Below are 57,671 nucleotides of genomic sequence, written 5' to 3' on the forward strand. Positions count from 1 at the left end.
AAGCTGCGGGGAGGCTTGCGAAACGAACCGTATTCTGGAAAGCTTCAAAGTACAGTTGACCACTACCGCTCCTGAACCGGATGCCCCACTAAACCCTTTACCAGAGACTGCGATTATTTATTCGGATGAAACGATCCAATTAGAGCGAACATGGCCTCGTTGGATTAGAACCGGCGAAGTCTTCGAGATTTCGTTAAAGTTGACCGTCAAGCATGATGTATCAGGCACCCTATCCATCAAGTTGAGAGAAGAGCTTCCTTCCTTAACATTATTGCACACAGATGGTTTGCTGTTTCATGTCGAGAACCCGGCTGAAGGCACGATCATCAAGAAAAAGGTAGTTGTTCGTGCAGGGAACCAGCCAGCAACTACTGTGATCCGTGCAACTCTTTATGATATCGATGACGGGAAGGAGATTAACCCGAGAGAGGTGAGCGGAAGCACTGTCTCAGTTGTTTCGGTAAGAACCTTCCGGAATCTCTTGATTGAGCGTTACTTGGACCAGTTGGACGGAACGGAAACAGAGTCCGAGTCGGAATCGGAATCGGATCGTCCAGATGAGGACGGTGTCGTGATTGCATCGCTGGATGTTAATGATCAAGGCGTAATAACTGGCATCGAGCAATTTTTACCCCATGTAGTCTATGGCAATCCGTTGCTCGCCAAGCTCATTTCTGAGGAGGAAGACAGATTCCGGACATTCCCTAATCACGGCTCCAGTCACGAGCACGGTGGGGAAGATGCGTTCGATGTGACGAATCTGCCCGGTCTCTTAGAACAACCTCAGAAGATTAAGCTATATAAAGATGAAGAGGAATATGTCGCAAGTCTTCTGAACATTGATGGCGAAGGCGTTACACTTGAGGAAGTTCCCGAATCACCAGGCCAAGTCCGCGTTATTATTCCTGGTATGCAAAGTCACGCTTATACTCACGCTGCGACAGGTTATGATCCACTGAACGTAACAAATTTGCCGGGCGTGTTAGCCGAGGCGCAGAAGATCATCGTCTATACAGATGGCGATAATTATACTACAGCCAGCAAATTCAGCTTCGAAGGCAGCGGTGTTGAGGTAAAGCCTGGCCTATATGGAGACGACCATCTCAGTGTGCATTTCACTGGCGGACCTGGCGGTGGCGCCCATGCCAAGAGTCACCAAGATGGCGGGTATGATCCAATTAACGTTACCAATCTTCCTGGCGTACTGGCCGAGCCCCAAACGTTGGAAATCCTTTACGGGCAGGAAAGAGTGCAGGCAAGAGGCATATATATTCACGGCGACGGTGTGACGGTTAGCGAGGACAATAACTACGCCTATATGTACATCCCTAAACCGCCTGAGCCTCCACAATACCGGGTATGGTCTGGCGATGTCCTCTTTCAGAACGTACTTGCCGGGCAAGCTTTTGTCTCCGATCCCATTTATTTATCAGAGTTAACAGATCCGGCTATTACTTACGTGCTTGATTATGGACACATTTATTTGGAGACACATAGCGACGTTAAGGTCACCTTTTCCTTTAACAAAGCAGAGAAGATTCTAAACTTCAGTCTTAAGAATGCAAGCACAACAGGCAGCACAGTTAACGTTAGGGTCCGTTGGTGGGCGTTACCCAAAACGATCGATAGAGGTACAGTTAACAGCAGACGTGTAGTAATGACTTAATCATGCACTCATCTCTAGAAGTACCATAATTGAATTATGAATCAGCATTTATGTACATCGACTAGGAGGTCAAACTCATGTCTGACGGGCAATTGAAAGCCTTCGAAAGAAATAACTATTTTTACGGAAAGCTGTTGACAGTACGCGATTTTGAAACGGAGCAGGATTATTTCAACGAGAAGCGCCACCTGCTGAACCGTCTTGTTCATGGTGCAGGAATCGTGTGCGGTCTGCATACTGAAATCGTGGATAACCGTGGAGTTCGCCTCGATCCGGGCGTGGCCATCGATGGCTGGGGCAGGGAAATTGTCGTTGGGCGGGAATTTCTGAAGACGGATATTCGTGAAGTTACTGGTTATCCGCTCGAAAGAGAAGGGGCAAAGACACTTTATCTCCTGCTGGAATACGATGAAGCCTCCAAAGAACCGGTGCCCGCGTTAATGAATACTTCCTCCTGCGAGGATATATCCGAATCAAACCGGATTCTTGAAAACTTTAGACTCACTTTAACGGAAACCCCCGTTCGGACAGAGACTGGCTGGTCTTCACTTTGGAATGAAACCTCCAGCCTGTACCAGAAAGGCAAGCTCAAGCTGGAACGCACGGCTGCCAAATGGGTGAAGGGGGAAGATGTGTTTGAGGTCGTCATTAAGCTTACTGTACTTCAGACAATCGGTCCTGATGATGTTTGGGAAGCTGTTGTAACGGATGAGCTGCCAGAATCCTTGGTTTTACTGCATACCGAACCGATGCGATTTATTGTGTCCAATGCAAAAGCGGGAACTGTAATAGAGAAGCGCTACGTTGTAAGAGCAGGTGCGAGCTCGGGTCCACATTCTATTAGCGGCAGAGTCGTTGTGTCAGTAAATGGCGGGAGCGCTGAAGAGAAGCGGACTTCGACCAATACAGTGACCATTTTTACTGAAAAAGCAGTGAGTGAAAAGGCAGTGGAGCTTCATTTTGCGGAACAAAAAAATGAAGATTTGGCGGGTGTGAAGAAGCCTGGTGTGCTGCTAGCGACATTGACGATTAATGAAGAGGGATTCATAACCCGGATGAGTGAGCTGGGCAGGAGGTTCGTGTACAATAACCCCTTACTCGGCAGACTTGTCAAATTCGAAGAAGATCGAATGGGCAAGCTCCCTTTCCACGGCTTGTCACATGGCGCTGATGGTGAAGATCCGCTTGATGTGTCTAATTTGTCAGGGTTGTTGGCGGACCCGCAATGGGTAGCGGTATATACAGATGGGGAGAACTTTGTTCGGACAAGACGATTCACATTCGAGGGCGAAGGTGTTCAGGTGGATACCGCCTCTCAAGCTGAAGATCATGTGCGAGTCCGCATCTCCGGCGTTCCCCACTCCGAGACTCATGAAGCTGGCGGTTCAGATCCGATTGACGTTACGGACTTAAAAGGACTGTTGGCGGACCCGCAATGGGTAGCGGTTTATACAGAAAAGGATAAATTTATTCAGACAAGACGATTCTCATTCGAGGGTAAGGGAGTACAGATAGTTACCGACCCCACGGTTAAAGATCATGTACGAGTTAACATCTCCGGTGTTGCCCATGCCGATTCTCATCAAGCCGGCGGCTCAGATCCAATAAATGTAAGTAACCTGAAGGGCATATTGGCCGATCCTCAGAAAATGAGCGTTGGATTCGCTGGAAACACCTATTCTGCCAAAGGTATACGATTTTCTGGAGATGGCGCTAGCGCAACCATGCAGGGTGATTTGCTTCACGTTGATATCACTGGAGGAGGTTCGGCACCTGCCAAAAGTGAGGTAATAACGGGACGGGTCATCTATAGTAAAGTCAATAACGGCGATATGCTCGTTTCTCCTTACATAGAGATTCCTTTCGATGGTCCTGCTGCTATCCAAACAGCGTTGGAGTACGATTTTACCGGGATGATGGGATCCATAGTAGGAGTTGATGCGAATATATCGGTCATCTATGACTTGAATAAAAAACAGTTCAGAATTGTGCTGCAGGATGCTCGTTATGAGAACGGTTCCGATCCGTCTGTTGATTTAACGGTTCGATATTGGATTATCCCTTCGTCAACCCAAAACGGTGATGTTATGGCTGAATCATCCGATGTTCCATGGTATAAGGAATATGTGTTGAGCCGTGTTTACTTGACTGGCGGCGCCAGCCTCCAACAGCTTCAATCCTATCCGCTCTTATGGAAGGCCGAAAAGCTGGAGGAGGTTCTGAAGGAGCTGGTGGAAGAGGGATATTTAAAGAGAGAAGGCGACTTTTTTCATCTGACTTATTAAAAGGAGGCAAGCGGCCCATGGGAAAACGGTACGATTCATCCTCCAGATCAAACCAGCAGGAGCAAAGGCAGTCCTCAGCAGAGATGTCTACCATGCCTACTTCCGGGTCTCGCTCCTCGCTCGTTCAAATGCAACAGAGAGTCGGAAATCAGGCTATGCTGCAGTTGATTCAACAAAGATTGAGTCCTGATGATACAGAGGCTGCCAGATTTGCGGAGCTGCAGCGCAGCACCCAGTATGAGCGAGATCCGGATGTATCCAGCACACGCAACTTCATGATCGATCAGTATGAACAATTGGCGCAGCAGACTCCGGAGGATTACACGGGGAACATTTACTCCCAAGTACTTCCGCCTTCCACCACTGAAGCCAATTACACCGCTGCCGCTGGTCATACAGCAAGGGACCCGATTAATAATCGGACACGATGGGCGCTTCAAAGTAATCTGCTTCAGTATGGAATCGAGCATGGGAATGAAGAGCTTACTGAAAGGGCGGAGGGCAGCACGGAATTCTCGTATCAAATCCATGTTGCCGCCTTTCAGTTCGCCAATGGAGTACAAACGATAAGTCGTTTGCCCTGGGCACTTCTAACTCATGTGAACGTTCCGGCACTCGGTGAAGCTATCGGTGAAGTAATGTATATGCCGGAAGCATTCGCAGCAGGAATAGAAGCAGGGATCAATCAACTGGCGCTTGATCCTATGAGTAATGAGCGGGCCAACGCTGCCTTTAACTCGGCATATAACAGAGTGTTAAGCCAAAGGTTCGATCTGGGTGGGGAAATCATCAATTGGACGATTGAAACAACGAATTCACCGCACGGCGATTCCTCTCAGCCTTGGTATGGGAATGTACTTCGGAATGGATTAGATGTGTTAAGCTTTATCACTTATCCCTTATATGACTAAAAAGCAAGGGGGGCTGAACGCATGGGGAGCGAATATGATCAAATGACCCGAGATCGTGAGCAACGGATCTCGAGCAGATCGTCCGGAACACGGATGGATGGTTCTGGCAGCGTACGGGTGTTCCGATTATGCAATTACAGCAACGGATTGGCAATCAAGCTATGCAGCAGCTGATCCAGGATCGTGTGGATTCGAGTACTACCCAATCGGCCCAAGTTCAGGCCATTCGGTTCGGACCTTATGCGCCGCAAACGTATGGTCAGCTGCTTTCTATTAGCTTAACACTTTCACACGAATTGCGGAATCAACTGGAAGGTGTGGGAGAAGACGCCCCCGTCCGGATTCAAGCTGAGGAATGGTTGAGCGGCATGGCACAGCTGCAACCATATTTGCTGCGACGGGGAGATGAGCCGTTAGACTCAGCAGCGGGGAGTCAAGCTTCGCTCTGGTACCAGGAGCTTCTGCTTATAAGGGCGAATCTCCAGACTTATATCTCTGATCAAGTTGAAAGAGATTTGGAGTCAGCCAGGGAGGAGCTTGCCCGGGCCGGAGCTCGTCTTCTACAGGAGAAGGAAGAGCTCCGTGATCAGATGCGCAGCGCTTTCTTAAGCGGTGACGAGGATGCTCTCGCCCAAGTAGTGAACTATATCGGTACAGTTACAGATATCGGGTTAGGTCTACATGAGCTTAGCCGTGAGATGGCATCCGCAATTGTTACAGCTCGTGGAGGAACAATCCCGCAGGTATCACGCTATACGGAGATGCTAAGTGTCGTGAACCAAATTTTGGCTGCGGCTAACCTGATGTACAGTCTTGTGAATATTCAAGGTCCGACCGAGCTGAGTACAGCGACAAACGGAATTAATACCGTGGCGGGGGTGTTCAGCTCGGGAGGAACGTTGCTCGGTCTGTCCGCTCATATGGGATTGTATGCCAATCTTTATTTGGTGCCGCTGACTCAAGCCATCCTGGCGAATGTGAACGCTATTTTGTCCCGACATCTTCATGAGCTTAACGTAGTTGCCGCACATACAGGATTCTCTCTGGAGATGAGCAGTGAGCCTGGTGGTTGGCTTATGTATCACTTTATGCTGCAAGTGATGAGGGATGGTGTAGTGCCAAGTCCTGTCCCAGAGGATGTAGCAGATTATTTGCTAGATTATAGCGAGATGCTCGAGAGGGGAGCAGGTTCAGCCGTCCCCACCACAGGCATGCTTTTCTGGAGAGATCTGGATTCTGCCTCCATAGGATCATGGGTATTGGCCAATCGGGAGGCTCTCTGGTCGATGTTTTATGGCAATATGCCCGTACCGAGGGAAAGGTAGGACCATAGTTAATTGAAGAAGACGAATTTACTCATTAATTATCCGCTTTGCCGTAATGAACCGATTTCTCCATCGCTCATCAAGCTCTGATACGACCACACCAATTCCAACCCGGTATGTATGAAGCATTTTATTGTCGCCAATATAGATGGACACGTGTCCAATTCGTTCTATTCCGGTTTTGTCTTTACGCTTTGGCGTGGTGAAAAACAGCAGGTCGCCTTTCCTGATTTGGTCCACACTGACCTCTAATCCAAGTTCGCTCTGTTGACGGGAATTTCGCGGCAATTTGATCCCAATCTCTTTAAACACAAAATTAGTGAAAGAGGAGCAGTCGAACGTATCGGTTTGTCCCAGGGCAGCTCCGAAATCGTATGGAGTACCCATATACTTTAACCCGAGAATAATGCTGGAATTTGCCCTTTGTTCCCACACAGGTACTTCAACTTGCGTGGGAACAAATTTATAGTTGGGATAATTCCCGCTAGAATCTATTTGATCAGCAACGGGATCATCCTCGTTTTCCAAGGAGATGACAGCAGTTTTGGAGGAATCATTCCATTGTACTCGATAGCCTAGAGATTGTGCGGCGAGGCGGAGGGGGACATAAGTGGTTCCTTTATAATTCAGGCTCGAAGGAAGTTCTACTTCACCGTCAAAGTAAGGCGCAATGGAGCTGAAGGCTTTCCCGCCAACCACCCACCGGAAGGGAACCACATCCAGTTCTACTTTGGCCACTCCTGTAGCAAATGCAATGTTAAGCATCAGAGAAAGGCCGATCATGACGCATAGGGCAGTTGTTAACCATTTCTTTTTCACAGGCTCGTCCTCCGTATAGTGGTACATTTAGAATTCTATAGGATTCGCATGTGAAGCGAGTATTCAGGGAGTAGAGAATATGTTGATTTTATCGGTAAAGGGAGGTCGGTCTAAATGATTTAACAATACCAGGCACCGAGGTTACCATCTTTTTGAGCAGGCCAATTTGCTTCCCGAATCGTTTGTAATCATAATCGGATTTATCCAGTTTGAGGAATATGTCCGGGAGTTCTTCAGGCAAAACGTAGCTGAACGAATGTCCTTTGAATTCTGTTAAAAACACTAACGGGGAATCTGCATACCGATTTTTCCACTCCTTCGCTCCGAACGGAGACAAGATAATTGTTAGTAATGGGTAGTTGGTCGTCTTGCCTCCGTATCGGAATACAAACGAAATGAAGATCTCTCCTTTATGGATAACGGGACTTGAAGCAACAGTATGTCTATACCACCATTCCGGAAAGGTGATTGTAAAATGGTACTTCAAGTTGTAGTACCGAATAGATTTCGTCTCGATCGGTTTTGTTTCCAAGGTATCACCAGCCTTTTTCCACTTTTCAACTCTATCTTATGCACAATAACAATGGATTGGCCCGAATGAAGTAGGAGGGAGCACTTAGCTACAGCGTATGTGCCGATCGGCGAGAATGGGTGTGTAGTCATCGACATTGAATGTCAATTGTCGCTTGAAATTAGCCAGGAGGTGTTGACGCTAGTTAACATAACCTAAGATATGTTAACTTATTTACATCATATTGGAGACCTTGTATTATTAAATACTGATTATCGGAGACAAACCTATAATGAAGTAAGATTCAGTTTTGCTTACACAAATATTTAGTGCCGATTACTAACCGCCAAATGGCGGTTTTTTTGTTTTATAGGTACAAGTTCTTGTCAATTGCTTTTGACAAGAACTTGTACCTATTGCCGTTTTGTGACAAGAACTTGTACCTTTTGCCGATTAAAGTGATGATAATAATTTTCGAGTTGGGTCATTTCTATTGAGGTGTAGTTCATTTGACTTATATTGAGTCCTTTGTTCGAGAAGGAATATGGGAAAATATGTCGAATTTCATTTAAATAAGCTAACCCGAACAGGAGTTGCAAAATGATAAAAAAAATATTAAAGCAATTTGGAAAGCTCCTTCCGGGAGGGGCTATAAGTGCATCAAGGAAAAAACAATCAAACCACCTTTATCTACAAGACTTACCAGTATCCAATCGAAACGAGGACAAATTTCAATACGGTCAAATGGCTGATTTGATATTGGAAGTACTCGAACATGGACAGTTACCATTGCATATTGGATTACTGGGTAGCTGGGGCTCCGGAAAAACATCTGTACTGAATTTACTAAATGACCGAATTAGTTCTGAAAAGGATCAACAAAAGTACTTTCTAAAATTCATTCATGTATGGAAATTTGCAGATGATGCTCCTTCCCTACATCGCAAAATTGTACGTGAGGTTGAGGCACAACTAAAGGTGGAGAACCCAGAAGGTCTTAATGTGGTGACAACTAGACAAGAGGCCTTGCAAACAACTGGAATTCTTACATTAGTTAATAAAGCAGGATTAAAACGTTTTGGTATTGCGATTGCCGTTTATATTTGTTCTTTAATCATAATTTCAATATTGTTTGACATTTTCTTTAATATAAAAGATCCGTGGGCTCTTTCCTTTGTTAATCAAACTATTCTGATAATAGTAAGCGTGTTATATGCAATAATTTCGAAAAGTAGTCTTCAAACCACCTCTCAAAAGAGCTCACAAGAAATTGCACTGCAACATGGGGATCAATTTGAAGACCGATTTGAAAAAGCTGTTACACAATATTTGGTTGCTAATCATGGTAAGAGACTAATTCTTGTTTTTGATGATATGGATCGTTTACCCCCGAAGCAATTAGTTGCCGCGTTAAATACCATTAAGACATTTTTAAGATCAAGTTTGTGTGCATTTATTATCCCATGTGATGAAAAAATTCTTCGTGATGGTATCATGAATGCATTAGCTGACAAAAACATTGACAAAAATGCTGTGTCTGAATTCTTAAATAAAACTTTCGACTTACAATTACATCTACCTATACTAGAAAAAACTAATATGGGTCGTTTTGCAAGAAAACTATTACAAGAACAAAAATTACAATGGACTCAAGATAAGAAATTAAGTGTAGATCGTGTATTAGGTGTACTTATTCATTCAGGAGTAAAGACACCGCGGCAAGTTAAAAAAATAATAAATGCGTTTTCATTTGATTGGTATATGGTTTCTCGAAGAGATGCTGAATCAGGATATGATTTTCTTACCAAAGATCCAACTGCTGTTGCAATTTTTACAGTTTTAAAGACTGATTATCCAAGATATTTTTTGAAAATCAGTGAGCAACCTTTTATGATACATAAACCCTTTAATGAGCAAAAGTATCTTATAGATCCAGCGAGTATAGTGGGTGAGGATAGCCAACCTGAGGGGAATAATGATGATTGGTTGGAACAGCTGAGGTCATTTCTTTCACGAATCCAAGATTATATACCAGTTGACCCACGACCGTATGTTTATTTTAATAACGAAATGTTAAACCCTCTTAGTGGTAAACCTCATCTGGAAAAAATAAGAGAAAACTTATTTGATGGTGAACAGGAGTATTTCAAAACAAATTTCATTGGGCTTCAAGTTGGGGAAAAGTATGTTGTTTTATCATCACTGTTAGAAGATTTGGATGTCAATGACAGTATTGTATTAGAAAATTGTGTAAAAGTACTTGTGGGATACAGTGAAACTTTTATGTACACAAGTGAGATGGATAAGCCTCGCTGGGAAAAATTCCTTCAGGCAAACACAGATTCATTAGGTAAATGCTCAATTATTGATGTATGTACCTCGTTTGAAAATCTAAATACAAACTCTACTACCTGGACAATCTACGGAGAGAGTCTGGAATTATCTAATGTTTATGAAGAACTGCTTGAACTATGGGTTGAAAAATCAGAATTTGTGGACAAGCTCAATATTTCGGGTTTTGGAGACAAATTATCAACGTGCTATTTAACTGAGAATAAAGGTGATGTTTTACTCGATACATTAGAGAAATTAAAATTTGGAAATAGTATTGCACATCAAATTAACTGGATTGAATTAATGAATAAAGTCGTTACAACTAATAAACTGCCGCAATTGAATATGAGGCAATTATTGATTAAGTGGTCGGAAATTTCGAATACAAACGTTATTTGTAGAATTATTACAGATTTGTTAGAACAACATAATTTTAAGAATATAGAGTTTGTTACAGGTATTGGGTCGTTGTGGTGCTCAGCTTATGAAGAGAACCCTGACATTTCAGAACTGCAGCATTTAATAACTCTAATGGGAAATAACAATAATTTTGAGGGGTTTGATATTGAAGATCATATTCGGTTGAAAAAATATTTACCGCAAATTAGTGATGAATTGATTCAACCTTTGACTCAAAAAGTATTCGAGAACTGGTGGGCGAATAAGCATGATGAGGACTATATTACTTTGATAAAGGCTTGGAGAGACGTGCCTGGAGTTGAAGTCTTTTGTACGAAGCATTTCGATTTCGACCTAGATGGGGAAGTACAAAAATTGTTTATGGAAATTGCTAATGAAAGAGCAGAATATCTGGAGCATGATACCGACTTAATAAACACTATTGTCACTGAAATTAAAACTGCTGAATCGAACGGAAGACCATCAGAAGCAATAAAGAATGTGATCGAGTTGACAAAAAATAAAATTTGGTTAAGAAAGGTTCGAGAACAGGCTGCTAACTGGTTTCCGATTAATCAAAGTGATTGGCTTAACTGGAACGAGAATGTGTTTCGAGATCGCATTCAGTTAATTGAGATTTTGTACTCTGACGATGTGGATGCAAAGTCCAATATAGTTAATTGTATTTTTGAGATGGTCAGGATTGATCTTGGTGCAGCGTATAGTAACTCAGTCACAGTTAAAAGAAATGCAAAAAAGTATACAAATATTATTATGGATTCTCTCTTAGATAACTTTTATCTTGACTGGAACAAAGCACTAGATAAATTGACTAATGGGAATGATCAGGGGACTACAATTCTTTTAGTTCTCGATGCCCCCACTAATGAAAAGTTGTTGGATCAACTACATAACTACTGTAGTATGGACCATGGTATTTATAATGAATTGCTGGTGATGCATTGTAATATTAACAATCCATTACACCAGAATGCTATAGCACGTCGTTGGAATTATATTGACATAGAGAACATTCTTCAAGAAAAGCTGAATTCAAATAGTGCTGTAAAAGACATTATTGGTATGATGTTAGTCAAAACCTTTATTGCACAACCGTTATTAAATTACATTGACCACCTACAACAATGGTCATTTAGTGAAAAGGTTAATCAATCATTAGTCAACAGTATTATTGACAATGTTAATTCGGAACTGTTAAATGATTGGATAAACGATACGCTTGAGCAAACTAACCAAAGTGGAATCAAGAAATGGAAAATGATTGCAGTGAACAGGGCACTAGAAGTAAGAAAAGATATGCTACTTCCCCAAAGATCTACATTGGAGACTGCACTCGGACTCAAGGATGAAAGGGCAGTATTAGCATTACGTATTATTAATCGTTTGAGCCCGGATAAACGAACAACAGCGGTTTTCAGAGATAAGATATATGATTTGAAGGATATATATACTGAGGAAGTTAAATTAATAAAATCGAGATTTGGATGGCGGAAATAAAGAAAACATTTTTATTTATTGCGCAGTTTGGGATAACTAAATAAATTCTTAAGAAAAGCAAGGTTTACAGAGAACAGTTAAAGGAGAAATAGGGGGATAATATTTTTGGGAAACAATAAAGTAAAAACGGGATTTTTTAAAAGTAAATTTTTTTTCGGTATTGTAATATTGTTCATTGCATTAATTGCAGTGCCAGTTTTGTTTAATTATTTGTTTATTTGGGACAGTGGTCAGGCCAGAGGCGCAACTGGAGATTGGTTTACTTTTTATGGGAATATTGTTGGGGGATTGATAGGTGGATTTTTTACTTATGTGGCTTTAATGTTAACTATCAAAAATCAAGAGAAAACGAAGATTGAAGATAGTAGAGCAAAGCTTGAAATTTTGCATCAAAAAATAGATTTTTCTGATACAGGTAATGATTCTGATTATGACAATCCGATTCTTATTGAAATTAATAACGTTGGTGGCTCGATAGCCAAGAATATTGAAGTAACATTGATACTTAACGATTTTGAAGAAACTATTAATGCAATTAAGGAAATTGCACCTCCCATATTTATGAGATTGTTCGATGTAGATGTTACTGAATTGGGGGATGAACCGGAGCAGGATGTAAGTAGGAAGAGTACTGCAGTGATTGTAACTGGACAGTCGGGTAGAGATAGGCACTTAGCAAACCTTGATCAAGAGTATGATTCGGTTTTTATTGGCTCATGTGTACCACTGAGGCTAAATCATCAAGCAAATGTTGTATATTCGTTAAATCATAGTGTAGCTAGGCTGATCAGTTATTTGATAATAAAGAAGAGAGAAAACCCCGAACCCAACGAGAACGAAAAGGAGTTATTCGAACTTAAGCTGAAACTCAAGTATTCAGATGAGTATGGGGAACGTACTGAGGATTTTAAACTGGCATGGCGATTCGCTTTTGGACGATGGGATAATGGCACTTTGAAGATTCAGTATGTGTTGAAAAGTGAAAAATAATAGATTCAGATCGACATCTTCAATGAAATTGGGGGCGGAAAAAAGGACAAAATACCAGATAGTAAGGTAAGGCCGAAAAGTAAAGTTGGATCACATGTATTGCTTAATTTATTCTTCCGTTGGCTTGATGCGGCTAGAATATTTGCTTCAAAGAAGACAAGGCCGAACGTTGATTTAATTGATGAAATTCCAATGTATTATGTTAGCTTCGGGAAAGAGTATAATAACTTACATTTTCATGCTTGCTTCAGTATGTAGGTAACAAATACGAAGCGAAATCAAATTCAAATGTGATGAAAGAAATAAAAATTGTTACGAATTACATTGAATAAAAACACTGACTGAGTAAGTCGTAAGTCAGTGTTTTTTTATTAACAAGTTCAAAACGCTGCGAACATGAAAAGCTGTGTAATCACAGCTTTTTTATTAATCGGTACAAGTTCTTGTCATCCGACAACGACCGACGGACACGGACAAACCTATTATACAATTACATATTCACAAAACCCGTATTTTGTACATATGTCTATGAACCTGATAAATCCCATGTCTCACAACCTTTTTGTTTGTCGAGTGTCAAGAACTTGTGCCGATTATTGCTTGCTCTGTTTCCCCCATAAAAAAAGTCACGTTTGTTTGTCGTGACTTTTTTTTACTTTAACCTTAAAAATTTTGTTGGAGCATTCGGCCCGATTTGCTTTCCGCGATCTATAGCAATCACCAGTGAAGTCTCACACTCTTTCCTGTTCAACTTCTTTCAACAAAAGCTGGTGTCTTACAGTCCCCGCAAGCCGTTCAAGCTGTTCCACTTCGAGGCGGTGATTTCCTTTTAAAGCGGAATCGTCTTTGATCCGGCTTGTCCTATCTATCGTCAGCCCCCGTTTTTGCATATGGTACTTGGCGTTGATGGGATACATCTGAAACTCAATTAACGACGCCACCGACAAGAATGTCTGCAGCTTCTCAGCCTTTTCCAAATCATGGCTCCATTGCTCCGTTAGCTCGACATACAGATCCGGATGGAAATTGGCCATCACGCCGCTGAAACCGGCTGCGCCAAGCTTTAGAGATTCAAGCAGCGTCGTTGAATTCGCGTTAAACAGTTTAAGTCCGCTGCCCGTCACGGCCGCCATCTTTGCCTGAATTTGCTGCAGATCACAGCATGTGTCCTTCAGAAACTGGAATCGACCCGTGTCCGCGCACCATTTTAACGTTTCCGCCGAAAGCAGCCTCTTATAAGGATAGGGACACTCATAAATGCCGAAGTGTACTTCCGGAATCGCATTCAGAATCTTCGTCGTATGGTTGATCCATACCTTATCATCCTCTTCTGCTGTCGCAAGACGATTGCTCACAAGGACAACCGCATCCACGCCGGTTTCCGCAATGCGTTGTAACTCCTCAATCTGGTCTTCGAGCTGATCCGAAATATGTCCGGAGGCGATTACCTGAACCCGGCCAGCTGCTTTCTCCTTGACGAAACGGGCGATTTCCACCCTTTCCTCCAATGTTAAATAAAACATTTCGCTAGACTGGCAAACAGCGAACAATCCATGAACGCCCCGATCGATGTACCATTCAATCAATTGCTCCAAGCCTGAGTAATCTACTTCATCGGAAGTGGTGAAGGGCGTAATCATCGTAGGCCAAACGCCGTTCGAAATCGTTATGCTCATTGCCTGTACATCCCTTTCTTTTAAATTAGTAAATCCTTGTGAATCTTGACTACAACTTTGCGGATCTTTGCGTTGTTCTTTACACTACAGCAGGGCCGGTGAATGTCCGATGGGAAAAATACGGCAAACATACCCGGCTTGAGCAGCAGGTCTGTTTCATTGTCCACGTTGGAGTAGAAGAGCACATCTTTGTCCGCAAGCAGATTTTCCGCTATAATCTCCTTACCGTTGGCTCGTGCAACCCCGATCCGTTCTTCTCCATCCAGCAGATATTGAATATCGATATAGCTCTCATGCGATTCCGGCTTACGCGAAGCTTTTGGTTCGGTTACGATTTCATGAAGCAATGCGAACAATTGTTCACCCGCGATATCGTATTTTCTGTTCTTCATTCCAGAGAACTTGGTACGAAGTATATATTCCATTCCCGTACGGATGGCTTGTGAAAAAGCCAGTTTCTCCCGCTCCCAATTTGCAATATCGCTAACGATCACAAGTACCCTCCCCAACTTATAGTAAATCCAGCTATTTCTTGAACTGCTTAAGCACCTTCATAACGGAGTCGGCGTCGCGACCGAAATATTCGTGCACCCGGAAGCATTCGGCATCCAGCAGTCCTATGAGAGCGACGTTGATTTCCTCACTAAGAACTTCCGATACTCCCGTATTCGGATAAAACTTGCCTGCGTCCAAGATATCTCCATACGACGGTTCCATCGTGTATGCTGGTTTCTTCATTACCGGTAAAATTGCCAGAGCCTGACGTACCGGCCGTGATGCAAAAATATACTTTATCGATCGATTGCACGGAAGCCCACGCCACAACTCCCTGCTGGTAGGAGGTAGATGCCTGCCGTCCTCGGACATCAGCTATTAAAAATCCATCGTTCATCGCTAGGAGTCCTTCCCTCGTCTTCCCTTCTAGATTCGTGTAAGGAAATTTGGTTCCTGCCACAATCTGAACGCCATCGCCCAACTGTTCCAGTATAGGAGTGCCGTCTCCGATTGGAAATGGTTTTCCTTGAAAGCTGTAATTATTCGATAGCTGCAAAAGGACTCTGGCTAGCTTGGCGCTTTTATTACGCACATTTTTCAGTAGATTGTCTCTAATCACGAAGATGTGTATGCCTATCGCTGACGCGGACGCCCCTTCAACCGATAGATCAAACTCGATATAATTTTTGGAGTCATAGATCCGATTACCAATCACGTACGTCTTCACAGGCTGACCCGCATCGTTAAATATGTTGATCGCACTCGTTCCACTCGATTGTTGCGCTTTAATGTAGAAATCATTATATTCGATCGTTGTCCATTGGGACACCGCGCCTGATAAATCCCCAATGTCGACAATGTTCTTCTTCAGATCCCGGGTAACATGAAATTCATTATGGGATAGCAGACTGTTCCCCGAGTTATTGAAGTTCATGTCGATGACGACATTAGTTAATTTATTGTCGCGGAACGTGTAATGGGAAAAGTCACCAATATCAATAATTCCCGCCCCTTCTTCTCCTAACCAGACAAATTCGTTGCCGATGTACACGCACTCGTCCGTACTCGCGATATTCGTAAATCCCGTACCTTTGTTGGTGACTAAATAATTGCCGCTGCTCGGATCCCATTTAGTTCCTAATTGAAAAAGATCATTGATATTTTTGGCGGATCCGTCTTCGATACAAGTATTTCCAATGAATTTATTTCCTACCGAAGCATAGAAGATCGCGAGCGAGCCGTTACCGGAATTCTTCACAATGTTATGCTCGGCAGTACAATAAAAGCACCCTTCATAGTCAATTCCGAGATCAATCCCCCGTTCGACGTAGTTACCGGTATCGTTGCACATATAACCATTAATGATATATAGCGCATTCGGCTCGAACAGCCGATTATGGATCCGATTCACATGGCGGCAACGGCGATAGTGTTGGAGATTCCCGCCTTGATTTATGCCAGCCGCGCCGCCCCAGCCGCTGATTGATCCCCGAACGGAATCATTACCTTGAATGAGTCCCTTCTCGCAAAACTCGTAGCGGAACATTTGCACAAGCGACCCTTCCTGTACATAGGTCTGATTCTCGGAAAACAGAAAATTCTCGTTCAAATCTCCTCCGTTGGGAGACATGCCTGCGGATACGGCCGGATCGATGTTCGGGTCGTTGTTATTGGAAAGTGCCTGATTATAAGTACCCCATTGTCTTGCTGCATGGGTCATGTATTGGAGCCCCATGTTGTGTGACGTACATCTCCACATCGATACATTTCTGACATTGATGCTGTACCATGCACAGTAGGTAACATATTGAATTCCAGGGCCAAGATTAGCTTGATTGATAAAATCAAGTCCATATAAATGGATATTCGTTGCAAACAAGGAATGATCCGTTCTACAATGAGACACCGTGATGAATGGAACTTTCACGTTAGTTCCGTTTATGATGATTTTTACTGTACCGGGTTCGGCTTGAAGGGTAATGTTGGAAGGGAGCTGTACTTGCGAGGCCAAGCGATATGACCCCGTTGGAAAAAAGATAACGCCTCCGCCAGTCCCGGCGGCATGATCAATCGCTTGTTGAATCGCCGGAGCATCATTCGCAACTCCATCCCCGATTGCACCAAAGTCCAGCACTGACATAGACTCACGCAACTTTTCGCCCACAGTACGTGCAGTCGTATTCCCTGCGTACTGATAGGAGACATCATCCGCTCCGACTATGTGAGGATTACCGTAAACGGAACCGGTGACGGAACCGCTCCCGTTCATGGCGTTAATGATACCTCCTGTTGCCAGGGAAGCTCCTGTGATCCCGAGAGTAGCGAGCAGCATGCGCCGACTAAGCTTTTTATCTCCTTCCTTCTCTAGCTGTGAAGTTGTCCCCTCAGTTTGATGCTGTTCTAAAAGGTCATGATTGCCATCAGGTTGTTTACCCATCATTCATCTCTCCCATGAAAGCGATTTCTTTGTTTGGTTTTGATTATATGATGAATTTCTTATGAATGCCTATACAGATCTGATAGCGACATTCACTATTTGGCTATAAAATGATGTGGACGTCATCGTAACAGCATCCTCTCTGCGATCTTGCTCAATGTACCTGTTTACGGTATTCGAGAGGCGACATCCCGTACTTTTCCCGAAATACCCGATAAAAAAAGCTGTAACTGGCAAAGCCGGATGCCTCGGCAATTTGCTCCAACGGCATTTGGCTGTATTTGATCCGTTCCACGGCAGCTGCCATCCGAACCTCTTTAGCATATTCCATAATGGAAATCCCGTAGCATTCCTTAAATAGATGCACAGACCGTGATATGCTGAGTCCGGCATACTGGGCAACATCTTCGATTTTGAAGGCGAACATCGCCTTCTCCTGAACGAACGTCTTCATTCGTGCGGCAGCGAACGATCGTCCGTGAGGCACGGCGGTCTCCAACACTGCCTGTTCGATGCAGAGACAGAGCGCTTGGAGCAAATGCCCGATCAACTCCTCGTTATTTTCCCCCATCCGAAACTTCCGTTTCTCTAGTACCAAGTGCCGCCAAAGCGCGATCAGCTTCTCGTCGAGATTGATTCGTGTTCTCTGCTGCTTGGTCCTCCCCTTCCACCAGTCGTCGATCCAGCGGCCGGCACAGGACAGGAAATAGTCTCCACTAAAAACGAGTGACTCGCCAAGATCGTTGGGTGTCGGCGTGAAAACAAGCTCGTACCGGTCACCTGGCTTGTACAACAGCAGATCGCCCGGAACGAGTGTCGTCAGCGTTCCGTTGACTAGCGCCTGGCAATACCCTTCGGTCTGCAAGCGAAACAAATAGTAAGACAGACCTTCCCGGTCCTTCAAATAGGAGGCTTCTTTTGTATGGTAGGAATATCCGCAAAGCAACAGCATTACATCGTCCATCGATACACCTCCAGTTTTTTTAGCCAAATAGTAAATGTAATAATCAGATCTATATAGGCATTATACGTAAACTTTTTATATAATAAAAGTACCGGTGAAAACGTTTTCTCCTACATAAAGAAACAGTCGTAGCAATTGATCGTCTCCGTTCGCCTCGGCTGTCGAACGGTTGACAAACAGCCATAAAAATAAAGTAAGGGGTGTGTGGGGATGTATCGTAAAATTACAAAATGGATATTCGGCATGGTTATCGCATTCGCTCTGACAGGTTGTTCGCAAAGTGTCAGTCCAGATGGTGGCAATCCAGCCAAAGTGGCAAGCAACGAACCAGTCACGTTAACGCTGTATGCCAAGGGGCTGCTGACCAATGAAGATTTTACTAGATTTATTGAGAATCCGCTCAAGCAAAAATACCCGAATATTACGATTAATAAGATTGACGGCGGTACTGGCAAGCAACCGAGTGATTTAATTGCCGCCGGCAGCATTCCGGACTTCATTTGGGACGGACTGACCAACATCGATGTGATTAAGGATGTCGATTGGCCTTCCGACCTGGACCCGCTGGTGAAGAAATATAAATTCGATCTGAACAGACTGGAACCGGAAATGGTTGCAAGCATCCGATCCTATTCCGAGAAAGGCCAGCTGTTGTTCATGCCGTTCCGTAGCTTCGAATTCGCGCTGCACTATAACAAAACCATCTTCGATAAATTCGGCGTCGCTTACCCGAAAAACGGCATGACTTGGGAAGAGTCGGTCGATTTGGCCAAGAGGGTGACACGCAGCGACAACGGCATCCAATATCGCGGCTTGAGCGCGGGTATTAACGTCAATCGGATGCAGACACAACTATCCGCTCCTTTCATCGACGTTAAAACGGGCAGATCGGTGGTGCTGGCTGACAATCAATGGCAGGACATCTTCCGAATGTTCAAAAGCATATACAGCATACCTGGCAACTATCCGGCCGGCGCAAAGTTCACCGACGGCAGAACTGCGTTTCTTAAGGATCAAAAATTGGCGATGTACCCCCATCTCGTCATGATCGGGGATGCGGACTTCGCTCAAGCTGCGAAGGAGGGCTTGAACTGGGGCATTAGCACATTCCCGGTATGGAAAGACAAGCCGGGCGTCGGACCGGGCATCTTCTCAGATGGTTTCGTTATCCCGAACGGTAGCAAGCATCCCGATTTGGCCTTCGAATTGATAGCTTACTTGCTGTCTGACGAGGTGCAAACCATGGCGGCCAAGTTGGGAAATCCGACCGCGCTCACCAATCCTGAGGTCAAGAAGCACATGTACGAAGACAACCTGCTTGTGAAAGGGCTTGATTTGGCACCCGTCCTTTCCCTGCGCAAGGCGAAGCCTTATGCAACAACACCGTACGACACGAAGGCGAACCGCAACATTATTGAAAAGAAGCTCGAACTGTTTTACACCGATAATCTGGACTTGAACACCGCGCTACGCCAAGCGGATGAAGAAATCAACAAGATGGTCGAAACGGAGAAGTCGAACAAAAAATAACGATATCAAAGGATGATATTTCTATGAAGCAGTGGATCAGTGAAGTTCGCTATCAGGAACGCACTACGCAAACGTATCTCGGGAGCCCAAGCATTGTTAGGCTTCCCGACGGATCACTGGTGGCCACGCACGATTATTTTGGCAAAGGCAGCCCGAAAGACTTCGAGGGCAGAGAAACGTTGACAAGCGTCTATCGTTCCGACGATAACGGACAGTCTTGGGCGTGTGTCACACATATAACCCGAGCGTTCTGGAGCAGCTTGTTTGTGCATCGTGGTGATTTATATTTGCTCGGCACAACTGGTGATTTCGGCCACATCGTCATACGCCGAAGTGGGGACGGCGGCTGCACATGGACGAATGCCCTTGATGAAGAAAGCGGGTTGCTGTTCCGTGGGGGACCCGGCATGGAGCCTCCGAATTACCATTGCGCGCCGGTCCCGGTAGTACAAATCGGAGATCGCCTTTACCGCGCTTTCGAGGATTTCGATCCGGCTGTCCGGCCGTCAGGCTTCCGCTCCTTCGTTATTTCTTGCAATTCCGACGCCGACTTGCTGAAAGCGTCTAACTGGACGATGAGCAACAAGCTCGTCTACGATCAAGAGACCGATCCTGTGGAATGGGGAACGAACAACAACGGCGGCGTCGGATGGATCGAAGGCAACATCGTGGAAGGACCGAACGGACAAATCTACAACATGCTGCGCATTTGCTCCGAACCGGTAACGGATAACTGCGCGATGGTACGCGTGTATGATGAGGGTAGACGTGTGGAATTTGATCCGGAGGCCGATTTCGTATGGTTACCCGGGGGGACGCACAAGTTCACGATCCGTCGCGATGCCGCTACCGGACTGTATTGGACGATTTCCAACAAAGGTGAAGATCCGATGAAGCACGTTCTGCGGGAGACGCTCTCCTTGTTCGTTTCCACCGATTTGCGGCAATGGCATTTCGCCGCCAAGCTGATGCAGGACGACCTCGGTTATTCTCTGCAGGAATCAAAGAAACGGACTGGGTTTCAATACGTTGATTTCCAGATCGACGGCGATGATATCATATACGTCGTACGGACCGCGTATGACGGCGCAAACAGCTTTCACGATAGCAATCGGATTGTCTTTTCCGCGATAAGGCAGTTTCGTAATTTGATTCCGTCCGTGATCCGTCGTTGATAAAGTAAGGTAGACACAGTGATGGTTTTCAAAATTCTGCTGTATGTAGGTTAATCTGTGTCACTTCGCTTCAATGGTAGTCACATTTGTGCATTTCTTTATAACGTAAATGTGACTACCATAACCTGATTTCTCAAGCTTTATTTGAAGGCTGTAGTGTTTCTGCAATCGAGGCTGCCGATCCATTCCGGCAGCCTCGTCCTGGTTTCTTAATACACTATACTGCCCTTTAGCTTAGCGACTAGGTTGGCACATCGACCGCGGCTAACGATCTATGTTCTTATCCTTTTTCTGCAAACATGAATTACTTAACGTTACCGCCTTTCTTGCTCATCCACATCAGCACCGCGGAAACTGCATACATCAGGACACACACCGTAAACCATCGGAAAATAGCGGGCGTAGAGCCTAAATACAATCCGATCGGCAGATTCCAGAGGAATACGCTCCCCATGGTCTTGGGCGTCCCTCGGATAGCCGAAATCAGCGCCACGATAGCCGGTAACGGTATGAGTAGTGCTGTGAGCAGTAGTGTATCAAGCTCTATTGCCTGGAATGGATTCGCTAACGCGAATACAGCCCAGAGCGCAAGACTTCCGATGGCAGCAGTAAAGCCTATCCATGACCCTGCCAGCAGAAGCTTGCGTTTCCTTCTAGTCGCAATGCCAAAAGCTATCGCCGTGATTAAAAGAATCCCAACGGCAAACATCAACGCAATTCCTCTCCGCGTACTTAACTTACCAATGATGAACTGTGAGTAAATTCCGGCTTCCTCCCGCCAAGATTGCTTCATCACGTTGGAAAGATCGACTTTTTGGGCAGGCGGTTGCCCGTTTCCCAACAGGAAGAGGTCATCATTTGCCAGTAATTTCGGCTTGGTCCGATTGCATAAAGTGGTCATCCACTCACCGTTGGCAGCTTGTCTGGCGTAAACGAGGTACGTTTCGCCCAATTTGAGGTTATAGCCACACGACTCCTCTCCCAACCCTGCATCTACGATAATTTGACTTTGGGACGGCCCCTTGAACGTACGTTCAACCTCCAACAATGCATTGTTGCTGCGTCCGGGAGTCCCACTAGATTCCACAGTGCCGAGCAGTTGCTTACTCTCGATGACAGTGCCCACGAACACGGCTCCTGCATTTTCGAACGCCTGCTGCAAGGATTGCGGCGCGCACGAGCAGGCCAAACAACGGTCCGCGTTCCAGAATGCCCCAGCCATGCAGACGACCAGAAGTATCCCTGCAAGCGTTGCCACTTTTTCCCTCATGTCATTTCGGCCCCTTCAATAGACGATTTACTCGCTATCCCCAAAACGCAAGGAAGTAGGAAAATGTTACAAAGTCTCAAATAACTGAAGCGATAGTTTGAATAGGCTGCTGTATTCCTCCAAATTCAATCCATATAATGAACCTGACATGACCAACTCGGTAATTTTGTATTCAAACCCTCAAGTCACTCTTTCATGATTTCTGAATCCTTGGCAATTTCTTCTGTAGATTTGACCAACCAAATATATTTATAACTATAGGCATTTCAATTAAACCTGTAATTGAATCCCAAAATGCATCCCAATTCATCCCGTAAAACGACGGGAACCCAAGTTCTTTTAAGATTGTATGCAGTTCATGACTGGTCCGAATATTACTTAAGTCCAATTCAAGTAATGGTATCCGTTCCTCCAGCTCAAATCACCTCCGTAATAACAAGTCTAAATTTATGGTGTTCTGAATACTTTCAGAAACACCTTATTTTCCGCACTAACCTGGCCTTTACTTCAAAAGGCAGCCGATCACCGGCTGCCCTCTCCTATTCATTAAGCTCTCGTACCTGATAGCTTAACAGTCCTTGTTCAGAATTACTTCCCGGTTTTTGAAACATGGTAAGCCGCGAAAGCAAATATAGGGGCATGTCAAAAATTACTGCGTAACATCCTTTTCTCCTTTGGTATTCTTTGTTGTTTAGTTTTTCACCAAATGTAACCCCAAAATTACTCATCAACTTTCAAACCGTTCCAGTTTACCTTCCAGACTCCAGCCTTGTTCCTGGTTAGCCCGAAGCCCCCCTTCAGATTCTCCAGATCATTCCCAAGAGCAGCGTCATTATTATCCAGTCCTTGATCGGTTTTGAGCGTCATAACAATACGGGCAGTATCTCCCTCTACTTTTTGTTCCAGCCTATAATTCCGTTCCAAAGCTTTGCTTTGTTCTTTCACTCGCTGTATCCCTTCGAGATCGTTGCCTAAGCCGTTCAGGAATTCATCCCGGTTTGGTACCCTATAATCGTTTCCTTGAAGAAACAACGCGTATACCACATCAAAATCCCCTAACAGTACTGCCCTCATATACCATTTGAATATATCGATCGGTTCAAGTCCTTTTAATAAATCATCTGCAGTTTGTCTAGCAAAAGTCTCATATCGTTCCAATTGTTGAGGAGAAAGGACCCAACCTTCTTCCACATACTCAGTGGGTTCTTGTGTCAGCGTTTGCATTGGGGCTTGTTCACGATGGACCACAATATTTTTCACCACCACCGCAATTAAAAGCAGAATCGCGCAGCATGCCGTTATTAAGACAGCCGTTTGGAGATGGTTGCGTTTACGATAACCCATATCTGTATTGTCCCCCCGATCTTCTTAATTGAAATTGGCTTCAAACAACTATGCCGTCTTGTGTAATTAAGCTATAGTTTCTCGTTAGTTCAACAATGGTGTTCAGTAAATGGTATTCCACAACAAAGGCTGCCTAATGGCAGCCTTTGTGATTTTGCATTACACTTACTTTCTTGCCCTAATAATCATAAAATTTTGATCTTCATTAACTTCTTGTAAAGAATAGCCACCATAGACAGAAACATCTTTGAATCCGAGCTTCTCAAGCATCATGATAAACTCATACTTAAAAAACCATCGCATTTTAGTTGTACTATACTGAGTATTAATTAAGAGACCATCTTTAAAAATTTCATATCGCTCTATCTTTATTTGAATCTGTTCAAGGAAATTAAAAGTTGATTTTGAACTTACGACTATATCCGAACCGTTGCTTCTTGTACCCTTAAAACCAGGTGCCCATTCAGCACCTTTATTTATGAACAGATCTTTTGGTATAAATAGAGGGATTAATGTCTGTCCACCTTGTTCAAGATGCGCATATATACTCTTTAATGCATTCATTGCGTCTTCTCTTTCTGATAAGAGTATAAATGAAGCCGCTGGTATATAAATAGTCATATACTTTTTAGGTATATCAAGATGTTGCATGTATTGATCATACAAAACTGGAAACTGCCCACTTTTCTCAGCCTTAGCTTTGCATATATCTAACATGTCTTTAGAACAATCAACCCCGTCAACATCAAGACCAGCGTCCAAATAGGGCAACAATAATCTTCCAGTACCACATCCAAGTTCCAATGCAGCTCCTGGAACTTCTATAATCATTTTTTTGAAGAACTCACTGTCATCGGACGCGCTACCCGTTCGCATATCGTAAGTTTCCGCTAGAATACCTTCATATGATTCAACATTATTAAACAACATATTTGTTGTTCCCTCCATGTTTTAAATGTTTTCACACACACACGGAAGGTTAATAATAAGAATTCTATATTACCCCTTCCGCACCTCGAAATTTAATGTATTTTCAACTTTAGTATTTGTATTCATCGCAATCACTCACTTCCATATTTAGTAATTTCAATATAACTCACTTAGTAATATATGTCCACGAGCAGACCATCTTAATTCCACTGCTGCCCGTTAACGCAGCAAGCCACCGATTAAAATAGGTGGCAAGTTCGAAATGTTTGATCTAGTTGGATATGTTCTTCCAGTATTCCCACGCCGTTAAGTAATCTTCCAAATCATGAGGGTGGTGTTGTATACAGATCCCAATACGGCAATAAAGTTGAAAGATAACTTCATCAATTAGTCTAACTTCATCAATTAGTCTTGATCCTTCTACAGGTTCATGATCGAGTAATGAAAATGCTGCGGTTAGAGTTTCAATATCCAAATCGTCAGGAGAGGAACAAAAAGCGTAAGTAAAATCATACAAAAGGGGCCCAATCATTGGTGAAGGGTCAATGACGCCACACAGCTTTTGTTCAAGAAATACAAAATTATGGACTCCAGTATCACCATGTAATATATATCTTGTTTCATTTTCTTCATTTTTCGCCATGTTTTCCACAATAAATTTCACTTTATCATAATCCTCAATGCTTAACAGACTACCCCAGTTAAGTTTCGTATCCTCTAAGCTCCGATAATTCCATTCCTGCCATGATTGAATTGGTCTTCCAATTCTCCCCCATTTATCATTTGGCAAATATTTTTCATAATTATTGAAGATATCTCTTACTAAAATTGATAGCCATTCTATTTTCACGCCACGATTATAATGGGTTGTGCCATCAATGTACGAATACAAGATATACTCTTTCGCAGGAGTCGAATATTGAATTTTCGGAAACAAACTAATGTGCTCATAGTGAAGTAGAAAATCTTCAGCCTCGGTATTTTTTTGCGGGCGATCTACTTTCAAAACATACTTTGCTTTGTTGTCCTCCATAAGAATATATACGTTCCCGTCAGTAGAACCACTTTTATTATGTATTGCTTTAATGTTGTTACCAATCAAATCTTTTTCCTGAAGTGTTTTGATGATACTATCTACCATAGTTATATTTCCCCTCTTAGAGTCATTTAAATGAAATATGTTTATTACCGATCAAAGCATCCCATCCATTTGATACTACGTTTGTATTGGATGGGATTCAAGATGAAGATCCGTTTTAACTAATAATCCCTACGAAAAGATCGCTATCTTCCACCACGTAATACTGCCCGTTAGCTCAACAGGGTTGCCGATTAATGCCCGTCCCACGAATAATTCTCCTGACACATTCACCTACGTCGGGAATGAGATACAGTTCTTGTCAAAATCGGGAATGGGATAAAGTTCTTGTCACGGCCAATTGACAAGAACTTTATCCCATTCCCGACAGACAAAAACCCATCGTCTATTTTAACGATGAGTTTCTAAAAATGTATAATAATAATTCTTAAATTGTAAGCCTGGACACGTAGTGATCGACGTTAGTTTAGCCCTATTTTTTACTCCAAATGTTTTTATAAAGGTCAGTAATCGTTAGTCCAACAATACCAACAACTTCACTCGCTACTTCATTTGGTTCGTTTCTCAGAAAGAAAGCGAAAGAAAAACAATCTCCATCCTTATAATTCAAACCACATCGACCTGTTGCACTAGCGTTGTATATTTTATCATCATACTCAGCTGTCAATTTTGCAGTTGTTGATGAAGTGAACGAGTAATCGTTGAGGGTCTCATGATAGACACCCGAGATGAGCGAAGCTCCCGTTAAGGAATATTTTCCGCTTGATCTAAACCCGATGTCATATCCTCCATTAGGTGTTCTCTGAAGCCATGTAACGTATATCTTATGTTCTCCATCATTATAAATCTCTTTACCGATGTTACTTTCTAAGTCTGACAAGTCAATTCTTAGTGAATACTTTCCTTCGATTAAATGACCATTTTTGTTAGTAAATTCCTTGGTATTGTTTGCAAGAGAAGCCATTCCATCTGACCATAAGCGGAATAAACCCGATGACCAGAGTACAACAATCATTACAACTGAAAGAAGTACGGTGATGTAAGTTATTTTTTTAGCTTTCATGTATTTTATTAAGACCCTCCTTGTCGAGCTCTAGTTCCCGTTAGCTCAATCTTCTGTTAGCCGACCAAAGGAGATTTTGCGAGGCAACTCAGTGCTCTTTAATCGTTCGTAAGCTTCTTTGATGTCAGGTACATTCTCTTTAGTAAGAATTAATCCGTTTATTGTATTTCTAATGACAACTAGTTCAACTTGATTAAATGTTGTGAGTTCTAGAATTAAACTTTGAATTCGCCTCTCAAAATGTTTTGACAGGGCATCGGTTACTAATTTTATCTCATTTTCAGAAAGCTTTTCACATTGAGATGTGATTATTGTTATCATTTCATTCATTGCGTAACTTACACCTCTATCTCTTCTGGTTATTCTTCTACTATTTATACTGAAATTTACAGATTTTGGTTGCATAACCTGCGGATTTGGTTAATAAAAGAATAAGGAGCTCTGCGTAGCAAGCTCCTCAACTATCGTGCCCGTTAATTTAATCATTAATTGTTAGTTACTCTTCTTAGTGCTTCTTCATAAAAAGCTCTATTTTCTTGAACCCAAGGAATTGTATAAGCATCTTCTGGTCGGAAGAAGACTCTTCCTTTTGTTTCATTTGTAGCTTGAAAATCATCTAGCTTTATTATTTTTGCACAATAAAACACCATATAGCTATCTGGATACGGGTACTTATAGTTCTCGGGTTTGTTATATAACCTGATTAATTCATAACCAAGAACCTGAGGGGATTCAACCAAAGCACCAGTTTCTTCATACAGCTCTCTTTCCATTGCATCAATTGGCTTTTCCCCAGGTTCTATATGCCCTCCAGGAATATCCCATCCTCTTTCATGCAAATTAGTTAATAATAATGCATTTCCTTGGAATGCAAGTACAAACGAACACGTTATTAATTCTTGATCAGGAAGGACTTTAGACAATACTAACCGTGTTTCATTAGGAAACGGTAGACTTTTAACGTTTTTTTCTTCCCTAATAATATTCATTTGCACCTCTATAAAGTTACTTAATTTGAATAAGGCTCCATTTCCAATTATTACATAAATCAACTTCACTTTGAATGACAACTTTTCGACTTTATTGCCACTTTATTGCCAGTTAAGGAGCATAGGCTGCCGATTGTGAGTATTCGGTCCCGTTACTTCAGCGAACAAAGAGATCACCTGAAAAGAGTGATCCCATTTCAAGTAACGTACCCGTCGTATTATGAGGTCAACCAGTTTTTGCTGGTTGACCACTTTTCATTTTAAGTGGTGTATTTATCGGTAGCCGGGGCAGAACGATCGTACCCGTGGGCACACAGCCCGTCGCTAAAACTGTTCGCCCCCTACTTGTAGAAACCATGTTTAAGCTGGTTGGGACATTTGGATCTCGCATAACAAGCGATGCTGTGGAACTGCAAGCAGCGTAGGGGTTACCGGCAATCAACTATCGAAGGGAGAATATCATGAATCCAGTAATAGGTCTGGATATTTCTAAGGGTCAAAGTGAAGGTCAAGCATTCTTAAACAAAGGGCAGCCATATGGAAGAACGTTTCGGTTCCTTCATACTCAGGACGGGCTTCAGGATCTAATAAACATCATTCACGATGTTCGGAGCAAAGCTGGTTCCTCCCCTACTGTCATTTTAGAATCAACGGGGCATTATCATCAGGCTGTTATACAATTTCTTGAGGCACAGGATATTTTGTTTTTGGTGGTCAATCCCCTTATTTCTCACCAAGCCAAGAAGTCCAGCCTTCGAAAAGTGAAAACAGACGCTGTGGATGCGTTTCAGCTTTGCGAGCTCTACTACAAAGAGGAATTTGAAACTCATAAACAAAGAGGTATTCAATTGCTCAATCTCCGTCACCTGACGCGTCAACATGAATCGCTCACTCATATGTATGTCCAAGCTAAACTACACTTTCAAGCTGTATTAGACCAAGTCTTCCCCGATTACAGAGGAATCTTCGGGGATTTGTACTCCAAAATTTCCTTATCGTTGCTTAAAGAATTCCCGACATCCAAGATCATTTTGAAATCGGGAGAAGCAAAGCTAGCGGATCGGATCGCTTGTCTCTGCCCCAGTCGATCAGATAACTGGGCCATCGATAAAGCTAAACTCATTATGAAAGCTGCCGTAAATAATCCCTTTCAAGAAACCAGTTATAGCAGCCATTTGAGTAGCATTAACCTATACATCGAGTTGCTTCTTCAATACCAAGAGCACCTATCCCACCTTGAAAAAAAGATTGATGCTCTTGCTATAGAAGTAGAAGAATTTATGATTATCCAATCGATTCCTGGGATCGGAAGCAAGATCGCGGCCACGATTTTGTCTGAGATCGGGGAAATCCATCGGTTCAATCATGCTAAGAAATTAGTAGCCTTCGCTGGAGTCGACCCCAGTGTTTATTCGTCAGGAAAGTTTACAGCGACTACGAACCGCATAACCAAGCGAGGCTCTAAACAGCTGCGTCATACCTTATATCTCGCCGTCATATGTGGGCTGAAGAATTCAAGAAATAAAAAGCTACGGGAATTCTACGATAAAAAACGTGAAGAAGGAAAACCATACCGAGTAGCCATTGTAGCCTGTATCAACAAGCTTCTTCACTGGATCTATGCAATCTTAATAAGAAAACAGCCCTTCCTTGATTTAGATTAAAACCCAATCTTATTAATTAAATGAAAAGCCTTCCATCTCTCAAAAGGAAGGTTCTTAAGCATGCCCACTTTTTAGTATAAGGCATGGATTTAAATAATTTAAGAGAAAAATGTTGACAAACTATTAGCTGGTTTTAGTTCAACAAAAATCTTTCCAATTCCCATTGACCTTCTTCATGAATCTATATTCTTGTCCCTAGACATTCCTTGTTAATATGGAGGGTTGTACAAAGTAGACTGAATTACTTCTACTTCTAGTTCATACTTGTGTATTATAGAGCGTACTAGCTCATTGAACCATTGCGGGGCAGTTGGTGATACGTATATTCGCTCAATTAATTCATTAATATCAACGGGGATGTTTGCTCCGAATTCATATTGAGGTGAAGCAAGCGTAGTATAGTCTATGTGCTCCCCAATAGTCTCATTATGAGTAACGGGTATTTCTTGAATTATTGCCCTGAGCTCACGTTCATGTTCAAAACTCATCCTTTTTAAAAGAAATGCCGAGAAGAGATTATCATCGGGTATCCATTCTTGAGTATAATCAACATATTTTACTTTGCCTATGTTAACTATTTCTTTAGTCTGATGGAAACTTTTGCTCAGCTTTTTAAATGTTGATTGTACAGCAATTCCCTCATTACTATTCAAGTATAATTTCCACATCGCTGCTGATTCATGTTCGTTCATGTGCCAGCAACTAATAAGTGTACGCGCTCTTATCTTGTCATGAATAAAACTCAACGCAGTCTCCAAACTTTGAGGTGCCCCTATAGCTTGATTAATTAGTGGTCTTAATCTTTTAGTCTCAAGAGAATGTGTCCCTTCAAATGGATCTTCAAACTTGTCTGTTCTAGTGAAAAATAGTGACCCTGTAACCAAAACACTTACAAATTTAGTAAAATCCATGTATCGCCATATCTTAATATTTTCATTTTCGGGTTTTTTGAAAAATCTTTGATCTTCTTGGTACATATTTAATCTCCCTATTATTCTTACTTCGGCCATCAGTTGAATTGCAAAGATGGACGCATCAAAATGCCATGTAGTTGCGCTAATGATCGGCAGCCTGTTGTCATTGTGCAATCGTTCCACTTTAGCGTAATGATTCGAAATTCATATTGATACCTGATCTGTTGCTGACACGAATAATTGAATCTAGTTGACTCTTGGGATATTCAATCCATCCCCTGCTCATTACTTGATTACTTATTTCAAAAGAATGATATCCTGGATAGGTATTAAACTGCTTCAAATAATCTTGAATTTGTTTGATCATATGAGCTGAGTTAAATAATTTTGAGTCAAATGCAAATATTATAGCCCCTTCTCCCCAGGGTTTACCTGGTGCATTTCCAAAAAATCCCCCAGTTAATGCACCTGCAATAAACTCCATACCCATTGCTAACCAAAGACCTTTAGTTCCACCCAAGGGCGGAAAAGATCCGCAACTTCGATCTCCTTCGAGAATCTTATACAATATATTTAAGTCTTGAGATGCCTCACCATTTGCATCTTGTACGATTCCAGGAGGAAGTATTCCATATTGGTCAGCATATTCTTTTAGCCCGACCGCTGAGTGACGAATATCATGAGTACTTAAAGAACCGTCAAATAAAAAGGGCGGGGTACCTGGTGCACATATTGCAAGCGGATTATTACCAATAACATTTAGATCGGTAATGCCTTTATTCAGTAATGGGTTGTTTTGCGTTATTATTAACCCTATTTGGTTTGCTGATAAAATCGGTTTTAATCCTTCCCCAATGATGTTCGGTTTAGGCACCGCGACGATCCCAATTCCATACGTATCAGCTAGGGATGATGCAAGTGACGCACCTTTCCTGGCGACTTCATCAGGCCAATTTCTATAAGTAGAAAAAACACGAGCTGAAATTGGTGTAATATGCTCCGTTGTGACTTTCAATTGCTTAGTCACAATTCCACTATTAATTCTATCAATAATTGATTCGAGCCGTGCAGTACCTCTTGGAAAATCACCAATAATATCACGATTGATTTGTATTTCTGTCCACGTGTTTACAACATAGTCATCATCCACCCATTGACGTAGAATACTCTTACACCAATGAGTCATCTCAGAAATACTTATTTTTACTGACTCTGGCATTTTAGTTCCACTCCTTTCCCTTTTTCAAAGTACAACCGAACATCTTTCTGAATATAATTTTTCCAATTATATCCTTCCACTCAGATGCATGCAACACTTATTTTTAAACATTCTTTCAATTTGTTACTACTCTAACGAGTTGAAGTTACCGATGGATACTGTAGCTCAACTTTTTTGCCCGTCCCTCGGCATCTCAAAAGTACTGTCACTCACTATCCTGCCCAATCGTTGAACAGCGGCGGATCTTTAATGACGAATCCGCCGCCAACATACTAAAAGAAACGACGATAAAGTTCTCTCCGACGCTCACCACGCAGTTGAGCATAAATTTGTGTTGTTGATGCTTTTTCATGCCCTAGCATCCCTTGAATAAAATCCAATGGTGCTCCATTATCAAGCAACTGACAAGCATAGGTATGCCGAAACCGATGAGGGTAAACATTGGCATTAATCTCTCCGCGCCCTGCAAGCCGTTTTAAAGCCCACCTGAGCGTTGGAATGGCCATTCTCGTTACAGGATTTGTTTCAGTTACAAATAAGGCTTTACACGAGTCTTCACGAATGGATAAATACTTTTTCAGCCATACTTTACACTCAGTTGTAAAATAAATCTCTCTCTGCTTTGAACCTTTCCCATTTACTACTGCAGAACAGTTCTCCCAGTTCAGATCCTCGATGTGTATTTTCTCTACCTCTCCGATACGACAGCCTGTACTATAGAGGAATTCAAGCAGAGCCCTTTCTCTCAATGTCAGACATGAAATCTTCAAGTGGATAACATCTTCCTCCATCAAAAACTTAGGAATTCGCTTTTCCATTTTGGGCTCACGTAATTTGAGTGAAGGGTTGACGGTTATGTAGGTTTCTTCGTAAGCAAAACGAAATAGAGAACGCACAAAACGGATGCGGTGACCTAGACTACTTGCCTTTAATCGATTAGATTGCTTTGCCAGGTATTCCTTCAGGTGGTTCAGGGTTATCTCGGAAATATCTATATCCCCGATTTCCTTAACCAGCATCTTCAGCTGTAAAGCATATGCTTTTAAAGTCTTCGGACTAAACCCTTGTATTTGCTTATCAGCTTCATAATGACACCAAAGTTCGCTTAAAATCATATTTAAACCTCCTATTCAGCAACTAATTCTAGTTTGCTGCATATAGGAGGTTTTGTATCCATTAGCTTAATGATATCTAATCATTTGAATAGGGCATATATTTTTTACGGGCTTCTTTTACAGCTGTATCCGCTTGACTTAATTCATCGTAATAACCAACATGAATTGTTTTTCCCTGGATTTTGATTCGCGCATGCCATTTGTTCATCCTTTTATCCCAGCCAACGCCTCTAACTCCTGAAACGCTATCACTTCTAGCGCCTCTTTTGTTCTGTTTATTTTCAGCTGGTGTTAAAACTCTTAAATTATCGTTAGTATTATTTAAAGTGTCATGATTAATATGGTCAACCTCAGTTGCTTCAGGTAATCCCATTATCCATTGATGTAGACCAAATATCCTTCGTTTATTCAGTCCGAGAGTCATGTTCCCCTTTGCATAGAATGAATTTGTCTTTTTGCTGTATGATGCGTACCATGTGTTTTTAAATTCCTGAGCTCTTTCTAACATAGACGTACTGATAAGTGTCTCCATTAGCCCATACTTTGTACTGTTAATGAATATTGCAGTCACTTCACCACGGATTTCATATTTATTTTTTACTTCATTCGACCGAATCGATTTTTTAAGCCTTTTTATCTCCTTATCTTTCTGCCTTAATTGGGACTCAAGTTCATTAATCTTTCGTGTTAAATCTCTTAAAATCTTATCGTCAAATACTCGTCTACTGTTTTTGGAAATATCAACATGCTTCCATGTAAGATTTTCTCGGATTGCTCTTACAGTCTTTTGACTTACATTTAGGCGACTCATAATCTCAAGCGGTTTGATACCGTCACGTAGCATGATTTTGATTTCTCTTGCCATCTCTTCGGTAATTTTGCTTGAACCATTTCTTTCGCCAATAGCTGCCCTACCACGGACAAGTCGATCACGCATATTTTCTTTTTGCGTTCCTAACACAAGATGTTCAGGATTTATACAGGCACGGTTATCACATTTATGCCTAACAACAAATCCTTCGGGTATCTCTCCAAAGCATTCTCGATAAACAACTCTATGCGCTCTTTGTTCTCCGCCTTCGTGGTAAAGATATGCATAACCCTCACCGTTATGACGGTGGGAAGTTACTATAAAACATCCACTTTCATCAATGCGAAAATCAAGTTTTTTCCTCTTTCTCATATTCAATCTCCCTTTATCAGAGATTCGGTCTCGCAAAATATAACAGTTCTCACTACAATTCGTCATTTCGATGGGGATTACCTTTTTTTGGGGGCTATCCTGTTCTTTACTTCAATATTAGTCTAATCAGTAACGCCTAAATAAAAGCCAGCAATATAAAGGGCAGGTACATATTATACATGCATAATATGTACCTGCTAACTTTATTTTCTCAACTATCGTTTTCCGTTTGTTCAATAAAAAAATAGAGCAGCAGTATTGTTTGCAAACTCTTGAAGTATCTTTTCCGTAAGTTGTTAGCCGTAGTGATTAACCATTGCTCGGCTTATCATCAATATAAATTGAAACTTCTTTTTTGCCACTCAGACTACAACGTATCCTGTCTTTTAAGAATTGAATTATCAACAACAAAATCCCAGGTTAGTAATAATTCGTCTAGTCGATCCAAGAGCTCAATATTTTTATGATATCCTCCATCAAAAATGATCGTTGCTAATGGTTTAAACATCATGATTAATCCAAGCGTCATAAAAACCAAAGTGATTACTAAAGTTAGCGTTTGCTGATCGATTGACTTGTCCGCTGCGAACTGACTTACTACCGGTTTCGCAATAATTGTTATTAAAAATGAGCAAAAAGCAATTATATTAGAACTTGGTTTTCTTCGCATGATTAACTTACGTGTTAGCATATCTCTCAAGATTTGGGTGTTTCTGATACTTTTATTTGAATCTCCAGGGACGCAGATCTTACTCTTTATTAGGAACCTTTTGAACCTTTCATCATCCCACGTTATATAACGTGTTTCATTATGGTTTACCCTTACCATTAAGCCAATTGCCAAGATTAACGGAATGTATATAAGCAAGTAAGATGGGCTGTTAGTTGTAACACCCCAAATGAGTGATCCCGCGGCAAAAAGGATGATGACAATAATAATCAGTTGCCTGCGAAACGGTAGGTATTTTCTCATTTTCTCTAGAGTAGAGAATTCAGTTTTGTAATCTTTCTCAATTTTAACTATTCTACTCATTTCCCTCATCCTTCCTTACTTCTTACCGTTCATACGATTGATTATAGTACAAGTTTCAATAGATGAGGGATGGTTGGAATGCACATGTAGCTTGTAACACGTATTTCCAACATACACTCCTATACGTGTTAATGTTGAAAAAGTGTTAAAAGGACTAGTGCGGAGTCGTGTCTAATGCGAAAATTCCGCAATCCTGCCCGTTAGCTGAGCGGATTTCCTGCAATGCAAAACAAGCGATGGATCGGTTCCACCGCTGTGCTATCGTTCTCCGTTAGTTCAGGAATTCTCATCATAAAGTGAGACTTATTCATCCACAATTATTCGTTTATAAGATAAGGGCAACAAGTCTTTAACTTCAACTTTTACAGGATTACCTCGCTCATCGTTCAAAATCACCATAATATCTGGGCAGTATTTAAGGAGCATTTGGCGGCAGTTCCCGCATGGCGGTATTAAACAGTTGTGTGCTTTATCATGAGCAGCAACTATTGTTTCAAAATCTCGTTCGCCAGCAGTGATAGCTGCACCAATAGCTATGTATTCTGCACAGGAGCCATGGATACCATCACAATTGACGCCGAGATATACCTTCCCATTTATACAACGAATAGCTCCACCAACTGTGTGGTTGTAAACTCCAGCGTCAAAGTTTTTTTTCAGCACTTCCAATGCCATTGATATAAGTTCATAATCACTATGCGTTAAGTTAAATGTTTGCATTATATCTCCCTGTTTTCAGCATTTTAATGAAATATTCGACTTGTAAACAAATCTATCCTTTATTAGTCTATAAAATACTTAACTATGCTGTCCGTTGAAGATATCTGCCCTTTAGCTTAATGACGTCTGCCCACGGCAGCCATTTCATGTGCGTAACAAATCATTATAACCAAGTTATTCTATTCCCTATCTCCTACAGAATGGTATTATTAGCTTAGTATGCGGATATTTACTAATAGATACCTTTTCAAAGACGTTTAAAAGGTGAGGAGTATATATATGAAGCTTAGAGTTGGCACATTGGATGAGGCAGGGATGTCCCCACAAAGAATTCAACGGATGGAGAAGACAGTAGAGGGTTGGGCAAAAGATAAGTTATCGCAAGCTTATGTCACTATTGTTGCACGGAAAGGCATTATCGTTAGTCATCAAGCATGTGGTAAAGCTGCTCCTAATACAGAAGCGCCTCCGGTATTAAGAGATACCCTATTTCCTCTTGCTTCGATTACGAAACCAATTACAGCTACAGCTGCAATGATTTTGGTTGATCGAGGTTTATTAAGCTTGAGCTTCCCCGTTTCCTATTATATTCCTGAATTCGTTGGTGAAGGAAAAGATAAAGTGCTTGTTCACCAGCTTATGACTCATACTTCTGGTCTACGAAATGTAGATGTGGGAGAGCATATCAAGAAAAAAGAAGGAATAGTGGAAATTCCTCCGCCAGACAAAACACAGCATCCAGAACTGCATCGTCGATTATTTCTTGGATATGATGCTCCACTGTGGAAACCTTCAGGAATGGAGATGTCTTACTGTGGGTATGGAATTGAATTGTTAGGCGAAATTATCCGGAGAGTTAGCGGACAAGCGCTCGAAGATTTTTGCAAGGAACATATTTTTGAACCGTTGGAAATGACAGATACATACTTTGTTGTCCCCGAGTCTTTATATGATAAGGTCATTCGCAGATCACAAGATGTTCCAGGAGGTGATTGGTTTCATACCCCTGCAGCATTAAGCTTGCCATCAGCTGCAGGAGGCGCTTACTCCACTGCACTCGATATTGCGAAATTCGGTCAAATGTTTCTCAATAAAGGCACATATGGTAAGCACAGAATATTAAGTGCTGCCGCCGTTACGGAAATGACACGCGATCAAATTCCGCATGTTTCCTCCACCTACGGTGCACAGGTATTTATTAATGCTTCTTATGGTTATTGTTGGCCAGTCAATGGCAATAAAAAAGACAGTGGAGATTTGTTCTCAGCTAAAGCTCTTGTTTGTGGAGGAGCAGGTGGAGTTAACATCACTATTGATCCTCACTATGAAACGATTCATGTCTATTTCTCTATCAATAACCGAAAAAATGACGGTTATGGAGTCTGGTGCCCTACGATGAATTTATTCAATAATGCTGGTATAGCTGCTATTGAGGATTCTGTCAGCTAGTCTCCTGTTGACGCCAGGTCCGGCTATAATAAAACCAAGGGGGTTTTGGTATGAATACCAAGACCCCCTTCTTTATTATTGGCTAATCTGCCGCCCGCTACTTTAGTAAACGAAAAGGATTACAGGCACCTCCACTATGGTTACCCGTTAGTAGTATCATTCAGTTTGAGCTTAGAGCAATAATAATTTCAGCCTCGCAAACAAGTTCTTCGTTTACTCTTGCAATTCCTTTACCTTTAACAATCTGTCCTTTCTTTCGAGTGACTTCAAATTCGAGATGAAGTTGGTCTCCAGGTTTTACTTGTTTTTTGAATCGACAGTTGTCAATGCCAGCTAATAAACCTATTTTTTCACTAATTTCTTCTTTATTGAACATAGCAATTCCAGCTACCTGCGCTAACGCCTCGACAATAAGAACACCAGGCATAACAGGGTGATCAGGAAAATGTCCGTTAAAAAACGGTTCATTTATTGTGACATTTTTAATTCCCACAGCTTTTACCCCATCATTAATTTCAATAATTCTATCAACTAAAAGGAATGGATAACGATGAGGAATAATATCTTTAATCTGTTGAATATCAAGCATTCATATACCTCCAATACCGCTTATTTAAGCTAATTATAATATTACTCTAACGTGATGCAATAAGTTATATGGTTTGAAAACTCTTGTGCAGGACCTTTATCATCTCTCCTTCTTGTTTCATTGTAGTGATTATTTGTATACTCCTTTATGACTTTTTTCCAGAATATCTGTGCAGGTATATTCCAATCGAATTCACTTACTCTCCAATTCCCTGCATATAAATTGAATGCCATTAATGCTGCTTCTTTACCAATATTCTTTCTTCTAAATTTCCTAAGTATAAAAAAATGATTCAAATAGTAAATATCTTCTTCAACTATAAATTTAATAACAACGAACCCTGCTAGTACTCCATCAACTCGAATAAATAACAGATCATAATTTGGATCTTCATGCCAATCTATATGATTTAGACTTGATAGAAATTGCCCGTTCTCATTAATGTTTGCTTGATTTAATTCAGACAAATCATAAGCACCGAGTTCAAAAAGATTTTTTAAAATTCCCAATTTATCTTCTGTAATATTCTCTAATATTACTTCCATCTGGCGACTCCTTATCGAAAGTTCGTGTTATTACTATATTTTACAACAAGCCTCTGTGAAAATTACTCATTAATTTTCTCTTTAACTGTTACGTGATCCTGCCCGTTATGTGAGCAAATGCAGCCGATCATTTTGGTCGGCTGCTTCGTGTATTTATTCAACTATAGTAACCGTTGGCTTAATGTTCAACTCGGGCAGTCGATGGAAATAGCGGTGCGGGTGTATCCGCTGAATCCACTTTCTGAAATGTCTTTCGGCGGAACGATGGACGCATAGCCCAAAGCGTACATATGGTGTTATTCGGTGTATCCTCTTCTTGAATTAACCAACAATTCTTATCATTATTGCCTCTTCTTTGTAATCTTCTAAATTATTAATATCTAGCCATGCTACTTCATCGTTTCTTAGTCTATGAAATCTAACAACAGTGTCTAGACCGTCAAATGAAAGGATTACTATAAATTTATAGTTCGGAAAATCTTGTCTTAATTTACAAGACCAGATTTCAACTAATTTCTGTGCAAACTTAAGTCCTTCTAATGGATTTAGCCCTGGAACAGGATACAATATACAGGTTTAATAATGTAAGTCTTCTAACTGTGTTTCCCTAGGTATCCCCATCGTTCCAAAAGCCAGCCATTTTCTGATATATCCTTATCGGTGAGTTTGCCCAATTTCATCTTGGCTAGCAGGACGAGTTCTCTGCGACCTGTGTACTCAAAGTCCTTGTATATTTCCTGATTCTTTTTATGGAAAAGGTGAATTCGTTCAGTAAGCTCGAAATATGGCAATGTCCCCTGCTTCCATTCCAAAACGATGGGTACAAAGGCTCCAGGGCTTGTTCCGAAGCCAATTTATGATACTCATCGAGAAGTTCTCGCTCTTGTTGTTTTTTTAGTTTTGAGCCCGACATATTCTCCACCCTAATCTCCCTGTTCTTGTATTTAGCACTCGTTATTCGTTAGCGGAGCAATTTAAACTAGCCTATATTGCTTATTGTAAATGATCTCTTCAACAACTTGATGTATTGCATCAACATTGTTTTGACTCGTATCTAGTAGATGTTTATTGTTTATTCGTTTCTCTTTAAATTCATTGATTAGAATTAGGCGGCGTTGTCCCATCTGGTGTTCGGGTAATCTCAGCTGATCTCTTATCATCAGGGTCTCAGAATCCGTCCATAACACCACATAGACAACATTTTCGGTTAAATCTTTTAGCTTTTCCTTTAACCAATTTGCTTCATCTGGAAAAGTGACGTAATCAATTACAACATCAATTCCATTGAGAACGAAATTTTGAGAAAGACTAAAGATGTTGTTCCAAATAAGGGACAACTCTGATTTGTTTTCCCAGGGTTTCTGACGACCATTGATGTGCATATGGCTAACAACATCACCCGATATATATGCACTGTTTTTTATTGTCCTTGCTAACGCTCTAGATGTCGTTGACTTTCCAACCCCCGCTGGCCCTGACAATATATAGACTGTTTGAATGACAATCACCTCACTTGGAATATCTTTTGGGGTTATTCGAAAGTATACTTTGCGAGCTTTTCTCCCTAAGGAGATAGCCCTTTTTCCCTAAAACCTGATTTTCTGTATAACAATTCTGGCTTGTTCGAGGTAACAATTAATTTATTTAATCTAACTTTTTCTCAAAAAGAACTCTATATGTATGGAAACCAGACTTTTCATGAAGTTTCTGGGATGGAGTATTTTCTATACCCGTTTCAGACCGTATTAGATTAGCGCCCTTTTCGATTGCTTTTTCCTCAATGTATTTTAACATCTGAAGGCCCATCCCCCGACCTTGAAATTCTGGAGTAACGAAAAGATCGTAAATTTCTGCTACGGATAGTTCATAGTCCTTTATGTCGTTAAAAACTACCCATAAGTATCCAACTACTTTATTAGTTTCATCGTCCACCCATATCTCTGCAATTGTTCTTTGATCTAATGTCGTTTCTACAAGATATGAATAGAAATCATCAGGTTGTGAGGTTGAAAACCATTTCTCGCGATAATTATCATAAGATGTTCTTCTTGCCCATGGAGTATCGCTGGCGTAATTAGTTTGGCAATGAAACTCAAGTACAAGATTTTTATCATCTTCGATGTTTATTTGACGTGGGCTTATCAATATAAGACCTCCTGAAGCTCTTTATTAATTCATCTTCCCATAAATTTATTCTACCTCAAAAACGGCGGTTGGACCGTCTCTGAATTTTATATTATAACTAAATTGACTCTGTGCTCTGTAAGGTAATATTACGATTCCATTGCGTTAAACTGCCCGTTAGTTGAGCGAGGCTGGGCTGATAGCCTCTTTCCTGCGACAATCGGTACAAGTTCTTGTCCCAAATCGACAATCGGTACAAGTTCTTGTCACGGGAAAATGACAAGAACTTGTACCGATTAAAATAAAAACCCACATTATTAGCGGGTTTAAACGGTATATGTTCTTGTCACTCGACATCACAACCTTTTTGTTGTCGGATGACAAGAACATTACCCATAAATGACAAGAACTTTATCTCATTCCCGCATTCCCGCGAGCTCAACATTTTTTGAAATCAAAAAAACACCGCCTTTTTTTTATTGGACGATGTGCAGCTGCTTTAGAATTTATATAGTCAACCTGCTTACATATTGATCAACATATGAAAGTTTAAAAATTATTTTAGGTATACTCTTTTCTAGCATTATCCAAACTTGATTCCAATTAGGAACTCGTATTTGCTCTGTTCCCTTTGCTGCAATTTCAAGCCATTAATAGAAATAATTTAGACACAACTCAGATGTAATTCTAGAGCTCAACATTTTTTGAAATCAAAAAAAACACCGCCTTTTTTTTATTGGACGATGTGCAGCTGCTTTAGAATTTATATAGTCAACCTGCTTACATATTGATCATCATATGAAAGTTTAAAAATTATTTTAGGTGGACTCTTTTCTAGCATTATCCTAACTTGATTCCAATTAGGAACTCGTATTTGCTCTGTTCCCTTTGCTACAATTTCAAGCCATTGATAGAAATAATTTAGACACAACTCAGATGTAATTCTATTTATGATCCAATGAAGTATTTCTATATTGTTTACTTCAAAGAGATTCATATGGTTAATTAATTTGTTTTTTAAAATCAATGATAATTTTTTCTATTAGTTGAGTTGCTAGTTCTAACCCTAGATATTTTCTGGAATTTGTTTCATCCCCTCTAATAACTTTATGGAAATGTGCCGTTTGAAGTAGTGAATGTTTCCAAAAAACATATGCATAAGCAAATGGGCAAATTGATGGGAACACCCCTATTTCCTGCTTTCTTAACTCCTGAAGAGTAAGTGTACAGATACGATGCTTTTTTAGAAATTTTTTCTTAATAAATCGATCTATCGTTCTAAAGCAACTTTTATTTTCGATATAGATTTCGTCACTAAACTTCTTACTAAATAAATCCACATTTACAGGTAAACGGATCGCTCAGCCCGCTTATACTCACTCATTCTTACGCTCTTCACCTGTAGGAATGCGCTATATTTCGCTAAATAAAATACGGGTTATTATATTATTCATGGGTAAGGAATATTTTTGAAAAGGGATGAGTTAGTTTATATTTCGAAAATGGAAGGCGGCGATTCTCATGAAGAGATATTTATCGATGCTGGGAAATTACTTACTCTATTTGACGGTCATCATTTTAGTGATCTTCCTCTATAATATCGTCATTGATCCTGCCTTAGGATGGGGACAGTTCGGAAAAGGAAAGAACATTCCAATCCAGGTATTCATGGTACTTGTAATTACAATCGCTCTTTCCGCAATTGTTTACGCCATTAAATATCGGCTTTTGAAACAGACACCGGGAGGCTTCTGGAGACTTTGTAGCTTCTCGCCGATCAGTCCGAGCTTTTCGGTTCATATGATATCTATCGGGCTGGCGTTCACTTTATTAAACGCTGCCTCCATGAAACTACTTCTTTATTACAACATTACAACGTTCAATGATTTTATGGAGGAATATTATGCCTCTGTTCCTTTCGCTTACATTATAGTCTCCTCCGTGCTCACCACTGCACTTGAGCTGATCCTGTTCATTGGTATCATGTTTAACGAAGCCCGGAAACATGTTCCCGTATTCTGGCCAATTCTGGTAATCGCCCTGATTATTGCGGCGTTGCAGCCGGGAGGAATTGCGATGCAGCTTCTGGGAGTAGCGTTAGGTTTCATTTATGGATCTATCTATGTACGCCTTTCATCCATATGGTCCGTTATGCTGATTGGGATTGTGTTTAACATCAGTCTGTTCGGCATGAAAAGATTCGGTTGGCTCGATTCCATGGAGAACATGTCGGACTTCACTCTTATAGTGCTTGCGGCAGTCATGGGACTGTATCTCATCTTTAGCACCCTTTGGTACTGGAGAAAACCAAAAGCCAGGTACTAAAGGTAAATGTACACCGTATTACTCATTACTCACTGTGGTTCTTTTTACTATTTTAGTTACAAAAAGAGAAGGCTAATATAATCTACTCTCCACTATCGTTATAATAATTATCACGAATTTAATAACTTAAGAAAATGTCCGATTGTTGATAAAATCTGCCCTTTAGCTTAGTTAAAAAAGAGATCCACAGCAACGGGCTGTGGATCTAAGTTATATATTAAAAAGGGGGTCGTAATTTATTATAGACTTGGTTCATTAAATCTGGATGAAAATGAGATTTCAATTCTGTTACATTTCTAAAGTATCGTACCCGTCGTATAGCGCTTACATATATATTTGTTGTTTTCCTCTTTTTACCTCAAAAGGAAAACACGAACGAGGGAATTTTTTACACTAAACTCCCGTTACTTCAATAGTCTGCCGGTCACCAGTAGACTTCTGAATCCCCTATTGTGCTTATTCAGGTTTTACGGCTGCCATACTTCCCACATATTCCCGTCAGGATCATAAAACTGAAGGTTTGGTCCACATGTCATCCGAATGTCGCCTTCGATGTTCACTCCGTTTTCCTTAAAACGGTTGAAAAGATCTTGGATGCGTGGAGTTATGAAACACCCAACTGCTTTGCGTTTACCATTATTGCCTGTAAATCCTAACCGGCCACCTTCCGGCCGTGATTCGAGAAGGAACATGGCAGGAACCGGCCCTGTTGGACCGTGAGGCTTGCCATTACGATCAGGATCTCATGATCGCACCAGTCATACTAGGTTCCATCTTATCGCCTTCTCTGAGTTTGCAACCTAAATTTGCTTCATACCACTGAACGGCCTTGTAGACATCACTGACAGGGACATATATGCAAGTCATGCCTATAATGTCCTCCATGTTTTCCTTTGATTTTGTTTCTTCATGAATCTGCATTTTCCATTTCTCCCTTCTCATTTCAATTTAGTTCAAAAGAAGTAGTCACCTAATTTTTGTGACTTACAGTTATTTTGATTCCACATAATGTCGCAAACCTGACTAACTAAAGAAATAAATTTATTAGTACTTTGTTTCTACGATCACATTATCCTGCCCGTTAGCCATCCATGCATCGGAGGTGTTACACCACAGATCATGAAAGTAACTCAGTTCTTTCATAGTAGCTGAACAGTCTGCCGTTACCGGCAGACTGTTTTCATTAATTGCTTATTTGTTTCGGTTAAGAAACTCCTCTGTCACTCCAGCTCCCTTACCTTTATAGCCATTCCAAACCTCAAGGATGTGGCCATCGGGATCAAAAACTTTAAAAACATAGCCGCAGTCGCCCTGGTCATTGATTTCAGTTATTGAAACTCCGTTCATTTGCAGTCCTTTATGATACGGAACAATCTCTTTAGTATAGATGCAGAAGATCGGGTGTTTGTTGACAACCAAATTGTCATCTTGCCAAAAATCCAGCGTTGCTCCCCAAGGTAGGTGAACACTGGCATATCCCTCATTCTGTTGCTTAACCACACAGCCAAGATATTGTGAATACCATTCCACCGATCTTTTAATGTTTGATACTCGAATATAAATCGAGACAACACCAACTACTTCTTCAAGGTTTTGCTTTTGATCTGCATGGATTAATTGTTGATCCATTCATCGATCACCTCTCGTGTAAAATTATTCCATAATTGTATCATGCACATAGTTTTCTGTATACTAGTTTCCTTATGCACATCTTCTAATCTGCCCGTTCATACAGAAGGCCACCGATCGATGCCGGTGGCCTTCTGTTAATTATGCTATAGTGTCCCGTTAGCGCAATGTAGTACGACGGGTGCCCTATGAGAAATAACTGCTTAATGGTAATTGGATTTTTCAAGTATTTTTCATCATGAATATGAAAGTAAGGCAAGTAATTTGAGACTGGATCGTCTAATGGAATGGTCTTATTTTCAACTAACTGCATTATGGCAGTTGCAGTAAAACTTTTGGTTATGCTCATAATTGAAAATACAGTATCACTTGTTATCGGTACAGGGGAATAGCAGATTTCGGATATACCAGATGCTTTACTGTAAGCTATCTCTTTGTTAATTACTAAACTTGTTACTACACCTGGTGCATTATATTTTTCCATAGCTTCAAATATAGACTTTTCAAAATTATGAATATATGTAACCTGCATATCTTCACCTCACCACTTACTTTACCATAAAAAGGGATCAACTAACTGCAACAACAGTAAGTGATCCTTTTCAAGTAACGTTCTCCGTTAGTTGGATTGCATTTTGAGTCTTAATGTTTTTTTTCAAATAATAATGTATATGCCTACTAGCATTTTGTAAAGTTCCGAACACTTTAAAACCTTGTTTTATGTAGAAGTCTAATGCTTGAAAGCTGAATGTATCCAGATTCATGAATTCACATTTTTTTCCTTAGCTATTTTTTCAGCATCCGAAAGAAGTTTCTTGCCATTATAAAACGCTAGATTGGCTGATTCAATGGCGTTGCAATCAAGTACCTAAATCATTATCCGGCTTGGTTTCGTTACTTACAGTAAGGAGTACGGGAACACAACATCAAATAAGAAAAATTTGTTGGTTACTTCTTGCCTGTTTACAGTTAAAGAGACAAATACAAATCTCCGTCGGACAACATTCTCTTACTAATGGTTTGTAAATACGATGTTACAGATTTCTCTGGAAGTGATGGCAGGTTATATCCATCTTCCGATTAAGATAAAATCTGTGGGCGTCATATCGATGAACACCAGAATCCAAATGGAATTGCTGGCATCCAGCCTTTTCAGCCTCTTTATCCAACCAATCAAACAGAAGTTTGGCATATCCATTGGACCGGCTGTTTTGATCAGTAATAAGGTCATCCACATAAAAATACTTATCCCAGGCTAAGGATTCAGTTATTCTAAAGCCTGATGCGGATTTCACTTGCCCGCTTTCAATAACAGCGACTAAAGTGTAGTCATATTTTTTTTGGAGATTTTTAATCTTTTCTACATATTCTTCTTCCAAAAGGTGTGGACGTAATTGTTTTAGTAATGAAAAAGTCTCAATAATTTCAGAATCTGTCCTCATTATTTTCACTTCAGCCATTTTATTTGCCCCCAATAGTCTAATAAAATAACAATTCTACAACTATTATTCTACTCCTCTTGTTAGATCAACAATAAAAGCTAACAGAGCCAAAAACAGCCATGATGCAGCTAGCTCCTCAAGTATCGTTCTCTTTAGCGTAACGAAGCCGCCAATCATCCCTACGGCGGCTTCATTATCGAAGACGGTGTTCTAGGTTATTCTTTGAGCAGATCTGACAATTCTTGTTCTGAAACTGGGTTATATATGGCTTGATTCGACCTAGTCACTACAGCCCAGTATTTATCGCCGTATGACCAATGCCACCATTCCGTAAAATAATTTACAAAACCCACAGACTGAAGTGATTGTACAAGGATTTGACGATTTTCAATTGCTTTGTCGCTGATATTTGTTGCATCAGTAAAAGTTGCATTATCACAATCTTGTGGTATTGCATCAAATGGTGTTCCAAGATCCAATTCAACATCGTTCGAGTCAATTAGTGTTAAATCAATTGCACCACCTGTAGGATGAGGAGCGACATCAGGAGGTGCTACGTATTTTGATGCCTCCGCAACTAAATAATTTAATTCCTGGTTGAGTGAATTTTCCCTGACCCTTTGTAATGAATGCTCAAAGAATCTTTGTTGAACATGTATAGATCTGAATCCTTCTTTGATTAAAAACCGGATATCCTTTGGAAGCATTTTTTTTGCTAAGACAAGCTTTTTAGCTACTGAGTGGCGAACAAAGGAAAAATAAGGACTCCTTTTTGAAAGAGATGGATCCACAACAATATCTGAATCGAAATCAATAAGATCCACGAACGGTTCTTGAGAGTTCGATACATTGATTCCAGAAACTAATGGATCACTCATCAAGATTTTCTTTAATTCTTTCAATAAATATCACTCCTTATTATTGTTTAGCTAAATCTATAACTGTGTTTCAGCGAAAATCACCAATCCGTCATTATTTCCGACCTTCGGTCATCCATATTTTAACATAACCAATTGAAGATTACTGCCCTTTAGCTCAATGAAAAAGGCAGCCGATCGTGGCCGGCTGCCTTCATGGGTGATTGAGCTAAAGTGCCCGTTAGCTTAGAAATTCTTGCTATCTAATAATCTCAAAAAATCAGTAATTGTAGCCATAAATTGGTCGTAACTAGGAATCCACAGTTCATGGCCAGACTCTGGAAAAATCACAACCTTTACATTTACCAGATGATTTTCGTAATTCTCAGCGTCAGCCCTCTTCAATAGTGCTTGATCGGTTCCTCCACGTAACACTAGAACTGGACATTGGATCTGTTGTAATTCATTCCACAAGCTAAGCTCATTTGACTCTTCTTGAATTTTTGTTACAACGAAATCTCTTTCTTTTCTTATTAAACGTTTTGATATTACGCTATCAGACCATGTTTTAGTTAATTTGGGATATCTCGCTGGGTAATCACAAAGGATAAGTCCTTTTATTGTTTCGGGGTTATCGATGGCATATTTTATCGCATAAGGAACCCCCATTGAATAAGCCATTAAGCAGAAATTTTTAATAACACTTTGTTTTACTACCACATCAATATCTGATACATGATCCTCGAAGGAATAACCGCTTAGAGGGGCATCACTTTTGCCACGACCTCTTAGACTGAGTGCAATACATCGTCTATCTGACAAAACAACCATTTCATTACTGAATTGCTCGGCGAATCCAAATGCACCTGGGACATAAAAAAGAGGTGTGGTTTCTTTGTTTTTTTCATTGAGACTATCTAAGTAATGTATGTTTGTATTTTCATTGCTGGCTAAAAAGTCTTTAATAACCATCATCATCATCATCCCTTATCTAGTCGTGTTATCCCTTTTATATTCGCGATTTTATACAAATAACCTGTGCCCTTTACTTAAGCGAACAAAAAAGGACCTGCTCGGCAGCAGCTCCTCCACTATCGTACCCGTTACTTCAATGAGACCCCTTTCTGCAAAGATTTTTATAGTGGGCTCATAGTTTATGTGTCAACCAGTTTCATCTCCTCCATTTGAATGCTGAAAAGTAAACGTGCATCTTAACTTGCCGTTTACAGGAGAACATCTGACAAATACAAGATCTTCACCTAAAATTTTCGATATGGCTTCAATTTTTCTTTCAATGCTTTGTCTTTTACGGGCTATCACTTGCTGGCATGTGAGTGCTTTTCCCTTTATTTTTTTCAAAAGTATCCCTACCCCTTCCTTTTTAACCTGGCTGTGGTCCGAAGCTAAAAAAGCATTGGAATTTCCCGTTTAACTTAAAGCATGCGATCCCAACATTTTGGGTACCAATAATTTTCGCTAAAGTCTGTATTTCCCGTTCGACTGTTTTTGTTTTCTTATTACGGGCAACCTTGAGACGCTTGGTTTTTGCTGCCTTTTTCAAAGTCGTCACGTCCTTCTTGTTTTCATCAAATCCGATCATTAAATACGAATTCTCCACACTTTGTGCGAGAACAGCTGATATCAACGAACTTTGCGCCAACTATTGTTAATAATCGCTGGAGTAAACGAATGACTTCCCGCTTTAGTCTGGCCACCTGCTCTTTTGGTCCGGGGCGACTTTGTCCCTGAAAGGAAACCCTACACCCCCGAGGGTTACAGCTCCCGCCCGCGATTTTTGCACCTACAAGCGTTCTTAATAACATTAATCGTCTAGTTATTTGCTGCTCTATTCCAGCGATAAGTTTCTGACAGCGGAGTACGTTACCCTTTGAACATGCGCACGCTATTCCCATATGCGTTGGACGAGTGAATGGTTTTCGACGTAACTGACCCTGTAAACATGAACATGACATACCTTGTTGCTCCTTCCAACTAAAAAATCGTTTCGTTATCCTCCCGGTTGTAAAACCGTTATCGGGCGCGGACCACATCTTTTATTTACCGGGATCAATGCGAAGGACCGAGTTGATTTGGTTGAACGTTACCGGGGTGTCCTCTTTTAACAAGCCAAACATTTTCGCCGTGTTTGGAGTTACTTGGATGAAGGGTTCAACAAAAATGTCTATGCCTGCTTGAAGCCGAACCCTTTTCATTACAAGTCCGCGATTCAATTGCAGCTGATTTTTGAGTATGCCGAGCTCTATTACGCCGATCGCCGAAACGTGTATTTCGTTGTCCGTTATTTGAGTGACGGTCCTGTCGCCATTCGTATTTATTTCAACCACTGTTCTTCCAATCCTAGTGGCAATCGAAGTACGCGACACCGGTTTTCTAAAAAAAGAAATGATTAGATCGACCGAGTCAAACCGCACATTGTAGCGCCTCTTATTGATCAAGCCTAACGTTCGCGCAGTGTCTACACCCACATCAATTCGATTATCAATGCATTCAGAAGAATCACTGTTTGTTAGGGAAACCCTTACTTGTGCCTTCCCTCTTCGGAGGACAACATTACCATCTGGTACCGTAAATGTAGGCAAAGGCGAGCCTCCGCAGTTCGCAACTAAGAATGCTTGATTTGCAAAATTAGGAACAACATTCACATCAAATACAGCACGCGAGATCATCTGTATGCTTCACTCCTTTCATGCTTGCCATAATGGAACGGGTATTCCTATGCGATTTCGCACCTTGTACCCATTCATTATGGTATGTGTCCATGTGTTACTACGCTTAGATGATTGCCCTATCTCCGGACAAAAAAAGCCATTCCACTAAAGGATGGCTTGTGTATGTTTCATATCTCGGGATATAAACGGAAGATCCCTCTTATGATTTTAGGTCTTTGATTTGTTCAATATGTCGTTGTTCATGTAAATAGAGTAATTCAACCCACTGGTCCAATGACAACTCTTCACACACAGGATGCTTTACAGATAATTGCTCTAGAAGAGATTTCGTGGAAATACAAAGGATTGATTCTCCTCAAGGGGCCAATCAAGAAATATTTCCAATGAGGGGCGTGGTCACTTTAGAATGCGAAGAGGACCACGAGGAATAAATTTCGAGATGAAGTTTCTTTTCGATCATCAAATAAATAAGTTCTAAAAAGTACAACCCCCAAATCGAGTGATTTTGATTAGGGGGTTGTTTGTGTCTTGGTCCGCATCATTGAACTAATGTACCCGTTAGCGCAACAAAGTTCCGCTCACTTCGGCGGTTGTTCCAACACGAACGGCCGCGTCCGCGTCACGAACTGGAAGCCTTGCTTGCGCAGGATCGGCGCGGAAGTCGGCAGCGCGTCGACGAAAGCATGCGTCCGACCACGGTCACGGGCTTCCTGCAGCCTCGAGGCGACCAGTGCGGTAAAATGGCCTTGTCGCCGGTGTGTGGTCTTGGTGCGGCCCCCGGTCAGTTCGGCGTATGACCCGCCGGTTCGGAAGTAGACTCGCCCACAGGCGACGGGCTCGCCGTCCACGTAGGCGATGTGGATGCTCATCTCGTTCAGACTCTCCTTCAACTTCAGAGCCAGCGCGCGCCGCTCTTCCTCCACGTTTCGCCTGCCAATCTCGCGGGACACCTCGGCGTAGTCGGCCAGGTCGCGCTCGTCCCGGACGAACCTGATATCGTACCTATCGACGTCACCGAAGGTGGCCAGCGATGCCTCGTCCAGCGGCAGAACCAGCACCTCCTCCTCATCGTCGGCCTCGAACCCGGCGGCGACGAGCCGCTCGGGCAGGTCTACGGGCGTGTCGTGGCCGTAGTACTTCCACTCCAGACTATAGCCACCGGCTACAGCGGCGTCCCGCTCCCGGCGGATCAGTTCATCGATCTCCTCCGCTGGACAACTGGCGAACACGATCCTGCACTCCGATCCCTCCTCGGTACGCTCCACGACTACGTCTCCGCTGGGAGACGGCGTGCCCATCGCCCGGCGCTCCGCATCCAGGACCGCCAGGATGTCGGATCTCACAAATTGGCTCACGTCACAGCGCTCCTTTGCCGATCTTTGTTATTAAACTGGATCTCAACTTTTTACAACTGTATATATATTACCATATATTGAAATTAACCTGCCCGTTAGCATAATGGTGCAGGGGGTCATTTAATAACTTGGTGCCAGTGTCTTCAATATCAATAAAGTTATTGAATCCGATTTTCCTATAAAAAGTTTTTGAAGCAGGGGCAGATATTAGGAACATCAATGTATCCTTTTCTAAATAGGTCTTTAGATGTTCAACAAGCCCTTTGCCAATCCCCGTTCCCTGGTATTCAGGATCTACAGCAATATCGTTAATATAACAATCAAAACAAAAGTCTGTGAAGGCTCTCAAGAAACTCTAATTTTTCGCATCTCCAGAAAAGAACCCAATTAGTGAAGTTATCAAACCAATAAACAATATAAAAGATTCTGCTCCACCTAAACTAGCACTGGAGTCGAGCGCCAAAACTGCTGCAAATAACATGATGCTTATTCCTAATAACATTATTTTCAGGGACTTCATCCAAAACCTCCATTTTACATTAATGAACTTCCCTACCCATTTACTCAATAAGTGGATATTCGAGACGCGAATTCAACTATCCTGTTCGTTAGTTGAGCGAGGCCGCCGATCGATTTTTTATGACAGCCTCGTGCTTTTAATCTTTGGAGCTCGAGTACCTGTTAGAAACATGCCTTCAAATTTTATTCTAGAAAAACGGAATGGTCTCGAGTGTAAGCAAATCAGATTAATAGGCTGCTCGTTCCCTAGGTATGTTGTCCTGGAGCTCATACCTGACCTCGGAATAGTTAGTTATCAATAGCTCCTGTTTGATTTCATTCCCGGTCTTTTTGTCGATGACGCTTCTCCAAATCTCATTTTGCCGATAGTTTTTCCCTTCCGCTCTCAGAAAGTCATGATTCTTTTCAAATACATGATAAGAATAGGGCCATTCCTCTTCGATATGTACGGATCCTTTGAGATGCTCGTCCGTCAGCCAAACCTTGAACTGGATCGCTTTATCGGTCAGGTTGTGAAACCGGAGATCGATATAATTGTAAAAAACGCTCGCCCCACTGCCAAACGGCAATGCGCGCTGATCGTCCGGGAAAGGATCGAAGCTATGGTGGTGTCTTTCCCGAATTGTAAGCGGGGTATGAAGAGCGAGCCAAAACAAGAGATTGGCCAGCTGGCATATGCCGCCTCCGACACCGGTTTTGACTTCGCCGTGCGACAGGAGAAGGCCTTCGATGTACCCTTTATCCGCAGTCGTTCTTCCGACCAACTTCCAAAAAGAGAAGGTCTCACCCGGCCGGATGATGATCCCGTCAATATGCCGAATGCTCAGCCGTAAATTCGTAATTTTATTCTCCTGAAGTATGGGATCGCTGGATCCCAATTTTCTTCGCAGTAGGGATTGATGCTTTTTGCAGGTATATGGTAGCGTTTCTTCCGTCCTTAATTTTGCAAACCTTATGAAGGACAATGTATTTTGAAGATGCCGCTTTAAAACGAGCTGGGCAACACGCAATTTGTACAAAAAAGGGAAATTTTTAAGGATTTTTTGTCTCAAAATGTGCTCACCATTCCTTGGCCAAACCGGCCAGCATGTTTAAATTTTGCAAGTTCCTCATTGTAGCACTTTGTATTGCGGTAACTTCACAACATCATGATTGCAAAATTCCTATATATGTATATTCATTATATAATTTTGAAATTCCTTTTTATGTAATAGGTGCTGCGAGAACTGCCCGCTAACGGAACGAGGCCGCCGATTGATCAGTCGGCAGCCTTTGTAATCGTGTCCCGTTATAATATATTATATTATTCGTATGCCTTTCCAGCCAATATTGACCGTTAGATAAGCGAGGCTGCCGACATATCCGTGGCAGTCTCTGGTTCAATGCGATAAATTGAACTGTTCCGTCTTTCCGTTCCAAATTACTTTTACTTTTACAATGCTATCTTTTGTGGGAATATCTCCATTATCTCCCGACTTCATTGTAAAGACTTTTTTTTCGCCTATGGCTTGTGAATCGGCTGATACACGTCCAGCAACAGAATCAAGCTCATAATGTATGCTTGATTCCAATTTCTCATTACCTATGTATCTTAGCACGATTTCTCTTTCGTTGTGATCACTTGTACACGATTCACTATATATTCAGCATCCCAGGTGTCAGTATTCCCCTTAAAACGAATTGGATTGTTATCTCTATTAAAACCAGCTGCGGTAAGTGTAAACATCAACAGGCATGCGATAAACACAAATTTAGGACGTTTCATAAAATCACTCCCTTCACTACATATACGCATTTCCTCTCCTTAAGTTCCTAATATTGGATTCATATGAGCAAAACTATCGTTTATTCAATAACAATAAGGAGCTACCCTTTTACAAAGCAAGCTCCTCAAGTATCGTGTCCCGTTAGGTGAACAAAGGCACAAGTTATTAGCTGGATTACTTTAATAAACCAAAGAGGAGCTTGCCATCCATACCCCTAGGGATGGAGTGAACCAAATTTTTGTAAGATACTAGATATTTCAAAAGCTATATATACTTCGTAGAAAATGAGACAATGTTCTTGTCGTACATCGGTAATCGGACAATGTTCTTGTCGCCTGCCTGCGACACGAACCTTATCCCATAATCACAAAAAGCCGCAAGGTATCTGTGTTTAAAGGGACAATGTCGTCCGACAGATGACAAGAACTTTATCTCATTCCCGCGGGCGCAACATTTCATCAAAAAAACACATTGCCTTTCGCAAATAAACGAATGTTCGCATGAAAAACCTCCCGTTTGGAGGTGAATGAGTTATTTATTTTCATAATGTACTAAGTCGTAGTTCAAAAAAATACTGTACAATTGGATGCTTTAACTTCATCTTCTCGGTCATGTTTAGAATTCGTTTTTTTCCAACTCGTCTGTCAACCAAAGCTAGAATATTCAATAAGATCTCATTGCTCTCTATGCTTTCCTCTATAGAAATGGATAAAAACTTGTTAGCTATAACGATAAAATTTGATTTACTTAATGATGATTGTGCTGACAAAAGCTCCTTTGCATATTCCGATATTTTTCTACTTCTTGTTATTACTTTTAAACGATCCTCCGGAATACTCCCTTTGGTATCTTTTCTGACCGCTTCAATTTCATCATTGTTGATAGGAATCTGGATATCTGAATCATTCTTAATTTCCAACTCCGTCTGATACCATCTGATTAAGGTATCACTCATATTAAGTACGTTCTTTTTATCTACCGCAATATAACAAAGTCCTGCTTTATCTGGTAAATAGCGGTAGCTGGTTGAAAGGTATTCGACCCTTCCATATAGCGCAGGACTGAGAAAACTCTCCAAATGTTGTTTCAATTTGCTCCAGGCCATTTCATCCTCCTATGTTTTATATTATAAAACACCCGTTGAGGCACTCGTTCTATTATCCATAATACAATAACCACCACATTGATCAAAATACAACCTTAAACCCAATCCTCCCTCCTCTATGTTTGAGAATGTATTCGAACTCGTTTCCTCGACTACGAAGTAGTTCCCATATTCAAACTGAACTCGGACCCAACCCTTTCATATACCAATCATCATCAAAGACTCCACTCGGGATCGGTTAACATTGAATTTCGATATTCTGGCATTCTGTTCCCTTATTTTGAACTATCGTTTTTTCGTTAGCTTAGTGCTAGACGGTTTCTCTTATTACATATTCACTTAATTAAAGCTTATTAGGCAAGGTTAATAGATTTATCAAAGCAGTATGAATCTTTATCATAGCCATTATGCTCATAAAAAGCATGGGCGTCGGTTCGCTTAAATCCGCTACATAAAATAATACTTGATATTCCGATTTCTTTAGCATAATTCTCAGTGTGTCTTAATAGTTTTGTACCTATCCCACCATGCTGAAATTCCTTTTTAACAGCAAGAGCTTGAATATGTAGATAACCAATCGGAACCCCTACGGATAATGCCTGAACTATAGTTACAAAACCAACCAAATCATTTTCAAGTAATGCAACAAATGTTTTGTAATTCCCGTCCTTATTCATTTGTTCCATAGTAGCTCGAAAGTTTTCAGCATTAACATTACGAATTCCAAGTACATCATTCCATAAAAAAACAACTTCAATATAATCATTTGCTACAACTTCTCGTATCTTAATTTCCATACCCACCCCCATTAATAAACTTAATTCCTCCTACCCAAATATACCTATAAATTCCATGTGGGCATTGAATTATCCTCCCTTTAGCTTAATCGATAATGTCTCCACTTCCTACATTCCGTCGGGAATGAGATAATGTTCTTGTCATTTGAATTTGACAAGAACTTTATCCCATAAAACAAAAAAGCCGCGGTTTACGCGGCAATTAATGGGACAATGTTCTTATCACCCGACAATTGACAAGAGTTTCAAATATTGTAGATTGACACAAAACTCCCTACTATTTTGACACAAAGTTCCCTACTTTGCTCTGAAAAATGAACGACACTAAGCTACATAATAAATTTTTGTGTCAATCTCTACTGAGTAGGCACTTTTGTGTCAAAGTAGCGTTTAAGTCACTTCCAACGGGTTAGAAATAATTATGTTTCTAAGTTTCTCAGTATTAATCTTAGTGTATCATTGTCGGGGAGAAAGATGCCAATACGGCGTTGCGGGATGCGGAAGAAAGGGCGAATGTAGCCATAAGCCGAGTGAAATAATCAATAACAGGTTGTGGTCATTTGCACATGGGTGGTTTTCGACGGGTTTGTGTGATGACGAGACCCGTCTTTTTGTGGAACGATACCTATTTTTGTATTGTGACCATTGTGACCGTTGTATGCGGGGGCACTTAGAGATGAGCACAGTTATTACCCTTTACGAGCATTGAGTTGCTGCATCAACTTCTTCAGAATTTGCAAGACGCTGATGCAGTAAAACCTCGTGATATATAATTTCTTTCACTGCAGTCTCTGACCATTAGGAATGGTCTTCATTATGGTGTTGTGATATTTAGTGGGCGAAACTCCCATATACTGTTTAAATAGTTTACTGAAGGAATAAATATCCGAATATCCCAAAAACTCAGATATTTCGGTGATACTAAGCGATGACTCTGTTAGAAGATGCTGCGCTTTGCGAAGCTTGGAACGGATCAAATACCCCTTTAGGGATGAGCCTGTAAATTGTTTAAACAAAGAGTTCAAATAACGCGGTGATAATCCGGCATAACGGTAAATATCATCGTAATCGATGGTAGGACTCTCACCCTGAATAAAATCGATAATATCACGTATCTTTCTGGTTTGTTTGGCCGTTAGAGTATGATGTTTATTTTGCCGTTCGACTTCAAGGTTATAAAGGTAAAGAAATATCAGCTTCATGAGATAATCAAATTCTTCTGCCCTCCACTGCCTGTTTCCTCCATCCACTTCAATCAGGCGATGCAACATGCCTTCGAACGTGAAAATATCGTTAATATATGAGCACTCAGACGGTATTACAACGGGATCCACAGATGCAGCGCTAATTGAGAAATGAACATAAATAACCATTAAGCAATGATCCAGATCTTGAGTTGCCACAGGTTGAGTCCCTGGTCGGACAAGCATGCAGGTTCCCGGCTTCAATGCATAGGTTGTTTCTGAAAGCACGATTTGTCCGAAGCCTTCAGAAACGTACCATAAATCATAATCGAATAATGGTGTGGATGGCTTCCACATCCAACCCGGCACACATCTCACTTTATTGCTTCGCTGGCTGCTAATAAAGTAACTTTTATATAAGGAATGGATCATGACAACAGTGCTCCTTATCATCCTTGATATCATTCCAGTGTAACACACGATAGGGAGTGCTGGTAATCGAAAGCTATTATGTCTCTATATTTATTAACATCTGATCCTTAACACTCTGCATCCATCATTTCTCCTGTAAACATCAGTTTGAATTGCTCCTTCGACATTAATTCGGAGGATGCGGGCGCATAGCGAAATTGCAATGCTCTTCTTTTCAGGGCAGAGAAGTTGGCTGGTGTACCATGCTGAAGCAACCCGGAAAAGAACAGCGCACCGCCTGGCTCTAAACATATGGCCACATCTTTCTCGACATGGACATGTGAATCGCACATTTGCCAGTCCCGAATCATGAAGTGTGGAACCCCACCCGCAAGATGTGAGCGGGGAATGACATGCATACAACCGTTTTCCACATTTGCTTGATCAAGAGCAATCCACACAGTCACGATCTGCTTTTTGAAAAATAATCCGCCATAAGCCATATCCTGATGCCACGGCTTTTCACCTCCGCCATGAGGCGGTTTAAGTAAACCTTGTTCTCCAACAAGTACTGCTTTATCCCCCAGAATGCGTTCCACCATATTGAGAATAGCCGGGTGATTAGCAATAGCGCCAAGCATAGGAGCGAATTTAGTAATATTAAAAATCTTTCTAACGGCCAGTTCACGCTCCTCGGCAGTCCACTGCTCATTTTCAAGTTTGAAATACTGAATTTTCGGGCCAATTAATTTTCTTTGTATGATATCGCTGATTTCACTTAAAGCGCCATCAACTTCAACTTGTGATAGCATATGATCGATTATCAAATAACCTTGATCCTTATAAAATTGATTTTGCTCTTCTGTAAGATCCTCCTTTTTGACGAATCGCTCAGTCGCCAGTTGATCGTAACGGTAATATCGTTGGGCAATTTTCTCAGCTATTTCCTGAGGAACATTTTTCGATGTTTGATAGAATTCATTGTCATTGTAATGTAAATCCTTGACTGTGTTCTTTGTCATAACCATCACCTCATGTTTTATGTTTTGCTTAATTTCCTTGTTTTCTCACGATCATTTTATACTCATTCGTTGAAATAGAAAATGGTCTGAGTGTGGTGGCATTTGTGTTAAGTGTAGGAAAGCATGTCGCGTATTGCCCAGCGATCGAAACAGCAGTGTCCTACACTGATGGAGGCTCACTTCTTTTGGTTGATAGCCTAGCTTAACAAGGCTACCGATCCTTTATGTTGGCAGCCCCGTCCTGTTTTCTTATTCAACTATCGTTTCCGTTACTTCAATGGCAC

57 protein-coding genes and 2 pseudogenes (1 of these 59 only partly in view) are annotated in these 57,671 nt (G+C 41.3%); 14 read left to right on the forward strand and 45 right to left on the reverse strand.

Annotated elements, in window-relative coordinates; all coding sequences use genetic code 11:
• The 5 genes from AC58QD_RS06250 to AC58QD_RS06270 all read left to right on the forward strand — a co-directional run.
• Positions 1–1,666, forward strand: partial view of a hypothetical protein gene (locus AC58QD_RS06250; RefSeq protein ID WP_497331129.1) — the 3' portion only. The gene continues 383 nt to the left of window position 1, outside the view; 1,666 of the gene's 2,049 nt are visible here — the last part of the coding sequence; its start codon lies off the left edge, out of view; its stop codon occupies positions 1,664–1,666.
• A 77-nt stretch (positions 1,667–1,743) separates the two neighbouring features.
• Positions 1,744–3,951 carry a hypothetical protein gene (locus AC58QD_RS06255; RefSeq protein WP_497331131.1) on the forward strand — a complete coding sequence of 736 codons (2,208 nt, stop codon included), beginning with the start codon at positions 1,744–1,746 and terminating at the stop codon, positions 3,949–3,951.
• A gap of 17 nt (positions 3,952–3,968) precedes the next feature.
• Positions 3,969–4,862 carry a hypothetical protein gene (locus AC58QD_RS06260; RefSeq protein WP_497331133.1) on the forward strand — a complete coding sequence of 298 codons (894 nt, stop codon included), beginning with the start codon at positions 3,969–3,971 and terminating at the stop codon, positions 4,860–4,862.
• Positions 4,863–4,883: 21 nt separating this feature from the next.
• Positions 4,884–5,036, forward strand: a complete 153-nt coding sequence (locus AC58QD_RS06265) for a hypothetical protein (protein WP_497331135.1) — start codon at positions 4,884–4,886, stop codon at positions 5,034–5,036.
• A complete protein-coding gene (locus AC58QD_RS06270; RefSeq protein WP_497331137.1) occupies positions 4,991–6,187 on the forward strand; it encodes a hypothetical protein in 1,197 nt (398 codons plus the stop codon). Before AC58QD_RS06265 ends, AC58QD_RS06270 begins: the two co-directional genes overlap by 46 nt.
• Positions 6,188–6,214: 27 nt before the next feature.
• Here AC58QD_RS06270 and AC58QD_RS06275 read toward each other — a convergent pair whose 3' ends face one another.
• Both AC58QD_RS06275 and AC58QD_RS06280 read right to left on the reverse strand, forming a co-directional pair.
• Positions 6,215–7,006, reverse strand: coding sequence for a C40 family peptidase (locus AC58QD_RS06275; RefSeq protein WP_497331138.1), 792 nt, complete (start codon positions 7,004–7,006; stop codon positions 6,215–6,217).
• 88 nt (positions 7,007–7,094) lie between these two features.
• Positions 7,095–7,538, reverse strand: a complete 444-nt coding sequence (locus AC58QD_RS06280) for a hypothetical protein (protein WP_497331140.1) — start codon at positions 7,536–7,538, stop codon at positions 7,095–7,097.
• 579 nt (positions 7,539–8,117) lie between these two features.
• Here AC58QD_RS06280 and AC58QD_RS06285 point away from each other — a divergent pair.
• Both AC58QD_RS06285 and AC58QD_RS06290 read left to right on the forward strand, forming a co-directional pair.
• Positions 8,118–11,768 carry a P-loop NTPase fold protein gene (locus AC58QD_RS06285; RefSeq protein ID WP_497331142.1) on the forward strand — a complete coding sequence of 1,217 codons (3,651 nt, stop codon included), beginning with the start codon at positions 8,118–8,120 and terminating at the stop codon, positions 11,766–11,768.
• 105 nt (positions 11,769–11,873) lie between these two features.
• Positions 11,874–12,758, forward strand: coding sequence for a hypothetical protein (locus AC58QD_RS06290; RefSeq protein WP_497331144.1), 885 nt, complete (start codon positions 11,874–11,876; stop codon positions 12,756–12,758).
• A gap of 731 nt (positions 12,759–13,489) precedes the next feature.
• Here the strand turns inward: AC58QD_RS06290 and AC58QD_RS06295 are convergent.
• The 5 genes from AC58QD_RS06295 to AC58QD_RS06315 form a co-directional block, all read right to left on the reverse strand.
• Entirely contained in the window at positions 13,490–14,434 is a 945-nt protein-coding gene (locus AC58QD_RS06295; protein WP_497331146.1) for a dihydrodipicolinate synthase family protein, read from the reverse strand.
• A 20-nt stretch (positions 14,435–14,454) separates the two neighbouring features.
• On the reverse strand, positions 14,455–14,928 hold the full coding sequence (locus AC58QD_RS06300; RefSeq protein WP_497331148.1) for a NanQ anomerase/TabA/YiaL family protein: 474 nt from the start codon (positions 14,926–14,928) through the stop codon (positions 14,455–14,457).
• 31 nt (positions 14,929–14,959) lie between these two features.
• Positions 14,960–15,127, reverse strand: a complete 168-nt coding sequence (locus tag AC58QD_RS06305) for a hypothetical protein (protein WP_497331150.1) — start codon at positions 15,125–15,127, stop codon at positions 14,960–14,962.
• Complete coding sequence (locus tag AC58QD_RS06310) at positions 15,078–17,369, reverse strand: glycosyl hydrolase family 28-related protein (protein WP_497331152.1); 2,292 nt, start codon at positions 17,367–17,369, stop codon at positions 15,078–15,080. The genes AC58QD_RS06305 and AC58QD_RS06310 overlap by 50 nt, the downstream gene beginning before the upstream one ends.
• Before the next feature lie 151 nt (positions 17,370–17,520).
• Entirely contained in the window at positions 17,521–18,330 is an 810-nt protein-coding gene (locus AC58QD_RS06315) for a helix-turn-helix domain-containing protein (RefSeq protein WP_497331154.1), read from the reverse strand.
• Between the two features lie 210 nt (positions 18,331–18,540).
• On the opposite strand from AC58QD_RS06315, the gene AC58QD_RS06320 reads away from it, so the two are divergent.
• Together AC58QD_RS06320 and AC58QD_RS06325 are read left to right on the forward strand one after the other, a co-directional pair.
• A complete protein-coding gene (locus AC58QD_RS06320) occupies positions 18,541–19,860 on the forward strand; it encodes an ABC transporter substrate-binding protein (RefSeq protein WP_497331156.1) in 1,320 nt (439 codons plus the stop codon).
• A gap of 23 nt (positions 19,861–19,883) precedes the next feature.
• Entirely contained in the window at positions 19,884–21,035 is a 1,152-nt protein-coding gene (locus AC58QD_RS06325) for a sialidase family protein (RefSeq protein ID WP_497331158.1), read from the forward strand.
• 304 nt (positions 21,036–21,339) lie between these two features.
• Here the strand turns inward: AC58QD_RS06325 and AC58QD_RS06330 are convergent, their stop codons facing one another.
• The 8 genes from AC58QD_RS06330 to AC58QD_RS06365 form a co-directional block, all read right to left on the reverse strand.
• Entirely contained in the window at positions 21,340–22,305 is a 966-nt protein-coding gene (locus AC58QD_RS06330) for a hypothetical protein (protein WP_497331160.1), read from the reverse strand.
• A 193-nt stretch (positions 22,306–22,498) separates the two neighbouring features.
• Positions 22,499–22,693 (reverse strand): barstar family protein, encoded by a 195-nt coding sequence (locus AC58QD_RS06335; protein ID WP_497331162.1) that lies wholly within the window; start codon positions 22,691–22,693, stop codon positions 22,499–22,501.
• A gap of 332 nt (positions 22,694–23,025) precedes the next feature.
• Positions 23,026–23,649 (reverse strand): hypothetical protein, encoded by a 624-nt coding sequence (locus tag AC58QD_RS06340; RefSeq protein WP_497331164.1) that lies wholly within the window; start codon positions 23,647–23,649, stop codon positions 23,026–23,028.
• A gap of 165 nt (positions 23,650–23,814) precedes the next feature.
• Positions 23,815–24,579, reverse strand: a complete 765-nt coding sequence (locus tag AC58QD_RS06345) for a class I SAM-dependent methyltransferase (protein ID WP_497331165.1) — start codon at positions 24,577–24,579, stop codon at positions 23,815–23,817.
• 271 nt (positions 24,580–24,850) lie between these two features.
• Positions 24,851–25,720, reverse strand: a complete 870-nt coding sequence (locus AC58QD_RS06350; RefSeq protein ID WP_497331167.1) for a phosphotransferase — start codon at positions 25,718–25,720, stop codon at positions 24,851–24,853.
• 430 nt (positions 25,721–26,150) lie between these two features.
• Positions 26,151–26,741: a hypothetical protein gene (locus AC58QD_RS06355; protein ID WP_497331170.1), complete on the reverse strand. Its 591-nt coding sequence runs from the start codon at positions 26,739–26,741 to the stop codon at positions 26,151–26,153.
• A 45-nt stretch (positions 26,742–26,786) separates the two neighbouring features.
• The gene (locus tag AC58QD_RS06360; RefSeq protein WP_497331172.1) at positions 26,787–27,071 is read right to left on the reverse strand and encodes a hypothetical protein; all 285 of its coding nucleotides are present in this window, start codon (positions 27,069–27,071) and stop codon (positions 26,787–26,789) included.
• 155 nt (positions 27,072–27,226) lie between these two features.
• Positions 27,227–27,730 (reverse strand): NUDIX domain-containing protein, encoded by a 504-nt coding sequence (locus AC58QD_RS06365; RefSeq protein ID WP_497331174.1) that lies wholly within the window; start codon positions 27,728–27,730, stop codon positions 27,227–27,229.
• A 461-nt stretch (positions 27,731–28,191) separates the two neighbouring features.
• Here AC58QD_RS06365 and AC58QD_RS06370 point away from each other — a divergent pair, with 461 nt between their 5' ends.
• Positions 28,192–29,394: an IS110 family RNA-guided transposase gene (locus AC58QD_RS06370; protein WP_497331176.1), complete on the forward strand. Its 1,203-nt coding sequence runs from the start codon at positions 28,192–28,194 to the stop codon at positions 29,392–29,394.
• Between the two features lie 209 nt (positions 29,395–29,603).
• Here the strand turns inward: AC58QD_RS06370 and AC58QD_RS06375 are convergent, their stop codons facing one another.
• The 6 genes from AC58QD_RS06375 to AC58QD_RS06400 form a co-directional block, all read right to left on the reverse strand.
• The gene (locus AC58QD_RS06375) at positions 29,604–30,371 is read right to left on the reverse strand and encodes a hypothetical protein (protein WP_497331178.1); all 768 of its coding nucleotides are present in this window, start codon (positions 30,369–30,371) and stop codon (positions 29,604–29,606) included.
• A gap of 121 nt (positions 30,372–30,492) precedes the next feature.
• Positions 30,493–31,527 carry an Ldh family oxidoreductase gene (locus AC58QD_RS06380; RefSeq protein ID WP_497331180.1) on the reverse strand — a complete coding sequence of 345 codons (1,035 nt, stop codon included), beginning with the start codon at positions 31,525–31,527 and terminating at the stop codon, positions 30,493–30,495.
• 272 nt (positions 31,528–31,799) lie between these two features.
• Entirely contained in the window at positions 31,800–32,642 is an 843-nt protein-coding gene (locus AC58QD_RS06385) for a tyrosine-type recombinase/integrase (RefSeq protein WP_497331182.1), read from the reverse strand.
• Between the two features lie 76 nt (positions 32,643–32,718).
• The gene (locus AC58QD_RS06390; RefSeq protein ID WP_497331184.1) at positions 32,719–33,825 is read right to left on the reverse strand and encodes an HNH endonuclease; all 1,107 of its coding nucleotides are present in this window, start codon (positions 33,823–33,825) and stop codon (positions 32,719–32,721) included.
• Between the two features lie 367 nt (positions 33,826–34,192).
• A complete protein-coding gene (locus AC58QD_RS06395; protein ID WP_497331186.1) occupies positions 34,193–34,858 on the reverse strand; it encodes a hypothetical protein in 666 nt (221 codons plus the stop codon).
• Between the two features lie 303 nt (positions 34,859–35,161).
• Complete coding sequence (locus AC58QD_RS06400) at positions 35,162–35,578, reverse strand: cytidine/deoxycytidylate deaminase family protein (protein WP_497331188.1); 417 nt, start codon at positions 35,576–35,578, stop codon at positions 35,162–35,164.
• 279 nt (positions 35,579–35,857) lie between these two features.
• On the opposite strand from AC58QD_RS06400, the gene AC58QD_RS06405 reads away from it, so the two are divergent.
• On the forward strand, positions 35,858–37,027 hold the full coding sequence (locus tag AC58QD_RS06405) for a serine hydrolase domain-containing protein (RefSeq protein ID WP_497331190.1): 1,170 nt from the start codon (positions 35,858–35,860) through the stop codon (positions 37,025–37,027).
• 160 nt (positions 37,028–37,187) lie between these two features.
• Here AC58QD_RS06405 and fabZ read toward each other — a convergent pair whose 3' ends face one another.
• Both fabZ and AC58QD_RS06415 read right to left on the reverse strand, forming a co-directional pair.
• Positions 37,188–37,616 carry a 3-hydroxyacyl-ACP dehydratase FabZ gene (gene fabZ / locus AC58QD_RS06410; RefSeq protein WP_497331192.1) on the reverse strand — a complete coding sequence of 143 codons (429 nt, stop codon included), beginning with the start codon at positions 37,614–37,616 and terminating at the stop codon, positions 37,188–37,190.
• 41 nt (positions 37,617–37,657) lie between these two features.
• On the reverse strand, positions 37,658–38,161 hold the full coding sequence (locus AC58QD_RS06415) for a GNAT family N-acetyltransferase (protein WP_497331194.1): 504 nt from the start codon (positions 38,159–38,161) through the stop codon (positions 37,658–37,660).
• 117 nt (positions 38,162–38,278) lie between these two features.
• Here AC58QD_RS06415 and AC58QD_RS06420 point away from each other — a divergent pair, with 117 nt between their 5' ends.
• Positions 38,279–38,437 (forward strand): hypothetical protein, encoded by a 159-nt coding sequence (locus AC58QD_RS06420; RefSeq protein ID WP_497331196.1) that lies wholly within the window; start codon positions 38,279–38,281, stop codon positions 38,435–38,437.
• 45 nt (positions 38,438–38,482) lie between these two features.
• Here the strand turns inward: AC58QD_RS06420 and AC58QD_RS06425 are convergent, their stop codons facing one another.
• The 3 genes from AC58QD_RS06425 to AC58QD_RS06435 form a co-directional block, all read right to left on the reverse strand.
• Entirely contained in the window at positions 38,483–38,728 is a 246-nt protein-coding gene (locus tag AC58QD_RS06425) for a PM0498 family protein (RefSeq protein WP_497331198.1), read from the reverse strand.
• A gap of 407 nt (positions 38,729–39,135) precedes the next feature.
• Positions 39,136–39,669 carry an AAA family ATPase gene (locus AC58QD_RS06430; protein WP_497331200.1) on the reverse strand — a complete coding sequence of 178 codons (534 nt, stop codon included), beginning with the start codon at positions 39,667–39,669 and terminating at the stop codon, positions 39,136–39,138.
• Between the two features lie 136 nt (positions 39,670–39,805).
• On the reverse strand, positions 39,806–40,306 hold the full coding sequence (locus AC58QD_RS06435; RefSeq protein ID WP_497331202.1) for a GNAT family N-acetyltransferase: 501 nt from the start codon (positions 40,304–40,306) through the stop codon (positions 39,806–39,808).
• Between the two features lie 1,500 nt (positions 40,307–41,806).
• On the opposite strand from AC58QD_RS06435, the gene AC58QD_RS06440 reads away from it, so the two are divergent.
• The gene (locus tag AC58QD_RS06440) at positions 41,807–42,610 is read left to right on the forward strand and encodes a hypothetical protein (RefSeq protein ID WP_497331204.1); all 804 of its coding nucleotides are present in this window, start codon (positions 41,807–41,809) and stop codon (positions 42,608–42,610) included.
• A gap of 467 nt (positions 42,611–43,077) precedes the next feature.
• Here the strand turns inward: AC58QD_RS06440 and AC58QD_RS06445 are convergent, their stop codons facing one another.
• From AC58QD_RS06445 to AC58QD_RS06460, 4 genes are all read right to left on the reverse strand, one after another.
• The gene (locus AC58QD_RS06445) at positions 43,078–43,302 is read right to left on the reverse strand and encodes a VOC family protein (RefSeq protein WP_497331206.1); all 225 of its coding nucleotides are present in this window, start codon (positions 43,300–43,302) and stop codon (positions 43,078–43,080) included.
• 43 nt (positions 43,303–43,345) lie between these two features.
• Positions 43,346–43,531: a VOC family protein gene (locus AC58QD_RS06450; RefSeq protein ID WP_497331208.1), complete on the reverse strand. Its 186-nt coding sequence runs from the start codon at positions 43,529–43,531 to the stop codon at positions 43,346–43,348.
• A 270-nt stretch (positions 43,532–43,801) separates the two neighbouring features.
• A complete protein-coding gene (locus tag AC58QD_RS06455) occupies positions 43,802–44,239 on the reverse strand; it encodes a VOC family protein (RefSeq protein WP_497331210.1) in 438 nt (145 codons plus the stop codon).
• An 85-nt stretch (positions 44,240–44,324) separates the two neighbouring features.
• Positions 44,325–44,771, reverse strand: coding sequence for a serine hydrolase domain-containing protein (locus tag AC58QD_RS06460; protein WP_497331212.1), 447 nt, complete (start codon positions 44,769–44,771; stop codon positions 44,325–44,327).
• 312 nt (positions 44,772–45,083) lie between these two features.
• Here AC58QD_RS06460 and AC58QD_RS06465 point away from each other — a divergent pair.
• A pseudogene (locus tag AC58QD_RS06465) lies at positions 45,084–45,265 on the forward strand (hypothetical protein); the annotation flags it as partial.
• 8 nt (positions 45,266–45,273) lie between these two features.
• Here the strand turns inward: AC58QD_RS06465 and AC58QD_RS06470 are convergent.
• The 15 genes and pseudogenes from AC58QD_RS06470 to AC58QD_RS06540 form a co-directional block, all read right to left on the reverse strand.
• A complete protein-coding gene (locus tag AC58QD_RS06470) occupies positions 45,274–45,699 on the reverse strand; it encodes a GNAT family N-acetyltransferase (protein WP_497331214.1) in 426 nt (141 codons plus the stop codon).
• Positions 45,700–45,896: 197 nt separating this feature from the next.
• Entirely contained in the window at positions 45,897–46,583 is a 687-nt protein-coding gene (locus AC58QD_RS06475; protein ID WP_497331216.1) for a M15 family metallopeptidase, read from the reverse strand.
• Between the two features lie 201 nt (positions 46,584–46,784).
• Entirely contained in the window at positions 46,785–47,513 is a 729-nt protein-coding gene (locus AC58QD_RS06480; RefSeq protein ID WP_497331218.1) for an alpha/beta fold hydrolase, read from the reverse strand.
• 186 nt (positions 47,514–47,699) lie between these two features.
• Positions 47,700–47,897: a hypothetical protein gene (locus AC58QD_RS06485; protein ID WP_497331220.1), complete on the reverse strand. Its 198-nt coding sequence runs from the start codon at positions 47,895–47,897 to the stop codon at positions 47,700–47,702.
• A 22-nt stretch (positions 47,898–47,919) separates the two neighbouring features.
• Positions 47,920–48,138, reverse strand: coding sequence for a hypothetical protein (locus AC58QD_RS06490; protein WP_497331222.1), 219 nt, complete (start codon positions 48,136–48,138; stop codon positions 47,920–47,922).
• A gap of 454 nt (positions 48,139–48,592) precedes the next feature.
• Complete coding sequence (locus AC58QD_RS06495) at positions 48,593–49,225, reverse strand: hypothetical protein (protein ID WP_497331224.1); 633 nt, start codon at positions 49,223–49,225, stop codon at positions 48,593–48,595.
• A 202-nt stretch (positions 49,226–49,427) separates the two neighbouring features.
• Positions 49,428–49,565 (reverse strand): annotated as a pseudogene (locus tag AC58QD_RS06500) (DinB family protein); the annotation flags it as partial.
• A 241-nt stretch (positions 49,566–49,806) separates the two neighbouring features.
• A complete protein-coding gene (locus tag AC58QD_RS06505; protein WP_497331226.1) occupies positions 49,807–50,583 on the reverse strand; it encodes a GNAT family N-acetyltransferase in 777 nt (258 codons plus the stop codon).
• 67 nt (positions 50,584–50,650) lie between these two features.
• Positions 50,651–50,932, reverse strand: a complete 282-nt coding sequence (locus tag AC58QD_RS06510; protein WP_497331228.1) for a GNAT family N-acetyltransferase — start codon at positions 50,930–50,932, stop codon at positions 50,651–50,653.
• A 6-nt stretch (positions 50,933–50,938) separates the two neighbouring features.
• Entirely contained in the window at positions 50,939–51,103 is a 165-nt protein-coding gene (locus tag AC58QD_RS06515) for a hypothetical protein (protein ID WP_497331230.1), read from the reverse strand.
• A 226-nt stretch (positions 51,104–51,329) separates the two neighbouring features.
• Positions 51,330–51,980 (reverse strand): VanW family protein, encoded by a 651-nt coding sequence (locus AC58QD_RS06520; RefSeq protein WP_497331232.1) that lies wholly within the window; start codon positions 51,978–51,980, stop codon positions 51,330–51,332.
• A 1,429-nt stretch (positions 51,981–53,409) separates the two neighbouring features.
• Entirely contained in the window at positions 53,410–53,973 is a 564-nt protein-coding gene (locus tag AC58QD_RS06525; RefSeq protein WP_497331234.1) for an SF0329 family protein, read from the reverse strand.
• Between the two features lie 353 nt (positions 53,974–54,326).
• Positions 54,327–54,770 carry a GNAT family N-acetyltransferase gene (locus AC58QD_RS06530; protein ID WP_497331236.1) on the reverse strand — a complete coding sequence of 148 codons (444 nt, stop codon included), beginning with the start codon at positions 54,768–54,770 and terminating at the stop codon, positions 54,327–54,329.
• Positions 54,771–55,549: 779 nt separating this feature from the next.
• Positions 55,550–56,386, reverse strand: coding sequence for a helix-turn-helix transcriptional regulator (locus AC58QD_RS06535; protein WP_497331238.1), 837 nt, complete (start codon positions 56,384–56,386; stop codon positions 55,550–55,552).
• Positions 56,387–56,493: 107 nt separating this feature from the next.
• Positions 56,494–57,387: a phytanoyl-CoA dioxygenase family protein gene (locus AC58QD_RS06540; protein WP_497331240.1), complete on the reverse strand. Its 894-nt coding sequence runs from the start codon at positions 57,385–57,387 to the stop codon at positions 56,494–56,496.
• Positions 57,388–57,671 lie beyond the last annotated feature (284 nt).

The sequence above is a fragment of the Paenibacillus sp. J2R1T-4 genome, from assembly GCF_059692235.1.

What these genes read in the sequence shown, in the direction of transcription:
- AC58QD_RS06255 (WP_497331131.1), top strand. Translation starts at nt 1,744, where the DNA reads ATGTCTGACGGGCAATTGAAAGCCTTCGAAAGAAATAACTATTTTTAC.
- AC58QD_RS06260 (WP_497331133.1), top strand. Translation starts at nt 3,969, where the DNA reads ATGGGAAAACGGTACGATTCATCCTCCAGATCAAACCAGCAGGAGCAA.
- AC58QD_RS06265 (WP_497331135.1), top strand. Translation starts at nt 4,884, where the DNA reads ATGGGGAGCGAATATGATCAAATGACCCGAGATCGTGAGCAACGGATC.
- AC58QD_RS06270 (WP_497331137.1), top strand. Translation starts at nt 4,991, where the DNA reads ATGCAATTACAGCAACGGATTGGCAATCAAGCTATGCAGCAGCTGATC.
- AC58QD_RS06285 (WP_497331142.1), top strand. Translation starts at nt 8,118, where the DNA reads ATGATAAAAAAAATATTAAAGCAATTTGGAAAGCTCCTTCCGGGAGGG.
- AC58QD_RS06295 (WP_497331146.1), bottom strand. Translation starts at nt 14,434, where the DNA reads ATGAGCATAACGATTTCGAACGGCGTTTGGCCTACGATGATTACGCCC.
- AC58QD_RS06310 (WP_497331152.1), bottom strand. Translation starts at nt 17,369, where the DNA reads ATGATGGGTAAACAACCTGATGGCAATCATGACCTTTTAGAACAGCAT.
- AC58QD_RS06315 (WP_497331154.1), bottom strand. Translation starts at nt 18,330, where the DNA reads ATGGACGATGTAATGCTGTTGCTTTGCGGATATTCCTACCATACAAAA.
- AC58QD_RS06320 (WP_497331156.1), top strand. Translation starts at nt 18,541, where the DNA reads ATGTATCGTAAAATTACAAAATGGATATTCGGCATGGTTATCGCATTC.
- AC58QD_RS06325 (WP_497331158.1), top strand. Translation starts at nt 19,884, where the DNA reads ATGAAGCAGTGGATCAGTGAAGTTCGCTATCAGGAACGCACTACGCAA.
- AC58QD_RS06330 (WP_497331160.1), bottom strand. Translation starts at nt 22,305, where the DNA reads ATGAGGGAAAAAGTGGCAACGCTTGCAGGGATACTTCTGGTCGTCTGC.
- AC58QD_RS06340 (WP_497331164.1), bottom strand. Translation starts at nt 23,649, where the DNA reads ATGGGTTATCGTAAACGCAACCATCTCCAAACGGCTGTCTTAATAACG.
- AC58QD_RS06345 (WP_497331165.1), bottom strand. Translation starts at nt 24,579, where the DNA reads ATGTTGTTTAATAATGTTGAATCATATGAAGGTATTCTAGCGGAAACT.
- AC58QD_RS06350 (WP_497331167.1), bottom strand. Translation starts at nt 25,720, where the DNA reads ATGGTAGATAGTATCATCAAAACACTTCAGGAAAAAGATTTGATTGGT.
- AC58QD_RS06355 (WP_497331170.1), bottom strand. Translation starts at nt 26,741, where the DNA reads ATGAAAGCTAAAAAAATAACTTACATCACCGTACTTCTTTCAGTTGTA.
- AC58QD_RS06360 (WP_497331172.1), bottom strand. Translation starts at nt 27,071, where the DNA reads ATGAATGAAATGATAACAATAATCACATCTCAATGTGAAAAGCTTTCT.
- AC58QD_RS06365 (WP_497331174.1), bottom strand. Translation starts at nt 27,730, where the DNA reads ATGAATATTATTAGGGAAGAAAAAAACGTTAAAAGTCTACCGTTTCCT.
- AC58QD_RS06370 (WP_497331176.1), top strand. Translation starts at nt 28,192, where the DNA reads ATGAATCCAGTAATAGGTCTGGATATTTCTAAGGGTCAAAGTGAAGGT.
- AC58QD_RS06375 (WP_497331178.1), bottom strand. Translation starts at nt 30,371, where the DNA reads ATGTACCAAGAAGATCAAAGATTTTTCAAAAAACCCGAAAATGAAAAT.
- AC58QD_RS06380 (WP_497331180.1), bottom strand. Translation starts at nt 31,527, where the DNA reads ATGCCAGAGTCAGTAAAAATAAGTATTTCTGAGATGACTCATTGGTGT.
- AC58QD_RS06385 (WP_497331182.1), bottom strand. Translation starts at nt 32,642, where the DNA reads ATGATTTTAAGCGAACTTTGGTGTCATTATGAAGCTGATAAGCAAATA.
- AC58QD_RS06390 (WP_497331184.1), bottom strand. Translation starts at nt 33,825, where the DNA reads ATGAGAAAGAGGAAAAAACTTGATTTTCGCATTGATGAAAGTGGATGT.
- AC58QD_RS06395 (WP_497331186.1), bottom strand. Translation starts at nt 34,858, where the DNA reads ATGAGTAGAATAGTTAAAATTGAGAAAGATTACAAAACTGAATTCTCT.
- AC58QD_RS06400 (WP_497331188.1), bottom strand. Translation starts at nt 35,578, where the DNA reads ATGCAAACATTTAACTTAACGCATAGTGATTATGAACTTATATCAATG.
- AC58QD_RS06405 (WP_497331190.1), top strand. Translation starts at nt 35,858, where the DNA reads ATGAAGCTTAGAGTTGGCACATTGGATGAGGCAGGGATGTCCCCACAA.
- fabZ (WP_497331192.1), bottom strand. Translation starts at nt 37,616, where the DNA reads ATGCTTGATATTCAACAGATTAAAGATATTATTCCTCATCGTTATCCA.
- AC58QD_RS06415 (WP_497331194.1), bottom strand. Translation starts at nt 38,161, where the DNA reads ATGGAAGTAATATTAGAGAATATTACAGAAGATAAATTGGGAATTTTA.
- AC58QD_RS06420 (WP_497331196.1), top strand. Translation starts at nt 38,279, where the DNA reads ATGCAGCCGATCATTTTGGTCGGCTGCTTCGTGTATTTATTCAACTAT.
- AC58QD_RS06440 (WP_497331204.1), top strand. Translation starts at nt 41,807, where the DNA reads ATGAAGAGATATTTATCGATGCTGGGAAATTACTTACTCTATTTGACG.
- AC58QD_RS06445 (WP_497331206.1), bottom strand. Translation starts at nt 43,302, where the DNA reads ATGTTCCTTCTCGAATCACGGCCGGAAGGTGGCCGGTTAGGATTTACA.
- AC58QD_RS06450 (WP_497331208.1), bottom strand. Translation starts at nt 43,531, where the DNA reads ATGCAGATTCATGAAGAAACAAAATCAAAGGAAAACATGGAGGACATT.
- AC58QD_RS06455 (WP_497331210.1), bottom strand. Translation starts at nt 44,239, where the DNA reads ATGGATCAACAATTAATCCATGCAGATCAAAAGCAAAACCTTGAAGAA.
- AC58QD_RS06460 (WP_497331212.1), bottom strand. Translation starts at nt 44,771, where the DNA reads ATGCAGGTTACATATATTCATAATTTTGAAAAGTCTATATTTGAAGCT.
- AC58QD_RS06470 (WP_497331214.1), bottom strand. Translation starts at nt 45,699, where the DNA reads ATGGCTGAAGTGAAAATAATGAGGACAGATTCTGAAATTATTGAGACT.
- AC58QD_RS06480 (WP_497331218.1), bottom strand. Translation starts at nt 47,513, where the DNA reads ATGATGGTTATTAAAGACTTTTTAGCCAGCAATGAAAATACAAACATA.
- AC58QD_RS06490 (WP_497331222.1), bottom strand. Translation starts at nt 48,138, where the DNA reads ATGATCGGATTTGATGAAAACAAGAAGGACGTGACGACTTTGAAAAAG.
- AC58QD_RS06495 (WP_497331224.1), bottom strand. Translation starts at nt 49,225, where the DNA reads ATGATCTCGCGTGCTGTATTTGATGTGAATGTTGTTCCTAATTTTGCA.
- AC58QD_RS06515 (WP_497331230.1), bottom strand. Translation starts at nt 51,103, where the DNA reads ATGAAGTCCCTGAAAATAATGTTATTAGGAATAAGCATCATGTTATTT.
- AC58QD_RS06525 (WP_497331234.1), bottom strand. Translation starts at nt 53,973, where the DNA reads ATGGCCTGGAGCAAATTGAAACAACATTTGGAGAGTTTTCTCAGTCCT.
- AC58QD_RS06530 (WP_497331236.1), bottom strand. Translation starts at nt 54,770, where the DNA reads ATGGAAATTAAGATACGAGAAGTTGTAGCAAATGATTATATTGAAGTT.
- AC58QD_RS06535 (WP_497331238.1), bottom strand. Translation starts at nt 56,386, where the DNA reads ATGATCCATTCCTTATATAAAAGTTACTTTATTAGCAGCCAGCGAAGC.
- AC58QD_RS06540 (WP_497331240.1), bottom strand. Translation starts at nt 57,387, where the DNA reads ATGACAAAGAACACAGTCAAGGATTTACATTACAATGACAATGAATTC.